This is a genomic window from Paractinoplanes globisporus DSM 43857 (assembly GCF_000379645.1).
Taxonomy (GTDB): domain Bacteria; phylum Actinomycetota; class Actinomycetes; order Mycobacteriales; family Micromonosporaceae; genus Actinoplanes; species Actinoplanes globisporus.
Map to the genome: position 1 here is coordinate 55,524 of NZ_KB903318.1, position 56,042 is coordinate 111,565.

Below are 56,042 nucleotides of genomic sequence, written 5' to 3' on the forward strand. Positions count from 1 at the left end.
GCGCTCGCCGCGGGCGACACCCTGGTCCGGCTGATTCAGTCGAGCTTCACCATCGAGGGCACGGTGCCCCGCGTGTTGCGTGTGCCGGTCCCGTGGGCCGATCTCGGCCTGTTGGGCGGGGGCGCGCTGCTCGCGGTGCTCCTCGCGGTCGGTGTCGGGCTGCTCGTGCTGCGGTCCAGCACCGACCTCGAGGAGCTGCGGATCGGCTAGGACTTGTCGGGGACCAGGCCCATGACGTCGAGGGCCCAGGCGATCACGAAGGCCTCCTCTTTCCAGGAGTCGTATCGCCCGCTGGGGCCGCCGTGCCCGGCGCCCATCTCGGTCTTGAGCAGGTAGGTGCCCTCGGTTGCGGTGGCCCGCAGGCGGGCGATCCACTTGGCCGGCTCGTGGTAGAGCACCCGGGTGTCGTTCAGGCTGGTCACCGCGAGGATCTTGGGGTACGCCAGCTTGGTGACGTTCTCGTACGGGCTGTACGACTTCATGTAGGCGTACACCTCGGGCGACTCGATCGGGTTGCCCCACTCCTCCCACTCGGTGACGGTGAGCGGGAGGGACGGGTCGAGGATCGAGGTCAGCGGGTCGACGAACGGGACCTGCGCCACGATGCCGGCGAAGTCTTCCGGGGCGATGTTCGCGATCGCGCCCATCAGCAGGCCGCCGGCCGAGGCGCCCCGGGCCACCAGCCGGGACGACGACGTCCAGCCCTTGGTGACCATGGCCTCGGCGCATGCCACGAAGTCGGTGAACGTGTTTTTCTTGGCGAGCATCTTGCCGTCCTCGTACCACCGGCGGCCCATCTCGCCGCCACCGCGCACGTGCGCGATCGCGAAGACGACGCCCCGGTCGAGCAGGGACAGACGGGCTATCGAGAAGTACGGGTCGACGCTGTGCTCGTACGAGCCGTAGCCGTAGAGCAGCGCCGGCGCCGAGCCGTCCCGCTTGACGCCCTTGCGCGCCACGACCGAGATCGGCACCCGGGTGCCGTCGGCCGCCCGCGCCCACTCCCGGAACTGCTCGTAGTCGGCCGGGTCGTAGCCGCCGAGCACCGGCTTCTGCTTGCGCAGCACCATCTGCCGGGTCACCAGGTCGACGTCGTAGATCGAGTCGGGCGTGACCATCGACGTGTAGCTGATCCGGACCACGGCCGTGTCGTACTCGGGGTTGTTGGTGAGGCCGACGCTGAACAACGGTTCCGGGAACGGCATGTCGTACGAGTCGGTGCTGCCGTCGCCGATGACCCGCAGGCCGGTCAGGCCGTCACGCCGCTGCGAGATCACGATGTGCCGGGCGAACGCGTCCACCGACTCCAGCCGGGTGCCGGGCTCGTGCGCGATGAGCTCGACCCACTCGCCGGGGCTGTCGGCCGAGGTGTGCGCGAGCGCGAAGTCTTCCGCGTTCTTGTTGTGCAGGATCAGGAACCGGTGCCCGTGGTGCTCGATCGAGTACTCCACGCCCTGCTCGCGCGGCGCGATGACGACCGGCTCGGCCTCGGGCGTCTCGGCCGGGATGGCGTGCACCTCGGAGGTCAGCTTGCTCTGCGTGTCGATGAGGATGAACTTCTCGCTGCGGGTGAGCTCGACGCCCACCCAGAAGCGCTCGTCCGGCTCCTCGAAGACGATCACGTCCTCGGTGGCCGCCTTGCCCACGGTGTGCCGCCACACGCGGTAGGGGCGCCAGGCCTCGTCGACGGTGATGTAGAACAGCGCGCTGCCGTCGGACGACCACGCGCTGCCGTAGAACGTGTCGGGCACCTCGTCGGCCAGCACCTCGCCGGTGGCCAGGTTTTTCACCCGCAGCGTGAAGCGCTCGTCGCCGTCGAAGTCGGTGGAGTAGGCCAGCCAGTTGCCGTCGGGGCTCACGTCGAACGTGCCCAGGGCGAAGAAGTCCTTCCCCTCGGCCAGCGCGTTGCCGTCGAGCAGCACTTCCTCGCCGGGCTTGTCGTCGCCCATCGGCGGGTCGGTCTCGCCGGGCGCGACCGCGACCCGGCACTGGATGCCGTACTGCTTGCCCTCGACCGTGCGCGTGTAGTACCAGTACCGGCCCTTACGACCCGGCACCGACAGGTCGGTTTCCTGGGTGCGAGCCTTGATCTCCTGGAAGATCGTGTCGCGCAGGCCGGCCAGGTGCGCCGTCGCCGCGTCGGTCCAGGCGTTCTCCGCCTTCAGGTACGCGAGGGTCTCCGGATTCTCCTTGTCGGCGAGCCATGCGTACTCATCCGTCACGGTGTCGCCGTGAAAAGTGCGCTCGCTGGGGACCTGGCGGACCGTGGGCGGCGTGTCGGGCGTATCGGCTGTCACGGGAGCCACGTTACCGGGCGTCCGGCGCTTTTTTCGGCTTCCGCGGACCGCGCGCGTTCGAACACCTGTACTATATGCCAGAGTGGACGGTCGATCTTGACCATGATCTTTGGGAGCGGGCCGGGGGACATGTCACGCCTTCTCGATGCGCTTGTGGACATCTGCGGGCCCGACTACGCGCGGGCCGGCCGGTCCGTCGACGTGGTGGGCGGTCAGCGCGTGGGGCTGGTCGCCGTGCCCGCGACGACGCAGGCCGTCGCCGACGTGCTGCGACTCGCGGCCGACGAGGGCCTGACGGTGATGCCGCGCGGTTCGGGCAGCAAAATCGACTGGGGTACGCCGTCCGACAGCGTCGACCTGATCCTCGACACCGGCCGCCTCAACGGCCTGTGGGACCACAACGTCGAGGCCGCGACGGTCGAGGTCGCCACCGGCACGCCGGTCCGCTCGGTGCAGGCCGCCCTGGCCCTCAGGAGTCAGCGCCTGCCGGTCGACCCGCCCTCCCGCACGGCCACGGTCGGCGGCATGCTCGCGCTCAACGAGTCGGGCCCGCTGCGCTACCGCTTCCGCACCCCCGCCGAGCACGTCGACCGGGTGACCTACGTCGACCGGTCCGGCGTCGCCGCCACCTCCGACGGCGAGGGCGACAGTCCCGGCCTCGCCGAGATCACCGGCGTGATCACCTCGGCCGTGGTGCGCCTGCAGCCGCTGCCCGCGCTGCGCCGCTGGGTGGTGGCGCCGGCCCCGACGCCGGTGCAGGCGGCCAAGCTGGCGGCCGAGGCCGCGAGTCATCCGGTGAGCGCCATCGAGACCGACCTGCCCGCCGACGGCGGCGGCGTGGTGGCCGCGCTCTTCGAGGACGCCGATCCCTATCCGCTGGCCCTGTCGTGGAAGGCGGCCGTCACGCCGACCGCGCCGAGCTGGTGGGGGCAGTACCCATTCGACCGCGACGACGTCGCGCTGCGTCTCTCGGTCGCCCCCGACGACCTGGCCGCCATCGTGTACGCGTTGGCCGACGCCGCCGGCGGCCCGGTGCCGGTGCGCGGCTCGGCCGGCCTGGGCCGAGTGCACGCCGTTCTCCCGGGCGCGCTCACCGCCGACGACCTGGACCGCATCGTCGGGTCGGTCCGCCACGTGCAGCTCGCCCGCACCGGTCGCGTCGCCGTGGTGGCGGCTCCGATGCCGCTGGCCCGCGAGGTCGAGATGGCCGCCCGGCACGAGTTCTTCTAGAGGCGTGCCGCTTCCTGCGCATGGTTGCGCGGGGTGCGGCCAGTTGCGGTCGGCATTGCGGCAGCGGCGTAACTAGAAGCGGGCAGCTTCGTGGGTGCGGGTGGTCGGGTGACGCTCGGGGAGGGCCGGCGTGCCCACCGCGTACGTCAGATAGGCGAAGCGGCCCACCTGGGCGGTGCCGGTGAGGATGAGCTCGCGGGCGCTCAGGTGGCGGGGGAGCAGCGGGGCGCCGTGGCCGAGCAGGACCGGGGCGATGCCGAGGATGATCTCGTCGAGCAGGCCCTGGTCGACGAACTGGCCGACCAGGTCGCCGCCGCCGACCAGCCAGACGTTCTTGCCTTTGGCCGCGACCAGCATGGCCTCGTGGACGCGCCGCACGTCGCCGCTGACCATGAAGATGTTGGCGTCGGGGACGAGCGGCAGCTCGCGGTTGCCGAAGACCCAGCAGGGCACGTCGCCGTACAGGTCCCGCCAGTTGTGCGGCTCGGCCAGCACGTTGTCGTTGGCGAGCACCCACTCGTACGTGTTGGCGCCCATGGCGAAGGCGCCGACACCGGCGAAGAAGCCGCCGAACGGGTTCTCGGAGCCCCCGTCGACGTCGAACAGCCAGTCGAGCGAGTTGTTCTCGTCGGCGATGTAGCCGTCGATGCTCGTCGCCGTGTAGTACTGGGTTTTCGCCATGTTTCCCACCATGCCACGATCAAGCAGGCGAAAGCGGCGAAATGGCGCCCTAGGCGTCGTTGCGGAGCACCAGGATCGCGATGTCGTCGCGGGGCTCCTCGACCGAGAAGTTGATCGTGATGGAGCGCAGCCGGGCGGCCATCACGTCGGCCGGATAACCGGCGAGCGGGCCGGCCGCCTCGCGCAGCCGCGCGGTGCCGAACAGCTCGCGCCCGCGCCGTCGCTCGGTGACCCCGTCGGTGTAGAAGATCAGCGAGTCGCCGGACTGCAGCCGCACCTCGGAGTCGGGCGAGGAGATCGTCTCGAGCAGGCCGAGCGCCGTGCCGCCCTCGCCCACGAACGACGTCTTGCCGTCCGCGCGTACCAGCACCGCCCGGTCGTGCCCGGCCAGGTGCAGGCACACCGCGAGCGTCCCGTCCTTCTCCTGTTGCACGGAGGCCATCGCGAGCGTGCAGTACCGGCCACCGCCCCGCTGCACCAGCGTCTTGTTGACCCGGCAGAGGATCTCGGTCATCGGCTTGCCGTCGTCGACGAGGATCCGGATCACGTCGCGGACCAGGCCGGTGACCGTGGCCGCCTGCACGCCCTTGCCGGAGACGTCGCCGACCACGACCAGCCACCGGTCGTCGCCGGCCGGGACCACGTCGTAGAAGTCGCCGCCCACCTCGGAGCCGGTCGGGACGTACTCGGCGGCGAAGCCGACCCCCTCGACGTGCGGCAGGGCCGGCGGGAGCAGCGAGGCCTGCAGGGTGCGGGCCACCGTACGGCGCTCGTCGTGGATGCGCGCGTTGTCGATGGCGAGCGCGGCCCGGCGTGCGACGTCCTCCAGGACCGCGACCTCGTCTGCCTCGTGGCGGTGCTTGGCGTGCTTGCCCACGGCCAGCGTGCCGAGCCGGGTCCCGCGGGCCACCAGCGGGACGGCGAAGCCCTCGTTGGGCGTACCGAACATGACCTGGGTGCCCAGCCGGGACGCCTCTTCGAGCCGGGAGAGGATCGCGTCGGGCCCGGTCTCGGCGAGTGTCTCGTGCAGCTGGGCCAGCGCCGACTCGTCGGCGTGGGTGGCCGCGGCCAGCTGCAGCCGGCCCCACGCGTCGGTCGTGTGCACCGCGCACCACTGGCCGAGCCGGGGCACCACGAGCTGCGGGATCAGCGCCATGGTCAGGTTCACGTCGAGCGACTGGGCGAGCAGTTCGCTGGCCTCGGCCAGGAAGGTCAGCCACGTCTGCCGGCGCAGGTCGGCGCGGCGGAGGCGGTCGTTCTCCAGGTGCAGCGAGAAGCGCTCGGCGACGATCGTGGCCAGGGGCTGGGCGTACCCGGTGGGCGCGGCGTCCAGCTCGAGCTCGCCGGAGTACGGCCTATGGACGGCGAGCGGTACCCGGATCGTGTCGGCGTTCTCCCGCGGCTGCCGCCCGTGCCGGGCCAGCAACTGACGGCCGGCGCCGTCGCCGCGGTCGAGCCGCACCACGCCGCCGGCGGCGCCGGTCAGACGCGCGAGCCGGGACAGCATGTCGGCGGCGAACTCGGCGAGCGCCTCGTCGGTCTGCCGCTCGGGGTTGATCTGCAGCAGCGCGGTGAGCGCGCCGACGCTGGGCGTGCCGGCCTCCAGCACGTTCGCCGCCGGGACCACGGCTGTGGTCGCCTCGGGCGCCGCGTGCCGCTCGAGGCGGAACCAGACGCCCTTGCCGGTCCCCTCGTGCACGGTGCCCCAGCGGCTGGCGAAGTGGTCGACCAGCAGCAGGCCGCGGCCGCGCTCGGCGACCTCGCCGATGTCGACGCTCTCGTTGCGGGGGCCGACCGCGAGCTGCTCGACCGGGCCGGGCGCGAAGTCGGTGACCGTCACGGTCAGCCCGGTCTGGTCGGCGCTGACCTCGATGTCCAGCTCGGTGTTCGCGTGCACCACGGCGTTGGTGGAGAGCTCGGTGGTCAGCAGCAGCGCCTCGTTGAGCAGCGTGTCGAGCCCGGCATCCTCGAGCACCGAGCGCACGAGCGCCCGGGCCGCGGCCGGGGTACGCCGATCGTTGGGCAGCCGGACACGCCGGACGAGACCGCCCGCGGGGGCATCCGAAGCCGACACGCATGCATCCTCTCCTGTCGGTAGGGGGATGTACAAAGTCGTCTCTCGCATTGACCCCGTCGGGCGAGAGAGGATAAGGAGCCCACCGGCCGTTGGCCGGAGAGCCTTCAGTCCGATCAAGGGTGGTGGCGGGGTGGTCGGAAGGGGAGTGAGGACCAGAATGACTGCGGCAAAAGAAGCCCACGACGAGACCGCCGTTCTCGGCGAGCTCGCCGAGGCGCTGCGCCGGGTGCGTCGGGGTGACCTCAAGGTTCGGCTTCCCCGTCGTGGCGGCGCGGCCGGCGAGGTCGCCGACGCCTTCAACGAGGTCGTCTCCCTGCAGGAACGACAAAATCTGGACCTGCGGCGGATCAGCCGGATCGTCGGACGCGACGGCCGGCTCACCGAGCGCCTCGACGACGAGGGCCTCGACGGCTCGTGGGCCGACAGCGTCCGCTCGGTCAACTCACTGATCGACGATCTCGGCCGCCCCACCACCGAGATCTCCCGGGTCATCGTGGCGGTTGCCGAGGGTGATCTCTCCCAGCACATGGCGCTGGAGATGGACGGCCGGCCACTCCGGGGTGAATTCCTCCGGATCGGCCGCACGGTGAACACGATGGTCGACCAGCTGTCGAGCTTCGCCGACGAGGTGACCCGGGTGGCGCGCGAGGTGGGCACCGAGGGCGAGCTGGGCGGTCAGGCCGACGTGCGCGGCGTCGCCGGCACGTGGAAGGACCTGACCGACTCGGTGAACCTGATGGCGTCGAACCTGACCCACCAGGTGCGCTCGATCTCCCAGGTGGCGACCGCGGTGGCCCGCGGCGACCTGTCGCAGAAGATCACCGTTTCGGCCCGCGGCGAGGTCGCCGAGCTGGCCGACACGATGAACGGCCTCACCGACACGCTGCGCCTGTTCGCCGAGCAGGTGACCAGGGTGGCGCGCGAGGTGGGCACCGAGGGCAAGCTCGGCGGCCAGGCCGACGTGCCGAACGTCGCCGGCACCTGGAAGGACCTCACCGACTCGGTGAACTCGATGGCCTCCAACCTGACCAGCCAGGTGCGGAACATCGCTCAGGTCTCCACCGCCGTCGCCAAGGGCGACCTGTCGCAGAAGATCACGGTGGCCGCGCAGGGCGAGATCCTCGAGCTCAAGGACACCGTGAACACGATGGTCGACCAGCTGTCGTCGTTCGCCGACGAGGTCACCCGCGTGGCCCGCGAGGTCGGCACCGAGGGCAAGCTCGGCGGTCAGGCCCAGGTCCGTGGCGTCTCCGGCACCTGGCGCGACCTCACGGAAAACGTGAACCAGCTGGCCAACAACCTCACCGACCAGGTCCGCAACATCGCCCAGGTCTCCACCGCGGTGGCGAAGGGCGACCTGTCGCAGAAGATCACGGTCGACGCCCGCGGCGAGATCGCAGAGCTGAAGAACACCGTGAACACGATGGTGGACCAGCTGTCGAGCTTCGCCGACGAGGTCACCCGGGTGGCGCGCGAGGTGGGTTCGGAGGGCAAGCTGGGTGGTCAGGCCCAGGTCAAGGGCGTTTCCGGTACGTGGCGCGACCTGACCGACAACGTCAACTACATGGCGTCCAACCTGACCAGCCAGGTGCGGAACATCTCCTCGGTCACTACCGCGGTGGCCAAGGGCGACCTGTCGCAGAAGATCACGGTCGACGCCCGCGGCGAGATCCTCGAGCTGAAGACCACGGTCAACACGATGGTCGACCAGCTCTCGTCGTTCGCCGACGAGGTGACCCGGGTGGCCCGCGAGGTGGGCACCGAGGGCAAACTCGGCGGTCAGGCCCAGGTGCGCGGCGTGGCCGGCACCTGGCGCGACCTGACCGACAACGTCAACTCGATGGCCTCCAACCTCACGGCCCAGGTGCGTAACATCGCGCAGGTCTCCACCGCCGTCGCCAAGGGCGACCTGTCGCAGAAGATCACGGTCGACGCGCAGGGCGAGATCCTCGAGCTGAAGAGCACCGTGAACATCATGGTCGACCAGCTGTCGTCGTTCGCCGACGAGGTGACCCGGGTGGCCCGCGAGGTGGGCTCGGAGGGCAAGCTCGGCGGTCAGGCGCAGGTGCGCGGCGTGGCCGGCACCTGGCGCGACCTGACCGACAACGTCAACTACATGGCGTCCAACCTGACCGCCCAGGTGCGGAACATCGCGTCGGTGACCACGGCCGTGGCGAAGGGCGACCTGTCGCAGAAGATCACGGTCGACGCCCGGGGCGAGATCCTCGAGCTCAAGGACACCGTCAACACGATGGTCGACCAGCTCTCCAGCTTTGCCACCGAGGTGACGCGGGTCGGCCGCGAGGTGGGCGTCGAGGGCAAGCTCGGTGGTCAGGCCCAGGTCAAGGGCGTCTCCGGTACGTGGCAGGACCTCACCGACAACGTGAACCAGCTCGCCTCGACGCTGACGATCCAGTTGCGCGCGATCGCCGAGGTGTCCACGGCCGTGACCCGCGGCGACCTGACCCAGAGCATCGCGGTCGAGGCGCAGGGCGAGGTGGCCGAGCTCAAGGACAACATCAACCAGATGATCGTCACCCTGCGCGAGACCACCAAGGCGAACGCCGAGCAGGGCTGGCTCGACTCCAACCTGGCCCGGATCGGCGGCCTGCTGCAGGGCCAGCGCGATCTCGGCGAGGTCTGCCGCATGATCATGACCGAGGTGACGCCGCTGGTCGACGCCCAGCTCGGTGCGTTCTTCCTGGTCGACAACGAGCAGGCAGTCATGCGGCTGCGGCTCGCGGCCTCGTACGGCTATGTGGCTCGCAACCACGAGGTGACGTTCGGGCCCGGCGAGGGCCTGGTCGGGCAGGCCGCGGTCTCCCGCCGGACGATCCGGGTCCGGGCGACCCACGACGGCATCCTCACCATGCGCTCGGGTCTCATGTCGATGCCCCCGAACGACCTGGTCGTGCTGCCGGTGCTGTTCGAGGGCGAGATGCTCGGCGTGATCGAGTTCGCCTCGGTGGCCGCCTTCTCGGGCCTGCATCTCACGTTCCTCGAGCGGCTGGTCGCCACGATCGGCGTCGCTCTCAACACCATTCAGGCCAACCGGCGTACGGAGGAACTGCTCTCCCAGTCGCAGCGGCTGGCCCGCGAGATGCAGGACCAGTCGGCCGAGCTGCAGCGCACCAACGCCGAGCTGGAGGACAAGGCGAAACTGCTCAGCGACCAGAAGGCGAACATCGAGACCAAGAACCGGGAGATCGAGCAGGCCCGGCGCGGACTCGAGGAGAAGGCGCAGCAGCTGTCGCGGGCGAGCGCGTACAAGTCGGAGTTCCTGGCGAACATGAGCCACGAGCTGCGGACGCCGCTCAACTCGCTGCTGCTGCTGGCCCGCCTGCTGGCCGACAACACCGAGCACAACCTCACCGAGAAACAGATCGAGTTCGCCCGTACGATCCACAGCGCCGGCTCGGACCTGCTGTCGCTGATCGACGACATCCTCGACCTCGCCAAGATCGAGGCGGGCCGGATGGACGTCGAGGTCGACCAGATCGACTTCGACGGCGTCCGGTCGTACGTCGAGCAGGCGTTCCTCCCGCAGGCCGAGGACAAGAACCTCGACTTCCGGGTCGAGGTGGCGCAGGGGCTGCCGGCCTCGATCGTCACGGACGGCCAGCGCCTCCAGCAGATCCTGCGCAACCTGCTGTCCAACGCGGTCAAGTTCACCGACTCCGGCTCGGTGACGCTGAGCATCTTCGCGGCGCCACCGACCACCGACTTCGACATCCCGGCGCTGGCCGCGGCCCGGCAGGTGGTCGCGTTCGCGGTCTCGGACACCGGCATCGGCATCTCCGACGAGAAACTGGCGATCATTTTCGAGCCGTTCCAGCAGGCCGACGGCACGACCACGCGGAAGTACGGCGGCACCGGCCTGGGCCTGTCGATCAGCCGGGAGTTCGCGGCGCTGCTCGGCGGCACGATCGTCGTGTCGTCGCTGCCGGGCGAGGGATCGACCTTCACGCTGTACGTGCCGGACGCGCTGACGCCGGAGACGGTGCCGGTGCTGGCGCTGCCGTCCGAGCCGTCGACGACCGTGGTGGTGCGGCCGGCCCGGTCGCTCGACATGCCGCTGCTCGAGCTGCCGGTCATCAGCCACCGCAGCGAGTCCGAGACGCACATCAGCGCGGCCGGCCGGCAGCTCGACGGCGCGACCGTGCTGATCGTCGACGACGACGTGCGCAACGTGTTCGCGCTGACCAGCGCCCTGGAGATGCACGGGCTCAACGTGCTCTACTCCGACAACGGGGTCGACGGCGTACGGCTGCTGGCCGAGCACCCCGAGGTCGACATCGTGCTGATGGACGCGATGATGCCCGATCAGGACGGCTATGAGACGACCCGGGGCATCCGTCGCAACCAGCGCTTCCGCGACCTACCGGTAGTCTTCCTTACCGCGAAGGCGATGCCGGGCGACCGGGAATCGGCCCTTGCGGCGGGCGCGAGCGATTACATCACCAAACCGGTCGACCTGGACGAGCTGATCGAGCTGATGGCCCGCTGGGTGAACGCGGACAGGACCATCGAACCCGAGCGCGGCTGATCTTCAGCAAGCTGAGAGGAGGGGGCGTGGCGGAACGCGCCAAGGCCCTGCTGGTCGACGACCGGAAAGACAATCTGCTCGCCCTGGAGGCCATCCTCCAGGGCCTGCCGGTGACCCCGGTGGCCGTGGAGAGCGGCGAGGCCGCGCTGAAGCAGCTGCTCACCGACGACTTCGCGGTCATTCTGCTGGACGCGCAGATGCCCAACATGGACGGTTTCGAGACGGCCAGCCACATCAAGCGCCGCGAGCGCACCCGGCACGTGCCGATCCTGTTCCTGACCGCGGCCGACCGCGACGCGCAGCTCGCGCTGCGGGGGTACGCGGTCGGCGCGGTCGACTACCTCACCAAGCCGTTCGACCCGTGGGTGCTGCGGGCCAAGGTCAGCATCTTCGTCGAGCTGTGGACCAAGACCCAGCAGCTCAAGGCTCAGGCCGACGCGACCCGCGAGCGGGAGGCCCAGTGGCAGCGCCTGACCGAGACGGTCGACGAGGCCGCCCGGGTGCTGCGCGCCAACGGCGACGACGCGGCCGCCGAGGCCCTGGCGCTGCTGGAGAAGGCGCGCTGGGGCGGCAACTAGGAATTCACGTAGGGCGTGGCGGCGTTCGCCAGGACCCCGCGCAGCACCGACCGCGGGCGGGCGCCGACCAGCGTTGACGTCACGACCCCGCCGGAAAAGGTGAGCAACGTGGGCATGGCGAGGACGCGGTAGGTGCGGGTCGCCTCCGGGTTCTCGTCGACGTTGAGCTTGCCGATCAGCAGCTCGCCGCGGAACTCGTCGGCCAGCTCGGCCAGCACCTGGGCCATCGGCCGGCAGGGCGGGCACCACTCGGCCCAGAAGTCGACGACGAACGGCAGCTCGGCCTTCAGCACGAGGTCGGCGAAGCTCGCGTCGGTCACGGTGATCAGAGGCACGGGTTCTCCCGGTGTTCGAGGGCCTGGGTCAGCTGGTGGTGCAGCTGCCTCCGCACGTCGGTGAGCTCCGCGAGATAGCCGTCCACCTCGGCCAGCTTGCGGCGCAGCACCGCGACGGAGTCGGGGCAGACGTGACCCGATCCGGTGGCGCGCAGGCACGCGACGAAGGGCTTGATGTCGTCCAGGCCGAACCCGACCGCGAGCAGCGACCGGATCTCGTGGACGACCTTGAGCTCGGCGTCGTCGTACTGCCGGTAACCGTGGGCGTCCCGTCGCGGGCGTACGAGACCCTGCTCCTCGTAGTAGCGCAGGGTCCGGGCGCTCGTCCCGGCTCGTTCGGCCAGCTCACCGATCAGCATGCAGCCGACGCTAGGCCTTCACACCGGCGTCAAGGCAACGGCAAGCGGCGCACGTCTCAGGTAACCGAGCTGATCATCAGGGCGCTCCGCAGGCCGGTGATGTCCAGGACGCGCATGAGGAACTCGCCTACGTTGGTCAGAGCGAGCACCGAGCGGGCGTGCTGGGCCTTGCGGCTGAGCACGACCAGCGTGCCGAGCCCCTGCGAGTCGCAGAATGTGACGCCCGCCATGTCCAGCGTTATCCGGGCCGGCGGCTCGGCCAGGGTCTCATTGACGATGGACGAGAGGCTGGTGACCGTGAGCACGTCGATCTCACCGGCGAGGTGGAGAACAACCTCGTCGGGAGCACGCTCAACCTCGATGTTCAGCTCCGGTCGCTCCACGACCTCAGCCTATCGTTCGGCGGGTGGATATGCCCGTTGGGCACGTTCGTATCGGGTCGTACCGGACATCCGGGTGTGACGCGCGCGCGACGTGAACAACCCTCTTGAGACGGCACGACGGGGTCGCTGCCAGAATGGGAGACGCTGTGACCACCACATACCACGCCGAGGGCCTCCCCTACCCGGAGGACGCCCCGGTCTCCCAGGCCCTGTTCGACCGCGCCAGCGCCATCGTGCCCGGCGGGGTCAATTCACCCGTGCGTGCGTTCCGGGCGGTCGGCGGCACGCCCCGATTCATGGCGAGCGGCACCGGCCCCTGGCTCACCGACGCCGACGGCCGGCGCTACGTCGACCTGGTCTGCTCGTGGGGTCCGCTGATCCACGGGCACGCGCACCCCGAGATCGTGGCCGCGGTGCAGGCGGCGGCCGCCCTCGGCACGAGCTTCGGGACGCCCACGGCCGGCGAGGTCGACCTGGCCGAGGAGATCGTCCGGCGTACGGCGGTGGACGAGGTCCGCCTGGTCAACTCCGGCACCGAGGCCACCATGACCGCGATCCGCCTGGCCCGGGGCTTCACCGGCCGGGCCAAGGTGATCAAGTTCGCGGGCTGCTACCACGGGCACGTGGACGCGCTGCTCGCTGCGGCCGGCTCGGGCGTGGCGACGCTGGGCCTGCCCGACTCGCCCGGCGTGACCGGCGCCGCGACCGCCGAGACGATCGTGGTGCCGTACAACGACATCGCCGCCGTCGAGCTCGCCTTCGCGGCGAACGGGGACGAGATCGCCGCGGTGATCACCGAGGCCGCCGCCGGCAACATGGGCGTGGTCGCCCCGCGCGACGGCTTCAACCAGCGACTCGCCGAGATCGCCCACGCGCACGGCGCCCTGCTCATCGTCGACGAGGTGATGACCGGCTTCCGGGTGTCGGCCGGCGGCTGGGCGGGCCTCGAGCCGGTCGACGCCGACCTGTTCACCTTCGGCAAGGTGATGGGCGGCGGGCTGCCGGCGGCCGCGTTCGGCGGCCGACGAGAGATCATGTCGCGGCTCGCCCCGGCCGGCCCGGTCTACCAGGCCGGCACGCTCTCCGGTAACCCGCTGGCCTGCGCGGCCGGGCTCGCCTCTCTGCGGCTCGCCGATGACGCGGTCTACAAGCGCCTCGACGAGCTGTCGGTCATCGTCGGCTCGCTCGCCTCCCAGGAGCTCAGCGAGGCCGGCGTCGCGCACAGCCTGTCGTACGCGGGCAATATGTTCTCGATCTTTTTCACCGATGTCGACGTGGCCGATTACGACTCGGCGAAAACGCAGAACGCCGCCCAGTTCAAGGCCTTCTTCCACACCATGCTCGCCCGGGGCGTCTACCTTCCGCCCAGCGCGTTCGAGTCGTGGTTCGTGTCGACGGCGCTGGACGACGCGGCGCTGGAACAGATCGCCGCGGCGCTTCCGCACGCGGCTCGCGCGGCGGGGAGCGTGGCGTGACCGAGCCGACCAGGACGAAGGTCCACGTGCTGCGGCACGGGGAGGTCTTCAACCCCAACAAGATTCTGTACGGGCGGCTGCCCAACTTCCACCTGTCGGAGCTCGGCCAGCAGATGGCCAAGGCGGCGGCCGAGGCCCTGGCCAACCGCGACGTGACCTATGTGGTGGCCAGTCCGCTCGAGCGCGCCCAGGAGACGGCCACCCCGATCGCCGCCGAGTTCAAGCTCGAGGTCGCCACCGACATCCGGCTGATCGAGAGCGAGAACTACTTCGAGGGCAAGCGCGTCTCGGTCGGCGACGGCGCGCTCACCAACCCGCGGCACTGGTGGGTGCTGCGCGACCCGATCACCCCGTCCTGGGGCGAGCCCTACCTGGCGATCGCCCAGCGGATGTTCGCCGCGGTGCAGGCCGCCCGGGTCGCCGCCGAGGGTCACGAGGCCGTCTGCGTCTCCCACCAGCTCCCGATCTGGACGCTGCGCCGTTACGTGGAGAAGCGCCGGCTCTGGCACGACCCGCGACGCCGCCAGTGCGGCCTGGCCAGCCTCACGACGTTCCTGTTCGAGGGCTCGACGGTGACCGGGATCGAGTACTCCGAGCCCGCCGCCCACCTGGTGGCCCTCTCGGCCTCCGCCAAGACCGCCAAGGGAGCTTGACCATGCGCCGCCTCGCCGGAGTCCTGGCCGTCGCCGCCGTCGCGGCGGTCGTCCTGACCGGCTGCGGCGGCGAGAACTGGGCCAAGAAGTGCACCACCACCGGAACCGTGGTGGAGTGCGCCCCCGACCAGCGGCCGCAGGTCAAGGACGTCACCGGCGACCTGCTCGACGGCGGCACGTACGACGTGACGCAGGACCGCGGCAAGGTCGTGGTGGTCAACTTCTGGGGCTCGTGGTGCGCGCCGTGCCGGGCCGAGGCCGACGACCTCGAGCAGACGTACCAGGCCACCAAGGCCAAGGGCGTCACGTTCATCGGGGTCAACTCGCGCGACGACAAGGACTCGGCCAAGGCGTTCGAGCGCGGCCGGGTCACGTACCCGAGCATCTACGACTTCGACGGCAAGGTGGCGCTGAAGTTCGACGTCACCCAGACCAGCACCCCGGCCACGCTGATCCTCGACCGGCAGGGCCGCATCGCGGTGGCACTGCGCGCCGCCACCACGCACACCCAGCTGCAACCGCTGGTGGAAAAGATCGCGGCCGAAGGGACCGGGTGATGGGTGACGAGTTCGCCTCGATCGCCGGCAGCGGACCGCTGGTGCTGGCCATCGCCGTCGCGGCCCTCGCGGGCCTGGTGAGCATCCTCTCGCCGTGCGTGCTGCCGCTGATGCCCGGCTACCTGTCCTATGTGACCGGTCTGGCCGGCTCCGATCTGGACGCTCGCGAGTCGGCCGAGGGATCCGTCGCCGTGAAGACCCGGGTCAGCGGGCGGGTGCTGGCCGGCACCGGCCTGTTCGTGCTCGGCTTCGCGGTCGTCTTCACGCTGCTGCTGACCCTGGTGGCGAACATCGGCTTCGCCCTCAAGACGCACCAGGACGCGCTCAACATCGCCCTCGGCGTCCTGGTCATCGTGCTCGGCTTCGGCTATCTGGGCTGGATCCCGGGCCTCCAGCGCGAGGTGCGGATCAGCAAGCTCCCCGCGGCCGGGCTGGTCGGCGCCCCGATCTTCGGAGCGATCTTCGCGCTCTCCTGGCTGCCGTGCACCGGACCCACTCTGGCCGCGGTGGCCGCCCTCGCCACGACCAGCGGGCAGACCAGCCGGGCCGTCACGCTCGCTCTCGCGTACAGCCTGGGGCTGGGTATTCCGTTTGTGGTTTTCGGTCTTTTCTTCCGCAAGCTCCTCGGGGTCTTCCGGGCGATCCGGCGCAACAGCCGGTGGGTGACCCGGATCGGGGGCGTGCTGCTCATCCTGGTCGGTGTCGCGCTGGTGACCGGCGGGTGGAACCACTTCCTGGTCTGGCTGCTGACCACGTTCAACTTCGGTCAGGAGCTGCCGCTGTGACCGTGGTCGAGGAACGTCCCGCGCCGGCGGCCGCGCCCCCGCCGAAACCGGCCCATCGCCTGTGGGCCCTGTTGCGCAACTCGTGGCGACAGCTCACCAGCATGCGTACGGCGTTGGTGTTGCTCTTCCTGCTCGCCGTCGCCGCCATCCCCGGCTCGGTGTTCCCGCAGCACGCGGTGGACGAGCAGCGGGTCACCGAGTACTACCAGGCTCATCCCTCGCTGGCGCCGTGGCTCGAGCGGCTCGGCGGCTTCGAGGTGTACGGCTCGCCGTGGTTCGCCTCGATCTACCTGCTGCTGTTCACCTCGCTGATCGGCTGCGTGGTGCCCCGCCTGCGTGACCACGTGCGCGCCCTGCGGCAGTCCGTGCCGGACGCGCCCAAGCGGTTCGACCGTCTCCCGCTCTCCTCGCCGGATTTCGCGTCCGGGGAGACGCCCGCCGAGGCGGCCGCGCGTGTCGCCGGGGTGCTGCGCCGGCGCCGGTTCCGCACGAAGGTACGCGAGCACGACGACGGCAGCTTCTCCGTCTCCGCCGAGAAGGGGTACCTCAAGGAGGCCGGCAACCTGCTCTTCCACTTCGCGCTGCTCGCGGTGCTGATCGGGGTGGGCTTCGGGCACTGGTACGGCTGGCACGGCAACCGGATCCTGGTGGCCGGCGCCGACCAGGGCTTCTGCGACTCGCTCGCGCAGTACGACGACTCCACGCTCGGTCCTCGCGTCGACGCCGCCGACCTGCCGGACTTCTGCCTCAAGCTCACCGACTTCCGGGCCTCGTACGAGACCACCGGCCAGCCGAAGATGTTCGCGGCCACGGTCGCGGTGACCGAGGGCGACGGCCCCGCTAAGACCCGCACGTTCACGGTCAACAAGCCGCTGCGGCTGCACGGCGCCGGCGTGCACCTGATCGGCCACGGCTACGCGGTCAGCCTGCGCTACACCGACCGGTACGGCGTCTCGCAGACCAAGGTCGTGCCGTTCCTGCCGATCGACGGCATGTTCACCAGCGAGGGTGTCGCCCAGTTCCCGGACGTGAACATCGACCCCAAGACGGACAAGCGGGACCCGACGCTGCAGGTCGGCTTCGAGGGGCGGTACCTGCCGACGGTCGGCACCGACGGCAGCGCCACCTCGGCGTACCCGGCGGAGAACTCGCCGGCCCTGTTCCTCACCGCCTACCGCGGCGACCTCGGGCTCGACGTGGGCACGCCCGGCTCGGTCTACGCGCTCGACCAGGGGCAGATCGCCACCGGTGACCTCAAGAACGTGAGCGGCGCCCGGCCGCACGAGCTCAAGATCGGCGACAGCTGGACCCTGGACGACGGCACCAAGCTGGAATTCCTCGGCACCCGGCCGTACGCCACGCTCTCGATCCGCTACGACCCGACGCAGACGCTGGTGCTGGCGGGCGCGGCGCTGGGCCTGTGCGGGCTGATGCTCTCGCTGGCCGGGAAGCGGCGCCGGGTCTGGTTCCGTGCCCTGCCCGCTTCGCCGGAAGCGTCCGGCGGTACGTTGTTGACGGCCGGTGGCCTGCCGCGCACCGACTATCCCGGTTTCGCCGACGAGTTCACGCAGTTGGTGAAGGCCGCCGAGGAAGGGACGCCCTGATGGCGGAGTTGTCGAATCAGCTGATGGCGGTCACCGTGCTGGCCTACCTGGCCGCGATGGTCTGCTACGCCGCCGAGTACGCCTTCGGGTCGAAGAGCCGGATCGGGCGGGCCGCCGAACGTCCCGCGCGGGTTCTGGTCGGCGCGGGTGCTCCCCTTTCGGACGACGTCCCGTCGACGGTCGACTCGCCCCCACCGCCGAACAAAACGGGCGAAATCTTCGGGCGCGTGGCGGTCGGGCTGAACGTCGTGGCCCTGCTGCTGCACCTCGGCGCGCTGGTCACCCGCGGCATCGCGGCCGACCGCATGCCCTGGGGCAACATGTACGAGTACATCCTCTCCGCGACCTTCGTCGGGTCGGCGGTCTGGGTGGGCGTGCTGATCCGGCGGCCGGCGATCCGGCACATCGGGCTGTTCGTCTCGCTCGCGCTGGTGCTGCTGCTCGGCGCCGACGGGATGATCGCGTACGTGCCGGTGGGTCCGCTCGTGCCGGCCCTGCACTCGTACTGGTTCATCATCCACGTCTCGACGATCATCCTGGCCTCGGGCATCTTCCTGATCGGCGCCGTGCCGGCCACGATGTTCCTGATCCGCGACGGGTACGACAAGGGCAAGCGCCGCTTCCCGTACTCGCTGGGCCGGAACACGCCGGACGCGGCCGTGCTCGAGCGGCTGACCTTCCGGCTGCACGCGTTCGCGTTCCCGCTGTTCACGTTCGGGGCGCTGATCGCGGGTCCGATCTGGGCCGAGGCGTCCTGGGGGCGGTACTGGGGGTGGGACCCGAAGGAGGTCTGGGCGTTCATCTCCTGGATCGTCTACGCCGGGTACCTGCACGCCCGGGCCACGCCGAGCGTCAAGCGCAACGTGGCGACCTGGATCGCGCTGCTCGGCTTTGCCACGATGCTGATGAACCTCTTCGGGGTCAACCTGTTCTTCAGCGGCTTCCACTCGTACGCCAATGCCGGCGGTATGTAGCTCATTGCTCATTGGCCGAGCAGGCCGCCTAGTAGCGGTTGCTCGGACGGGGTGGCGGGTTCCGTCGGGGTGGCGGGTTCGCTTGTTGGCTGGGCGGACGCTGGTGCGGCGGGGGCCACTGTCGGCTGGGCCGCCGCTCGGCTTGCGGCGTCGGCGTCGGGGCCGCAGTCGCCAGCCGTCCACGTGTCGTAGCGATTCACCCAGTTCAGGCAGAAGCCGCCGGTCTGCTGGGGCTGGTCGGGGGCGTACCCGGTGAGCGTCGGCACGTCGTCTCGCCAGTAGCGGGCATTACCGCCGTCCGGGGGCCGCAGCTGCACGTTGTCGACGGTCACCTCGGGCACGTCGATGCGGGCCGGGCGGCCGGCGTCGACGTGCACCTCGACGTACTGCTCGACGTACGCGGTCTGGCCGATCGGGAGGCGCTGGGCGGTGAGCAGGTTCCATCGGTTGTTCCACCAGAGCCAGGCGCCCCAGACGCCGTCCGCGTCGCTGTGCAGGTCAAGCCAGACCCGGTCGCCGGGCTGCAGCGCGTACTGGTCGTAGAACTGCCAGGTGTGGGTGTTGGTGTTGAACGTGTAGATGTGCTGCCGCAGGGGGCCGGCCCACCCGGTCTGCGCCCAGCCGGCCTCCAGCCAGGAGATCTGGCCGCCGCCCATGTTCCGCTTGACCATGAACCGGCCGGCGACGAAGTCGTAGCTGCCCGGGCGGATCGAGCCGTCCACGACCGAGATGCGGCCGGAGACGCCGCTCCACTCGCCGGCTGAGTTGGCGCCCAGGTGGTGGTAGCCGCTCGGGGTGAAGGCCGTCTCCTCGGGGCGGGTCAGCTGCACGGCCGACTCGAGGATCCGGCCGGACGCTCGGCAGGCGCCGGGGGAGCCGGGGCCGGCCGGGGTGGTTGGTGCGTGGGTCGATGCGGAGCCGCCGCGGCAGGCGGGCAGTCGCGACGCCGCTTTTGTGTGCTTCGCTGCGCCCGCGGACGCGCCCGCAGCGCCCGCCGCTGAGCCGGCCGCTGCGCCCGCTGCGCCCGCCGCTGAGCCTGCCGCCGCGCCCGCCGCTGAGCCCGCGGCGGGGCCCTCCGCTGAGCCCGCCAGCATCGCCGAGGCCGCCGAGGCCGCCGCGCCCGCCGAGGCCGCGGGGCCGGCTGCGGCCAGCAGGGCGGCGACCGCCGTCAGCGCGCACCACCGCGCCATGTTCCGGACGTTCACAGTCACCTCGCCGAGCTCGGGCCGATGGGAACAATCGCCCACCTCAACGCGAATCGGACATCCGGAGTGACGGTGATCGCCCGGGTGCGGAAACGTCGTAGGGGTGGTGAAGACTGGGATGCATGGCGCCTCGTGGGTTCCCCTATGACGATCTGCAGAGCTTCCTGTCGGCCCTCGAGGCGGCCGGTGAGCTGCGCCGGGTCACCGTTCCGGTCGACCCGACGCTGGAGATCAGCGAGGTGGTCACGCGCACGGTCCGGGCCGGCGGTCCGGCCCTGCTGTTCGAGCGCCCGACCCGCGGCGAGATGCCCGTGGCGATCAACCTGTTCGCCACCGAGAAACGCATGGCCATGGCGCTCGGCGTCGACTCGCTCGACGAGATCGGCGACCGCATCGGTGCGCTGATCAAGCCGGAGCTCCCGGTCGGCTGGTCCGGCATCCGCGAGGGCATCGGCAAGGCGCTGCAGCTCAAGTCGCTCCCGCCGAAAAAGGTGAAGACCGCGCCCAGCCAAGAGGTCGTGCTCAAGGGCGACGAGGTCGACCTCGGCCTTCTGCCCGGTCTGCAGGTCTGGCCCGATGACGGCGGCGTTTTCCACAACTTCGGTCTCACCCACACCAAGCACCCCGAGACCGGCAAACGCAATCTGGGTCTGTACCGCCTGCAGCAGCACTCGAAAAACACGCTCGGCATGCACTGGCAGATCCACAAGGACTCGACGGCTCACCACGCGGTCGCCGAGCGCCGTGGCGAGCGCCTGCCGGTGGCCGTGGCGATCGGCTGCGACCCGGTGGTGTGCTACGCGGCGAGCGCCCCGCTGCCCTCCGACATCGACGAGTACCTGTTCGCCGGCTTCCTGCGCGGCGAGCGGGTCGAGATGGTCGACTGCCTGACCGTCCCGCTGCAGGTCCCGGCGCACGCCCAGGTGGTCCTCGAGGGCTATCTCGATCCCGGCGAGCGGGCGCCCGAGGGCCCGTTCGGCGACCACACCGGCTTCTACACCCCGGTCGAGCCGTTCCCGGTGCTGCACATCGAGACGATGACCATGCGGAAAAAGCCGGTCTACCACTCGATCATCACGTCCAAGCCCCCGCAGGAAGACCACGGCCTCGGCAAGGCGACCGAGCGCATCTTCCTGCCGCTGCTGCGCATGCTGATCCCCGACATCGTCGACTACGACATGCCGGCCGCCGGTGTCTTCCACAACTGCGTGATCGTCTCGATCCGCAAGCGCTACCCGAAACACGCGCAAAAGATCATGAATGCGATCTGGGGCGCCCACCTGATGTCGCTGACCAAGCTCATAGTGGTCGTCGACGAGGACTGCGACGTGCACGATTACGCCGAGGTCGCCTTCCGCGCCTTCGGCAACGTCGACTACGACCGCGACCTGCTGCTCACCCAGGGCCCGGTCGACCACCTCGACCACGCCTCCTATCAGCAGTTCTGGGGCGGCAAGGCGGGCATCGACGCCACCCGTAAGCTGCCGTCGGAGGGCTACTCCCGCGGCTGGCCGGAGGCAATGGCCATGTCGAGTGAGGTGGTCGCGCTCGTGGACAAGCGCTGGAAGGAATACGGGATATGACGGCGGTGGCGGCGGCCTCGGAAAACCCGGGCAAAATCAAGTCGTTCCTGCAGCTGGTCAAGATCGAGCACTCGATCTTCGCGCTGCCGTTCGCCTATCTGTCGGCCCTGGTCGCCCTCGACCGCCTCGACACCGGCGTCCACTGGGTCGACCTGCTGTTGATCACGATCGCGATGGTCTCCGGCCGCACGTTCGCGATGGCCGCCAACCGCATCCTCGACCGCAAAATCGACGCGCTGAATCCCCGTACGCAAAATCGTGAGCTTGTCACCGGCGCGGTTTCGCTCCGTACGGCCTGGACGGGCGCGGCGGTCTCGCTGGTCGTCATGGCGGTCGCCGCCGGCCTGCTCAACTGGCTGTGCCTGGCGCTGTTCCCGCTGGCCGTGATCCCGCTGGTCGTCTATCCGTACGCGAAACGCTTCACCAACTACCCCCACTACGTCCTGGCGCTCGCCCAGGCCGTGGCGCCGGTCGGCGCCTGGCTCGGCATCACCGGCACGTTCTCCGGCTCCGGGCCGGCCTGGGTGCTCGGGGTCGCGGTCGGCCTCTGGATCGGCGGCTTCGACATCATCTACGCCTGCCAGGACGTCGAGATCGACCACCAGATCGGCGTGCATTCCACCCCGGCCCGCTGGGGCGTGCGCACCGCCCTGCACATCTCGACGGCCACGCACGTGGTGACCTTCGCGCTGTTCGTCTGGTTCGGCCAGCTGGTCGGCCTGAGCTGGCTCTGGTGGATCGGCCTGGCGCTGACCGCGGCCGCCTTCGCCTACCAGCACATAGTCGTCACCCCGACCGACCTCTCGAAGGTCAACCGCGCCTTCTTCACCGCAAACGGCTTCGTCGGCATCGTCCTGTTCCTCTTCGCCGTCCTCGACCTCGCGCTGCTCTGACCGGGCAGCCGTCGCCGTGCCCGATCCCGCGCCCGCGCCGGCCGCGCTCGCGCCAGCCCCGCCGGGCGTGCCCGTTCCCGCGTTCGCGTCGGCCGCGCGGGGCGTGCCCGTTCCCGTGCTCGCGCCAGTCCCGCCTGGCGTTGCTGGGCTGGCTTGCGCATTCGTTGTAACCGCGCGGGCGGCGCCGTCCGTCTTATCGGCGTGAGTGACAGAGAGGCCGAGTTCCGCGAGTTCGTCGGCGCGCGGATGGAGTCGCTGCGGGGGCTCGCTTACCTCACCTGTGGGGACTGGCAGGTCGCCGAGGATGCGGTCCTCGGCGCGCTGGCCAAGCTCTACGGGCGGTGGCACCGCGTGGACAACCCCGATGCGTGGGCGCGGACGGCCGTGGTGCGGGCGGCGATCGACGAGACCCGGCGGCCGTGGTGGCGGCGCGAGCAGTCGCACAGCCACGCCGCGATGCCCGATCGGGTCGCCCCCGACGAGACACGCGGCGTCGACGAGCGGCTGCGCCTGCGCGCGGCTCTCGGCCGGTTGCCGGTGAAGCAGCGAGCCGTCGTCGTGCTGCGTTTCCTCGAAGGGTTCGACGTGCGGCAAACCGCGGCCGCGCTGAGCCTGCCCGAGGGCACGGTCAAGGGCTACACGTCCCGGGGCCTCGACGCGCTCCGGCTGATCCTGGACGAGCGAACGGAGGGCCGTCGTGCGCACCGAACTTTCTGACCTGCTGTGGGAGGCGGCCCAGGACGCACCGCCGCCGCGCTACGACGTGGACGACGCGGTGCGGGCGGGCAAGCGCCGGCAGCGCCGCCGGCGGGCCGGCACGGTGGTCGCGGCCATGGTGGCGGTGGCCGTCGCGGTCGGCGTGCCGCAGCTCACCGGCCGGGCGTCCGGGCCTCCGCCGACACCGGCCGGGCCCACACCGTCGGTCGGGCCCTCGGTCGGGCCATCGGTTCCACCGTCGCCCAGCGTGACCGTTGCATCGAAAGCCGAGATCAACTTCACGTTCGGTAGCTACCGGGCGGGCAAGTTCACGGTCTCCGACCCGTTTCGCTGGACGCTGGCCGGGCTGAGCGCGGAGGTCCGGAAGAAGGGCGGCGACCCGGCCGCGCCCGAGGGCATGCTGACCGTCTACCACCCGGGGGTCGCCGATCCGCTCGCCACCATGGGCCTCCAGCGAACCACGACCGACGCGATCGGCGGCCGGCCGGCCTATTTCGCCGCCTATCAGGGCCCGCCGATGCTCGTCTGGCAGTACGCCGACGACGCGTACGCGGTCGTCGAATCCCGATCGGGCGGCCGAGGCGCCGACGCGATGTCCAAGGCCGACCTGCTTCAGGTGGCCGGGGCGTTCCGCACCGGCCCGGCGAGCCCGGTGACCGTGCCGTTCCGCACCACTGCCGTGCCGGCGGGCTATCGGCTGGTCCAGGCCCAGCAGAACCCGGGCGACGTCCTGCCGGCCATGACGCGCTTTCTCCCCGCGGGCTCCGCCACCGCCCGCCTCGCCGACGTCGACCACGGGCCGGAGCCCGACCCGAAGAGCGGGATCGCCGACCAGCTCCGGATCGAGGTGGTCCTCCCGGTGTCGGGGGAGTTCGACGGCGATCCGTCGTCCGGCACCCAGTGCCCGGCCACCGGCGGCCGGTGCTATCGCTGGCTTCCCGGCGGCAAGTACGTGGTGGAGGCCCTCTGCCGCGCTCTCAGCCCGGCCGAGCTGACCCGGCTGGTCGACGGCATCGAGGTCGCCGACCCCGGCCGGCCGGACACGTGGTTCCCGGCGAACCGGGCCTTCCCGGCGGCTGCGCTGAGCGGGGAGTAACACTGGAGGCATGCGTGAACCGTGGGTCGTCGGCGTCTCGGGTGCTTCCGGGACGCCGTACGCGAAAGCCGTGCTGACCGCCCTGCTCGACGCCGGCGAATCGGTCGACCTGGTCGTCTCCCGTGCGGCCCGGCTCACTCTGCTCGACGAGACCGGCGCCACGATCCGTGACGCCCATTGGAAGGACGACGTCGGCTCCTGGCTCGGCCGCGATCTGGGCGATCTCGCCTACTGGCCGGCCGGCGATCTGGCCGCCGGGCCGAGCAGCGGGTCGTACCGGGCCCGGGGAATGGTGGTGGTACCGGCCAGCACGGCCGCGTGCGCCGGCATCGCCATCGGGCTCTCCAAAGACCTGCTTCAGCGGGCCGCAGAGGTCAACCTCAAGGAGCGCCGCCGTACGGTGGTCGTGCCGCGCGAGACCCCGGTGACCCGCAGCCACCTGGAGCACCTGATCGCGCTGCACGACGCCGGGGCGGTCGTGCTGCCGGCCAGCCCCGGCTTCTACGGTTCCGGGGCCGGGGCGACCGCACAACAGCTGATCGACTTCGTCGCGGGCAAAGTGCTGGACGCTCTCGGCGTACCGCACACTCTTTTGACCCGATGGAAGGGTGAGCTGAACGCTCAGCGCAATCCGTTGGGCGGACCGTAACCCATGCCGGGGTTGCTCGGACCCGCGTTGCGGGGCCGATTGGCGGCATCGTCCTCGCGCATCTCCTCGACCACGCCGTCGCCCTCGAGCAGCGCGCGCACCTCGGACTCGCGGAACCGGCGGTGGCCACCCGGAGTGCGGATGCTGCCGATACGCCCGGCGGCGGCCCAGCGCGTGACCGTCTTGGGGTCGACGCGGAACAATGCGGCCACCTCGCCCGGTGTCAGCAGACGATCTCCAGTGTCCACAACCCCCTCCTCGCGTCGGTCTTCTGGAGCGGCCGTGATCACGGTGAGTGTCGGCGTGCTCGATCGGGACGTAAAGCCATTAGAGCATTGCCCCGGAACCGAGTCCCTGGAATGCGGAAAAAGCCCTAATTGCGACAGTGATCGTTATCCTGCCGACGATTCGTCGCTACCGGGCGTGAGTAGCTATCTGCCACCCGATTAGGGTCTGACTCATGGACTCCATCGACCTCCGGCTGATCGACCTGCTACGGGAGAACGCGCGCTCGTCGTACGCCGAGCTGGCCCGCAAGGTCGGACTCTCCGCGCCCGCCGTGCACGAGCGGGTGGGCAAGCTCGAAGCGGCCGGCACCATCCGCGGCTACCGCGCCGACGTCGACCACGAGGCGCTCGGCCTCGGGGTGACCGCGCTCATCGGCATCATCGAGGACTCCGGTGCCGACACCGATGACGTGCTCGCCGCGGTGCGAGCCATGCCCGAGGTCGAGAGCTGCTATTTCATGGCCGGGGTGGAGTCGTACCAGCTGATCGTCCGGGTCGGCACGATCGCCGAGCTCGAGCAGCTCATCGTGCGGATCAACCGCACGCCGGGGGTGGCCTCCACGCGTACGGCGATCGCGCTGTCGACGAAGTGGGAGAACCGCCCGCAGCCCGGCCTGGGGTGAGATTTACTGAACCCGGCGGGCCAGGCCTGGATAATCGACCACGAAGCCCTCGTCGTCGACCGTCAGTTCCGCGCTGAACGTCTCGCTGGCGTAGCGGATGCGGTTGTCGCCGAGCGGGGTGTATATCTGGTCGGCCTGGACGATTTCGAGGCTGGGCACGAGGACCCAGGCCGCGCTGATCCGGTGCGACACGCCCGCTTCGGCCTTGAGCAGGCCGAGACGGCGGATCGGCAGCGTGTTGGTCAGCGGTGAGCCGCCGAGGTCGACGTCGTACGCCCCGTACAGCTGATCGGGGTCCTCGATGCCCGGCAGCCCGGCGCCCGCATGGCCGGCGGCCGACAGCACCGCGTCGAGGTTACCCTGCTCGGCGGTCGTGGCGCGCCACCGCCCGGCCGCCAGCTCGAGGCGCACGCTGCGCACCCAGCCGGCGCCCTCGGCGGTGACGTCGATGTGGGCGGTGGACCAGCCGGGCTCGGTCCGCAGCTCGTATCGGCAGGTGAAGGGAATCGGGTCGATCGCGAGAACGGTCCCTCGGGCATAGAGACCACCGCGGGCGTCGACGAGCGCGTGCTCGGACCCGGAGGTGTCCCGTCGTTCCCAGAACAGCGATGCAGGCAGCGGCGACATGGCTCTACCTCTACCCGACCGATCCGCCGGTGAAAAGCATGAAGCCCGGCACGCGAGTGCCGGGCTTCATCAAATTCGATCAGAATGTACGCGCGGGGCGGGCGCCGAATCGGCCCGAGGTGCCGTCGCGGCGGTCGTTCCGCTGGTTGTCCCGGCGGAAACCGCCGGTCCGCTCGCCGTTGCGGCCGGTGAAGCCCCCGGCGCCGCGGTCGCCACGCGGGCGGTCCGCGAAGGTACGGTCCCCGGTCGGGCGGTCGCCGGTCGGGCGGTCGCCGAACGAGCGGTCGCCGGTCGGGCGGTCGCCTCGCTGAGGCCGGTCGTCATACGAGCGCGGCGGCCGGTCGTCGAAGCTGCGCTGCGGACGATCGTCGTACGTGCGCTGCGGACGGTCACCGTAGGACCGCTGCGGACGGTCACCGTAGGAACGGTCACCGCCCGTACGCTCCCCGCGGGGACGGTCACCGTAGGTGCGCTGCGGCCGGTCGCCGTACGAGCGCTGCGGACGGTCGCCGAAACGACCGCGCGGCCGCTCGCGACGCGGCTCCGGCTCCTCCACCACCGGGACGCCCGACGGCTGACGCGCGCCGGTGATCTCGGCCAGCTTCTCGTCACCGAGCCGGACCCGCACCTCGGCCGGCGAGACACCGGCCTTGCTCATCATGGCCTGGGTGGTGCGCCGCTGCTTGGGCAGAACCAGCGTCACCACCGCGCCCGACTCGCCGGCCCGCGCCGTGCGACCGGCCCGGTGCAGGTAGTCCTTCGGGTCCTTCGGCGGGTCCACGTGCACGACGAGCGAGATGCCGTCGACGTGGATGCCCCGGGCCGCGACGTCCGTCGCCACGAGGACGTTGGTGCGGCCCTCCTTGAACTCGGCGAGGGTGCGGGTGCGTACGCGCTGGGTCTTGCCACCGTGCAGCGCGCCGGCGCGGACACCCACCTGGCGGAGCTGCTCGACCAGACGGTCGACGCCCATCTGCGTACGGGCGAAGACGATGGTCTTGCCCTCGCGGTTGGCGATCGCCGCGGTGATCGGGAACTTCTCCGGCGGCGGGATCAGCAGCAGGTGGTGGTCCATCGTGGACACGCTGGCCTCGGCCGGCGCGGTCGAGTGCGTCACCGGGTCGTGCATGAAGCGCTTGACCAGGGCATCGACGTCACCGTCGAGAGTGGCCGAGAAGAGCAGGCGCTGCGCCTTCTCCGGCGTCTTGGACAGCAGGTCGGTGACCTCGGGCAGGAAGCCCATGTCGGCCATCTGGTCGGCCTCGTCGAGCACCGTGATCTCGACGTCGTCCAGGTTGCAGGCGCCGCGCTCGATCAGGTCGCCGAGCCGGCCGGGCGTGGCCACAATCACCTCGACGCCGCGACGCAGCGCGTCCATCTGGCGGTCGTACGGAACGCCGCCGACGGCGGTCTTGAGGAAGACGCCGACGGCGCGGCCGAGCGGCTGCAGCGCGTCGGCCACCTGCATGGCCAGCTCACGGGTCGGCACCAGGATCAGGGCCTTGGGGTGGTGCGGCCGGGCACGGCCACCCTCGGCCACCCGGGTGAGCAGCGGCAGCCCGAACGCCAGGGTCTTGCCCGAGCCGGTCTGGCCGCGGCCGAGAACGTCGCGGCCGGCCAGCGCGTCGGGCATGGTCGCGGCCTGGATCTCGAACGGGATGGTGATGCCCTCGCGGGTCAGCACGCGGACGAGCTCGGGCGAGATGCCCAGGTCACCGAAGCTCTTCGCCGTGACCTCGACGGGAGCGTCAATGGCCTCGGCGGGAGTGTCGACGGCCTCGACCTGCGCAGGAGCGTCCACGGCCTCGACGGGGGCGTCGACCGGGGTGGGGGCGTCGTCAGAACCGGGGGTCTCGAAAACGGACGGGAACGTGCTGGGGTCAGCGAAAGTGGTCAAGAGAACCTCTCTACGGGGGCGCATGCTCGCGAATGGCCCGCCGCGGCTGCTATGAGCCGGCCGCTGTAATGCCCGCAAGAACGCCCGTGGCATGCTCCGTGAAGGCACGCCGCGTGAACAACTGTCATAAGTGTACGGCTCAACGTTTAGGACGCCGACCGCATTCCGTGCCGGTAGTGGGCAGGCTCACCCGTCGGCGCAACCTGGCAAGAGTAGGCGGCGCCGAGCCGCACGACAAACTCAGCTGAACATCTTCGAGATCATGTCGGTGAACGCGTTGCCCGCCGTGAGCAGGAACACAAGGCTCACCGTCACCAGAAGCCCCAGCACCACGAGCATGGCGATGGCGACCTTGATGTTGCTCCGGCGGCGGTCGACGATCTCGTCACGCCAGCCCTGAGCCAAAATGTGGCCGGTAAGCGAGCCCGAATTCTCCACCGGATTGGTCGAGACGGGCATTGTCGTGTCGATCGACGGATAGTCGCCGGTGCCGTAGAGGGTGCCGCCCAGGCCGCGCTGCTGCGGAACGGCCGCGGTGGCCGCCGGGTCGAACTCCGGCGGGTAGGCCGGAGGCGGGGTGACCTGCGCGATCGGCGTGGAACTCGCGCCGAAAGGCTGGGTGGCCGCCGCCGGTCCGCCGACCCCGAACGGGTTGGCCGGCGGGCTCGCCGCCGGGTGGGCGGGTGTCGAGGACGGCATCGTGTACGCCGGGAAGCCGCCCCCGGACCGTGCAGCCGCAGGTGGGGTGCTCGGCGGGATGCTCGGCGGCGGCGGGAAGATCGGCTGCGGCGGACCGGGAACCGGGCTCGGGCCGGGCGGTTCGGGAACCGGGCTCGGGCCGGGCGGGCCCGGAACCGGCGACGGGCCGGGGCCTGGCGGCACGGGCGAGGGGCCCGGGCCGGGCGGAACGGGCGACGGACCGGGGCCGGGCGGAATCGGCCCGGGTGGGAAGGGTCCTGGTGTGGGGCCTGGGCCGGGCGTTGGGCCTGGGCCGGGCGTGGGGCCTGGGCCGGGCGTGGGGCCTGGGCCGGGCGTGGGGCCTGGGCCGGGCGGAACCGGACTCGGCGGGCCGGGCGGCGTGGGGGCCGGGCCGGGCGTGGGGCTTGGCGTCGGGCCCGGGAACGGGCCCGGCTGCGGGCCTGGGAACGGACCGGGCTGCGGGCCCGGGAACGGCGCCGGGGGCTCGAACGGCCGGGTCGGGTCGGGCCGCGACGGCTCGGGGCGCGACGGCGGACCCGGGACCGGGCGCGGAGGCTCCGGCCTTGACGGCTCGGGCTCGTCGGGCTCGGGCTCGGTCGGCTTGGGCTCACCGGGTCGGGGGTCACCGGGTCGGGGATCGCCGGGTCGGGGATCGCCGGGTCGCGGGTCGCCGGGTCGCGGGTCGCCAGGCCGTGGGTCGCCAGGCCGTGGGTCGCCAGGCCGTGGGTCGCCAGGCCGTGGGTCGCTGGGCCGTGGGTCGCTGGGCCGTGGGTCGCGGGGTCGCGGGTCGCCGGGCCTCGGCGGCTCCGTGGGCTTGGGCTCGCCGGGGGTGGGGTCGCCGGGCTGCGGGGGCTCGGCCGGCTCGGGGTCGCTCGCGGTAACGGCGGACCTCGACGGCGTCACGGCGGCGGAGCCGAGCGAGGTCGAGGAGACGACCGGCTTCTCGGTCGCGGGCGAATCCGCGGGGCGGCCACCGTAGACGCCGCTCGGCCACGAGTTGGCCCGGACTGCGGCCGGGTCGAGGTTGATCGCGCCGGGCACGGCGGCCCGGGCGGCGCCGGCGCCGGGTGCGTCCGGAAGCGGGCGGGAGGAGTCGTCGACCAGTTCGGGCACGAGGTCGCCGCGGGGCAGGCTCGTCGGCGGGCTCACCGGGCGGGCCGAGCCGGTCACCCGGCCGGGACCGGAGACCGGGGCGGACGGCGGCGGCGTGCTGATCGACCCCGGGACGCGGACGGAGGCGCTGACCGAGCCGGGCGCACGGCCAGGGCCGGAGACCGGCACGGAGGCGCTTACCGATCCGGGGACACGGCCGGGCCCGGAGACGGGCGCCGACCCGCTGATCGAGCCGGGGCCGGAGACCGGGGCGGAGCCGCTGATCGAGCCGGGGCCGGAGACCGGGGCGGAGGCACTTACTGAGCGCGGGGCGGAGGCGTTGGCCGAACCAGGGCCGGAAACGGGCGCGGCAGGAGGCGTGCTGGTGATTCCCGGGACGCGGACGGAGGCGCTGACCGAGCCGGGGGTGCGGCCGGGGCCCGAGACCGGGGCGGAAGCGTTGCCCGGCTTTTCAGGAAAGTCGGACTTGTCGCCGGAGGGGGCCCAGAGCGCGCCCGGGGCCGGGGGCGGCGGCGGGGCGTACGCCTCCTGGTCGTCACCGGCGGCCGGCCTGGTGCCGTCGCCGTCCGGTGTCGCCTGCCGCTCTTCCATGAACCCTCCCGACGCGTGCCGACGGTCCGGGACGTCGGGCGCTGCCTTAACCGTGCCATATCCGCGCGCGTCAGCGCACCCGGCACCAACCCGGCCACTCGCGCGGCCGGTGCTTAACCACCGGAAAGGCGATCATTACCGCCCCGGCGGACGATAGCCGGTCGGATCAACCCACCGAACCGATCAACCCGCGGACGAGGACGCCGACCCGGAGGCACTCGACGAAGAAGCCGACTGGGTGGCCTCTTCCGTCGCATTCGCCGAGCTGGTGCTCGTCGTAACGGTCGCCGGGTTGCTCGAGCCGCCCGAGTCGCCGGCACTCGACGTGGTGGTCGGGTCGGGGGCGGGCGGATCGGGGGTCGCCGGTGTCGTGGTGGCCGGGGTGGTGGGCTGGGTCGTCGGCTGGGTCGTGGGCTGCGTGGTCGGCTGGGTCGTCGTCGGCTGCGTGGTCGGCGTGCTGGTGGTCGGCGACGAGGTCGGCGACGAGGTCGGCGACGAGGTCGGCTTGGTGGTCGTGGTCGCCGACGGCTTCGGCGTGCCCGTCGTCGTGCCGGTGCTCGGCGTGTTGTCGGGCGTCGTGGTCTCCGGGTCCTCCGGGTCGGGCGTGCCGAGCACGGGACCCTCGGTGACGCCGGGCACGGAGCCGAACACCCGGGTGGCCTGGAACAGCCGCGACCATCGGACCGGAACGAGCCGCACGTTGAGACCGGTGCGCGGGGCCTCGACCATGTAGCCGTTGCCCGCGTACATCGCGACGTGGTGGATGCCGCGCCAGCTGTTCGAATAGCTGAAGAAGAGCAGGTCACCGGGGAGCAGCGAATACCGGTCGACGACCTTGAGATGGGTCTGCCAGTACTGGTCGCGGGAGACGCGCTCGAGCGGGAAGCCGACCGAGTGGTACGCCGCGTACATCAGGCCGGAGCAGTCGTACTCGTTGGGGCCTTCTTCGGACCACACGTACGGGTCGCCGCGCTGCGCGAGCGCGAACTGCAGGGCCTGCATGGCCCGGGGGTCGGCACCGCGGCCGGCCTCGGCGCCCGCGAGATATTGCTGGCCGAGCGCGTTGTCGGTCGCGGTCTCGGTGGCCTCGGCGGCAGCCAGCGCGTCGGCGTTCTTGAGCTCGAGGGTCTGCTGCGCCGTCTGCTTCTTGGTGAGCTGCTTGTTGAGCGTGGTGTATTTCGCGACGAGGTCGTCGTAGTGCTGCTTGGCCAACGCGTTCTCGTCGAGCGCCAGCTGGACGGCCGTCTCGGCGGTCTCGACCTGGCGCGCGGCGGCCTGCGAGGTGCCGCCGTCGCCGCGCTGCAGGCGGGCGAGGTCGTCCAGCCCGGCAAGACCGGAGTACGAGCCGGGGGGCAGGGCGGCAGCCTCCATCATGGCCTGTGCGGCGGCGCTGGCAGCCTCGGCGCGTGCCTCCTGCATGAGGTCGACGGCCTGGTCGTATTTCTGCTGGGCGGCGCCCTGCTGGGTCTTGGCGAGATCGCGGTCGGAGCCGAGCTGGATCAGCTGGTCGCCCATCGTGGCGATCTCGGCGCGGCCTTTTTCGATCTGCTGAAGCACCGGGCTGCTCGCGGCGCCGGGGATGGTCGTGACCGCGGGAGCGGAGGACGCGGCCTGCCCGGGCATCACGAGCGTGCCGAGCGCCATCGGACGGGAGCCGACGTCGGGCACCGCGACGGGGGCGGCCGGCACCTGCACGGCGCCACCCGGGTCGGCGAAGGCGGGGATGGGGTTGAACAGGGCCGCGATGGCCGCCGTCGCGGCAGCCGAATACGCCGCCGGACGCCACCAGGGGCGTGCCGAACGGTGTCGCCGGTCTGCCTGTCGCGCTGTCGCCATGTGCTCCCCGTCCGTGGCGATGGGTCTCTCATAATCCACCACCGCTTTGGTGTACCCCTAAAGGCTTACCGCATGGCTCACACGGCTGTCGATTGATCGGAGGTGAAAGAAGGCTGGGAATCAAGAGAACGACAGCCTGACCTGGGCCCACGCCTTCATGTCGGAGGTGGCACGTAGTCTCAACGCCAGGCAACGGGAAGGGGTCGCAGATGGATGCCGGGCTGAAAAGCGAGCTCGAGGCGAAGGTTTACGCCGGTGAGCGGCTGACCCGCGAGGACGGCATCGCGCTCTACGAGTCCGATGATCTCGCCTGGCTCGGCCGCCTGGCCCACCACAAGCGCACCGAGATGAACGGTGATCGGGTGATGTTCAACGTCAACCGCCACCTCAACCTCACCAACGTCTGCTCGGCAAGCTGCGCCTATTGCTCCTTCCAGCGTAAACCCGGCGAAAAGGATGCGTACACGATGCGCATCGACGAGGCCGTGCGCAAGGCGAAGGAGATGGAGGGCGAGGGCCTGACGGAACTGCACATCGTCAACGGCCTGCACCCCACCCTCCCCTGGCGTTACTACCCCAACGTGCTGCGCGAGCTGAAATCCGCCCTGCCCGAGGTCAAGCTCAAGTGCTTCACCGCCACCGAGGTCCAGTGGTTCGAAAAGATCAGCGGGCTGCCGGCGAGCCAGATCCTCGACGAGCTGATGGAGGCCGGTCTCGAGTCGTTGACCGGCGGCGGCGCCGAGATCTTCGACTGGGAGGTCCGTCAGCACATCGTCGACCACGACTGCCACTGGGAGGACTGGTCGCGCATCCACCGTCTCGCCCATGAGAAGGGAATGAATACGCCGGCCACCATGCTCTACGGCCACATCGAGGAACCGCGGCACCGCGTCGATCACGTCCTGCGCCTGCGCGAGCTGCAGGACGAGACGGGCGGCTTCGCCGTCTTCATCCCGCTGCGCTACCAGCACGACTTTGTCGACTCACAAGACGGCAAGATCAGAAACAGACTTCAATCGCGTACGACGATGGCAGCGCCCGCCGAGTCGCTGAAGACGTTCGCCGTCTCCCGCCTGCTGTTCGACAACGTGCCCCACGTCAAGTGCTTCTGGGTCATGCACGGCCTGTCGGTCGCACAGCTCTCGTTGAACTTCGGCGCCGACGACCTCGACGGCTCGGTGGTCGAGTACAAGATCACGCACGACGCCGACTCGTACGGGACGCCGCACACCATGCACCGCGACGACCTGCTCCACCTGATCTGGGACGCCGGTTTCCAGCCCGTCGAGCGCGACACGAGGTACTCCGTGGTCCGCGAGTACGACCCCGCGCCGAGTCTCGCCGAGCGACGCAGCGAGCCGCAGCAGGTCTGGGCGTAAGAGGACACTTCGGCACGGCGTACCCTCGGTTTGTCATGACCGAGACAAAGAGTGAGCGGCGCCCGCGCCGCGACCCGAGCGGACGCCTGGCCACCATCGGCGATCTGCTCGGCACCGCGCTGGCCGGGCTCGTGATCGGCGCCGTGCTGCTGCTGGCCTTCGAGGCGATCGTGGCGCTGACCAGGATCTCCGACTTCGGCCACACGAGCGGCTGGATTGCGCTGATCCTCCCGCTGTGGCTGTTCACCGAGGAGTTCCGCGCCGCGCGCGAGGCCGGGCCGTACCGCGTCGTGGTGGCCGTGCTGGCCGCCGGCTTCGGTGTCGCCGCCGGCCTGAGCGTCGCGGGCCTGGTCACCCCGGCCCTTCCTCCGCTGGCCGGCGGCCTGGCCGGGGCCGGCACATGCACGGTCGTCTACTGCCTGATCTGGTTCTACGGCCTCCGGTGGTTGAGCCACCGCGCGGGTTAGGGAGATGAGAATGAGTCCCGCAGTCAAGTACACGCTGGGCCGCCTGGGCCTGTTCGTGCTGCTCTTCGTGCTGCTCCTGCCGCTCCCGCTGAACATCCTCGTCAAGGCGATGATCGCCCTCGTCGGGTCGGCCATCCTCTCCTACTTCCTGCTCGCCGACTGGCGCAACCAGATGGGCGAGCAGCTGGCCAGCGTGGCTTCCCGCCGTACGGCCGAAAAAGAGCGCTTGCGGGCCGCCCTGGCCGGCGACGAGGAAGCCGCCGCGGCCGGCGATCGAGCCGCGTCGCACACCGACGCCGATGTCGCCGCGGACGACGACGCCGAGGCCGAGATCGAGGCCGAGGAGAAGAGTCGGCGGGGCTGACCTCGAGCGCACGTCGAGCGCCCGACAGCGGGCGTACGACGGTGGGATAGCGTGCGGGTGACCGCGTCGCAGCGAAGCCGGTGGGAAACCGGCGCTGTCCCGCAACTGTGATGCCTCCGGGTGAGGACGAGCCAGGTCGCCTGGGCGCGGTCGCGACGTAGCGCTCTCGGGGAGGGGCGCCTCGCGGGCGGGCCGGGCGATCCGGGTTCCTGTCGGCGAAGCACCACATGCCCGGCCGACCGGAGGTCCTGATGAAACGCGTGCTCACCGCCCTGGTGGCGACTACTGCCCTGCTGCTCGCGGGCGGTTGCGGCGGAGGCGACGACAAGACGACCACGTCGCAGCCGACGACCGGCGCCAGTGCGAGTGCGGCGTCCTATCCGGTCACCGTCGGCGACCTGACCCTCGATGCGCGGCCCATGCGGATCGTCTCGCTCACGCCGTCCGGCACCGAGATGCTCTTCGCGATCGGGGCTGGTTCGCAGGTGGTGGCCGTCGACGACCAGTCGAACTATCCGGCCGACGCGCCCAAGACCGACCTGTCCGGCTTCAAGCCGAACGCCGAGGCGATCGCGGCCAAGAACCCCGATCTCGTGGTGCTCTCCGACGACACCGACAAGATCGTGGCGCAGCTCGGCCAGCTCAAGATCCCGGTCTACCTGACGCCGGCCGCGACCAGCATGGACGGCACGTACAAGGAGATCGGTCAGCTCGGCACGCTCACCGGGCACCAGGCCGAGGCCGAGGCGCTGCACCAGCAGATGACCGCCGAGATCGACAAGATCGTCAAGGGCGTGCCGGCCCGTACCAAGCCGCTGAGCTACTACTACGAGCTCGACCCGACGCTCTACTCGGTCACCTCGAAGACGTTCATCGGGTCGATCTTCGGCCTGTTCGGGATGACCAACGTGGCCGACGCCGCCGACCCGACCGGCGCCAAGGGCGGCTACCCGCAGCTCTCCGCGGAAGCGCTGATCAAGGCGAACCCCGACACGATCTTCCTGGCCGACAACAAGTGCTGCCAGCAGTCGGCGAAGACGGTCGCGGCCCGCTCCGGGTGGAACACGATCACCGCGGTCAAGGCCGGCCAGATCTTCCCGCTCGACGACGACATCGCGTCGCGCTGGGGTCCGCGTACGGTCGATCTTGTGCAATCTGTCGCCGATGCGGTGGCCAAGGTCCCGGCGTGACCTCTGGCCTGCGCGAGGCGCAGCCGGCGGAGAGGGTGGTGCGGCCCGCCGGCCTGAGGCCGGCCTGGCTGGCGGGGGGCATTCTCGCGGTGCTGGTCGCGCTGGTCGCGGGCCTCGCCTTCGGCTCGGTCCAGCTTCCTCCCGCGGGCGTCGCGGCCGAGCTTCTCAATCTCATTCCGGGCGTACGCCTGCACAGCGGGCTCTCGGAGCGCGAGGTGGCGATCCTCCTCGAGCTGCGTCTGCCGCGTGTGGTGCTGGGTCTGATCGTCGGCGCCATGCTGGCGTTGGCAGGCGCCGCCTACCAGGGCGTCTTCCGCAACCCGCTGGCCGATCCGCACCTGCTCGGGGTGGCCGCGGGCGCCGGCCTCGGGGTCACCGCGGTGATCGCCTTCCGCTCGACCACGGGCGACGCCACCGTCAACCTGCCGTTCGGCGTACCGGTGGCGGCCTTCGTGGGCGCGCTCATCGCGGTGGCGCTCACCTGGCTCCTCGGCGCGGCCGGCGGACGTGACCGCTCGCCGGCCACCCTGATCCTGGCCGGGGTCGCGGTCTCGTCGTTCCTGGCGGCCGCCCAGACGTACGTGATGCAGCGCCACGTCGACACCCTGCGTGAGGTGTACTCGTGGCTGCTGGGCCGCCTCGCCACCGCCGGCTGGCACGACGTGTTGCTGGTCCTGCCGTACGCGGCGGTCACCGGTGCGATCGTCTTGTCCCAGCGCCGCGAGCTGGACGTGCTCACCGTCGGCGACGAGGAGGCGACCGGGCTGGGCCTGCATCCGCAGCGCAGCCGTTACCTGCTCATCATCGCGGCGTCGCTGGGCACGGCCGCGGCCGTCTCGGTGTCGGGACTGATCGGTTTCGTCGGCATCATCGTCCCGCACACGATGCGCCTGCTGGCCGGGCCGAGTTACCGCTCGATCCTCCCGCTCTCCGTCCTGTTCGGGGCCGCCTTCCTGGCCCTGGCCGACCTGCTGGCCCGCACGGCCGGCGGCCAGGCGGAGATCCCGATCGGCGTGGTGACGGCCTTCTTCGGGGCGCCGTTCTTCATCGTCGTCCTGCGTACGACCCGAACGGCCGCCCCATGACCGGCGACCCACCCGGCGAACGCGCCATCGCGGTGGCCGGGCTGAAGGTGTGGCTCGAGAAGACGCTGATCGTGGACGGGGTCGACCTCGACGTCGGGCCGGGCGAGTGGGTGACGATCATCGGGCCGAACGGCGCCGGGAAGTCGACGGCGCTCCGGGCCATCGGCGGGCTGCTGCCGTTTCAGGGACTCGTCGAGCTGAACGGCGTGGCGGTCGACAAGTTGCAGCGGCGCGAGCGGGCCAAGACCGTCGCGATCGTGGCCCAGTCGCCGGTCGTGCCGCCCGCCATGCGCGTCTTCGATTACGTGCTGCTGGGGCGTACCCCCTATGTCCCACCGCTTGGGCGTGAGTCGGGCGCCGACCTGGCCGTGGTCGACGACGTGCTGGGCGAGCTCGACCTCCGGCGGTTCGCGGGGCGTCGGCTCGACACGCTGAGCGGGGGCGAGCGGCAGCGGGTCTTTCTCGCGCGGGCGCTGGCCCAGGGCGCGCGCATCCTGCTGCTCGACGAGCCGACCAGCGCCCTCGACATCGGACACCAGCAGGAGGTGCTCGAGCTCGTCGACCGGTTGCGGGCCGAGCGCGGGCTCACCGTCCTCGCGACGATGCACGACCTGACGACCGCGGGGGAGTACGCGGACCGGATGGTCCTGCTCGCGGGCGGCACGGTCGTCGCGGCCGGCCCACCCCGGGAGGTGCTGACCGAGGCGAACCTGGCCAAGCACTACCGGGTGCGGGTCCGGGTCATCGAGGGTGATCACGGCCCACTCGTGGTCCCGGTACGGGCTACATGAGCTACTTGAGCTACTTGAGGTACGCCGCGAGCGGGATGCCCTGGTTGCGAAGTGCCGTCGCCACGAGCTTCGCGACCTGCTGCGCCCCGTACGCCTCGAAATGGGTGTGGTCGTTGCAGAAGAATGCGCCCACCGCGCCGGTCGAGTAGTTGCCGTTGTTCGGGCAGAAATGAAGGCTGTTGTAGAGGTTCACGCTCAGTGTCTGCAGGTCGATGACCGGCGAGCCGGTCGCCGAGCCGGCCGCGGTCGTCTGCGTGACGAAGCCCCGGTTCTTGACCGCGGCGCTGCCCGAGCAGGTGATGGCGGCGACGGCGGTGAGCAGGATCGGATGGGCGCCCCGGGCCAGCGCCGCCTGCGCCATCATCGTCATGAGCTGCTGGTACCGGGCCGTGCCGACGTGCCGCGGGCAGTTGGTGTCCCCGTCGTTGATGCCGAACTGCACGACCAGGTAGTCACCGGCCTTCATCCCGCCGAGCATCTCCTGCCACCGCGTCGAGTACGTCGTCGAGCTGAGCACACACTCACCGCTCGAGTTCTTGGTGCCGGTCACGTTGCCCTCATACAGCCACGTCTGAATGCTGCGCCCCGCGACGGCCCGGTTGTTGACCGTCACCCCGGACTGAAACAGCGCCCCGAACTGGCTGCCCCATCCCACCGGGCAGGCGGCACTCGGGTTGGCCATCGTCGAGTCCCCGGCCAGCCACACCGTAGGCCCGGCCGCGGCCACGGCCGGCGGGGCGTCGGCAGTCGCCGCGCAGGCCGGCCCGGACGCCGCCGCGGCCGACGCTCCCACCAGCAACGGAACCAGCAAAGCCACCGAAGCAAGCCAGCGAACCATGATCGTCTCCCGACACACTGAAAAAGAACGCCGCGGGGAGACGGCCCGTTGGCAACACAGTGACACTCATCAATGGAATGGGGCAAGCGCTTACCCGTTCCGGGCCGCGAGCGGTCGGCGGGCAGCGCCCAGCGGTCGGCAAGATCGATGACTGGCGATGTCGTACTAGCGTGCGAATCCGACGGGAGGTGTCGGATCGGATGACCACGAACCCGCTTGTCGCTTCGCCGGCCGGACATCCACCGTCGGCCTGGGCGGGCGTCTGGCTCGCCGAGGACATCGAGCTGATCGCCAAGGGTGTTCGCGACCGCAGCTGGGTGGAGAGCACGCTGGGCGGGGTCGGTGCCGGGCTGGACGCGCTATCGGTGGTCTCCGATCCGGTCGGAGCGCTTCTTCAGTACGGCATAGCGTGGCTGATCGAGCATGTGAAGCCGCTCTCCGAGGCACTCGACTGGCTGGCCGGAGACCCGGGCGCGATCGCCGGCCAAGCGCAGACGTGGCGGAACGTGGCCGGATCCCTCCGCGCGGACTCCGACGACCTGATGCGTGCGGTCCGACTCGACCTGGGTGAGTGGGAGGGCGCCGCATCGGAGGCGTACCGCGGCTGGGTCGCCCGGCGGGAGGAGTCGCTCCGAGCGCTGGCCGCCGCGTCGGACACGATGGCTCTGATCACCGAGGGCGCCGGCCTGCTGATCGCCACGGTACGGACGATGGTCCGCGACGCCGTCGCTGCCGTCGTGGCCCGACTGATCGCCTATGCCGGCGAACTGATCGCATCGCTGGGCACCGCGACGCCGGTCGTCGTCGAGCAGGTGGCGACGTTGTGCGCCTCGTGGGCGGCTCGGATTTCGCGGTGGCTCAAGGACCTGATCTCGAGTCTGCGGAATCTCCGCGTGATCGCCGACGACCTGATCGCACGCCTGCGATCGACCGGCGGGGCGGAGGGGCTGTATCGCTCGGGCGACGGCATCGTCCGCAACGGGACGAAGATCCTGATGAGCCGCGAGAATGTGCTGGCGGTCGCCGAGAAGTACGGCATCGACATGGAGGGCGTCACCTTCTCCCTCGACAAGCTGCGCCGGGGTGGCGGGCCCGGCCGCGAGTTCTACGGCGCGACCCTGCCCGACGGTCAGATCACGCTCGCCCGCGACGCCTTCCTGGACGAGGAGCAGCTGGCACGCACGCTCGCGCACGAGCGTTTCCACCTCGACGAACTACGCCGTGGCATGGAGTTTCCGTGGGAGGAGAGCGCGCGAATCGCCTACGAGGGCCGGGCGTACGAGTATGAGGAACGATGGTGGCAGGAGCATGCCCACCTGCGGGAAGGGGAGTGACTCCGGATGCCGGAGATGACCGAGGCCGAGCGCGTCTGGGAGGCGTGGTTCGAGGCGTACGCCCGGCTGCGTGACGGGCATGATGCGCCGTGCCCGGACGGGGACGGTGGGCGCCTCCACCTCACCTACTACGGGCGTCCGGGAAGCCGGATCGGGTCGGTTACGGTCTGGTGCGACCTCGGCCGGAACGGCATCTTCCTGGACCGGGTCGGGATTCCGGAGACCGTGGTGCCGTTGCCGTTCGACGCGACGCCCGAGCAGCGGGCGAGCGCCATTCCGGAAATCCGGCTGATTCCCACCGCCATGTACTCGCCGGACTAGCGGTTGCTCGCCAGGACCGCGAACATGCCGCCCTGCGGGTCGGCCAGCACGGAGTAGCGCCCGATCGACAGGCTTGCCGGCGCAAACAGCACCCGGCCGCCCAACGCCAGGGCGTGCTCCGTCGAACGGTCGCAGTCGTGGACCGCGAAATAGACCATCCAGTGTGGGGAGACGTCGGCGGGCCAGGCCTCGGCGGTCATGGGCTGTATGCCGCAGATGGCGGTCTCGTGCAGCTTGGCGACCAGGTAGGGCACCTCGCCGATCGAGCTGTGGCGGAACTGCCAGCCGAAGACCCCGCCGTAGAAGGCGTGCGCCTCGTCCAGGTTTCGGGTGTTCAGCTCGTTCCAGGTCAGCGAGCCCGGCACGTCGAAGACCGCCGCCCCCTGCATCGTGCCCGCCTGCCAGACGCTGAACGGTGCGCCGCCCGGGTCGAGGAACGCCGCCATCCGGCCCTGGTCGTGCACGTCGAAGGGGGGCACCAGCACCTTGCCGCCGTTGGCCGCGACCCGGGCCGCGACCATGTCGGCGTCGTTGGTCGCGATGTAGGTGCTCCAGGCCGTCGGCTGCCCCTCGCCGAAGAGCGGCCCCGCCCCGGCCACCGGCCGCCCGTTCAGCAGGAACGTGGTGTAGGAGCCGTCGTCCTCGTAGCTCCAGCCGAATAACTCAGGGTAAAAGCGCCTCGCATCCCCGAGATCGGCCGTTCCCAAGTCCACCCAGGTAGGAAAGCCGGGCGTCGATGCGGTCATCTCGGCATCGTCGCACCGTGTGTCTTTGGTTGGGCTTAAGTGTCGATGTTCTAGCTGAACCGGCGACCCTCGTCCCGTCGATAGGCCCATAGCGCCACCCCGGCGAGCGCGACAATCCAGGCGATCAGGGACAGCACCGAGCCCATGTGCAGCGGATAGTCGCCGACCGCCGCCCACATCAGCCGCACCGAGGCGCCGGTCGGCAGGTAGGGCGCGAGGTCCTCGACGAAGCCGGGAGCGCCGCCGGGCGCGGTCATGAGGCCGCCGGCGAACGCGAGCGGGAAGAACAGCACCTGCGCGACCACGACCGCGGCCTTGGGCGGCATCGAGTACCCGATCGCGAGGCCCATCAGGATGAACGGCACCGAGATCACCGCGGTCACCCCGATCGCGGTCAGGAAGGCGAGCGGCGACACTGTGGCCGCGGTCAGGAACGCGGCGATCAGCACGACCGGGAGCAGGGAGAACGCCATCAGCGCGAGGCCGGAGAGGAGTCGTCCGGCGAAGCGCGGAAGAGCTCCGGCGGGCAGCGTGCGGACGTACGGCTCCCACGGCTGCACTCGATCGTCGGCGACTCCCACCCCGTACTGGAAAAGGTTGGTGCTCATCACCGCGAAGGTCACCATCGAAGCCGTCGCGTAGGTCGCGGCGACCGGATCGCTGCCGGCGAACGGCACGACGAACGCGAGCATCGACGCGGCCGGCCAGAACGCGCTGCCGATCACGGCGATGGGCGTGCGCGCCGTCTCGATCAGCTGGAAGCGGGCGTTGGTCAGGACGAGAGAAGACACGATTCCTCCACGGAGCGCTCGGTCAGGGTCAGGAAGGCTTCCTCGAGCGACGCCGGGCGAACCTCCAGGTCGGTGAAGGGCACGTCGGCCGCGACCAGGTCGCGAACCAGACGGTCCGAATCGGGCGTGACCAGGTGCCATCGGTCACCCTCGCGGTCGGTTCCGCTCAGACCAGGCAAAACCGGCAGCGGTACGGGGGATGTCAGGCTGACCCGGCGAACGGCGACCAGGCCGCGTACGGCCGACACGGTGTCGTCGGCCAGCACCCGGCCACCCCCGATCACCACCACCCGCCGGGCCAGCGCCTCTATCTCCTCCAGGTAGTGGCTGGTCAGCACGACCGTGCCGCCACCGGCGTGGAACTCGCGGATGCCGTCCCACAGCGACCGGCGGGCCTCGACGTCGAGCCCGGTCGTCGGCTCGTCCAGGAAGACGATCCGCGGGCGCCCGGCGAAGGCGAGGGCCACGGCGACCCTCCGCTTCTCGCCGCCGGACAATCCGCCGGTCTGACGGCGTACGAGATCGGTCAGCCCGAACTGGCCGAGCACCTGGTCGCGGGGAAGCGGCTCGGGGTAGTGACGTCGTACGAAATCGACGACCTCGCCGACGCGAAGCGAGGCGGGCAGACCGGTCTCCTGTGGGGTGACGCCCAGATGGTGCCGGGCGGCCGGCCGGCGTGGGTCGCCGCCGAGCAGCTCGACCCGCCCCGAGCTGGGCGAACGCACCCCGGTGAGCAGGCTCAGCAGCGTGCTCTTGCCGGCGCCGTTGGGACCGAGCAGGCCGACGAGCTCGCCGGGCGCGATGTCGAGCGAGACGCGGTCGAGCGCGACGGTGTCGCCGTAACGGCGGGTGACCTCGATGGCCCGGGCGAGCATCACAGTGTCTCCTCCGACGATGTCGATGGTGAGGTGGGGTTGAGCAGGGCGCGCAACGCCTCCTGGTACTCCTCGAAGGCGAGCCGGCCGCGGCGCGTGAGCCGGACGAACGTGGCCGGCGTGCGGCCCTGGTGGGTCTTGGTGACCTCGACGTATCCCGCGTCCTCGAGCTTGCGCAGGTGGACCGAGAGGTTGCCGGCGGTCATCCGCAGCGACTCCTGCAGGCGGGGGAACGTGACCTTGTCCTCCTCGCGCAGGACCGACAGGGCGGAGACCACCCGCAGCCGGGCCTGGGCGTGGATGACCGGGTCGAGCTCGGTGCCATCGCTCATCGCAGCCTCAGCCAACCGAGCAGGCCGGCCAGGATCATGCCGAGGCCGCCGCCGAGCGCCACGATCAGCGAGTGCCAGCCGGGACCGACCAGGATGCCGGCCACGTTGATCACGCTGGTCCAGGCGCCCAGGATGAAAAGCTGGCGATCGTTCCAGATCGCGCCGCCGGCCATGTGCAGCGCGCCGGTGAGGGCCACCATGCCGCCGGCCCAGAGCAGGCCGAGCCGGTCGTCGGGCAGGGCGTCGCCGTACTGCGCGAACAGGATGCCCATGCCGGTGAAGGCGATCGACCAGGTCAGGCCGTACATCAGGCCCTGGCGGGAGGACGGGCCGCGGGTCTGCATGGCGGACCGGCCGCCGGCGATGCCGGTGATCAGGCCGGCGGCGATGAACGACAGCGACAGCACGGTCAACGGCAGCCACTCGGGCAGGTCGACGAAGACCCGGCCGTCGGGGCCGAAGCGCAGGAAGAACAGGCCGAAGCCGAGGAGCCAGGCGAAGCCCCACGGCCAGAACATCCAGCGCGGGTCGGGGGTGAGGTCGCGCTCGAGGTTGGCGCGCTCCTGGGCGATCAGGGCGAGCGAGTCGGCCGGGCTGGCCAGGGGTTTGTCGTCATCGGATTCCACACAAAGAACTTTACAACACAAAGTCAAAGAGGTTTGTGTCATAAAGTTGGCTAGGCTCGGAGCGTGATGATCAGGCCCGCCCTTGCCGACGAGCTCGACGCCGTCCTCGCCTTCTGGCGCGACGCCGCCGAGAACGACAACCGCCCGGCCGACACTCGGGGCGCTCTCGCCGCCCTGCACCTGCGCGATCCGGACGCACTGCTGGTGGCGGTCGACGGCGACGAGATCGTGGGCACGGTCATCGCCGGCTGGGACGGCTGGCGATGCCACCTCTACCGGCTCGCGGTCGCGCCGCACCGCCGCCGCGAGGGGATCGGGCGGCGGCTCATCGCGGTCGCCGAGGAGCGGTTCCGGGTCTTCGGCGGCACCCGCGCCGACGCGATGGTGCTCGACGGCAACGCCGACGCGCACGGTGTGTGGTCCGCCGGCGGCTATCGCCGCCAGACGGACTGGTCGCGGTGGGTCAAGCCGCTGCCGGAGTGAGAGCTTGTGGCAAAGGCTTTGCGTGTACGACGGACAGCCGCGAGACGGCCCGAGTGAGCACCACGTAGAGGCGGTTGAGCCCGCGCGTCTCGGCGGCGACGATGTCGGCCGGCTCATGGACGATCACGTGGTCGTACTCGAGGCCCTTGGCGACCGTCGCGGGCACCAGCGTGACGCGCGCCTCGGCCTCGACGTCGTCGGGGGTCGCGCTCTCGATGCCGGCCGCCGTGAGGTGCGCGCGGAGCCGGTCGATCGCGGTGTCGGCGGCGATCACCGCCACCGAGCCCTCGTGCTCCAGGGCGGCGGTCACCTCGACCAGGGTCTCGGCGTCGAGCGCACGCGGGTCGCCGACCGGGATGATCGAGAGATCGCCGTCGCGGCGGAGCGAGACCGCCTCGGGGACGTCGACCTCCAGGGCCGGGAGAAGGCGGTTGGCCAGGGCCACCACGACGGCCGGGACGCGGAAGCCCACGGTCAGCGGGACGACGCTGGCGTCCGGCTTCCCGAGGTGTCCGAGGGTGTCGCGCCAGTCCGCGGCGGCCCACGGGGCCGTGCCCTGAGCCAGGTCGCCCAGGAGAGTTATCGAGCCGTGCTCGCTGCGGCGGGCTATCGCTCGCGCCTGCATGGGGGAGAGGTCCTGAGCCTCGTCGACCACCACGTGGCCGAAGCTGCTCTCCCTTTCCATGAGCCCGGCGGCTTCGTCGATCAATATCAGGTCGGCGGCGCTGAACTTTGCGGATTTGACCGTTTTGGGCGGCTTGACCCACCGTATTGCCGCCTGCTCCTCCTCGCTGAGCACCCCGCCCGACTTTTCTGGATTTACCAGTATTTCTACGACGAGCTGCTCCGGGGTTGCGGCCGGCCAGGCCGTGTCGAGGAACGTGGTGACCGGGGCGACCTTGCTCATCTTGCGCAGCCAGCCCTCGCCCGGCGAGTTGCCGGTGCGGTACTCCGACTGGCGCTGCAGCAGACCCACCACCCGGGCTCGCACCCGCTCCCGGCCCACCGCGTACGGGAGATCCTCCCGCCGGGCCTCGTCCACGATCCGGCGCAGCGGCTCCGGGTCGATCCGCCAGCGATAGCTCCCGTCCGACACCATGATCGGCTCGGTCGGCTTGGCCAGCCGCGACCAGAGCAGTTTGCGCAGCACCTCGGCCATCCGCACGTCGTGCTTGACCAGGATCGCCGCCTCGCTGTCGACCGCGCGCACCGGCTGCCGCGAGATCAGGTCGTCCACCGTGGCCTGCTGCACCTCGACCTCGCCGAGCGCGGGCAGGACCGCCGAGATGTACGAGAGGAAGGCGGTGTTAGGCCCGACGATCAGTACCCCCGACCGGCGCAGGCGCTCCCGGTGCAGATAGAGCAGATAGGCGGCCCGGTGCAGGCCCACGGCCGTCTTACCGGTGCCCGGCGCGCCCTGCACGCAGATCGAGTCGGCCAGCTCGGCGCGTACCAGCTCGTCCTGTTCGGGCTGGATGGTCGCCACGATGTCGCGCATCGGCCCCACGCGCGGCCGCTCGATCTCGGCGGTCAGGATGCGGCTCTTGGTGCCCAGCTCCTCGCCGCGGTCGAGATGCTCGTCCTCGAAGCTGGTCAGCTCACCCTTGACGAACCCGAACCGGCGCCGGGTCGACACCCCCTGCGGGTCGCGCACGCTGGCCCGGTAGAACGAGCGCGACAGCGGCGCCCGCCAGTCGAGCACCATCGGCTCGCCGGCGTCGTCGGTGACGTGCCGCCGCCCGACGTAGTACGACTCGTCGATGTCGAGGCGCCCGAAGAACAGCGGCGTGGTCGGGTCGTCGGCGAGCTCGGCGACCCGGCGCGACAGCGTCCGGCCGAGCGCCTCGGCGCCGTACGGATCGCCGGCCACCTCGGCCCCGGCGGAGAAGAGGGCCTCGGCGCGACCCCGCATCCGCGCCAGCGCGGCGCGCGACTCGGTGAGATGCCGGCGTTCGGCCGAGAGCTCGGTGTCCAGATCAAACGAAGACACGATCCATCCTCAAGACAGGCTGCGCGGGCTGCTCGCGTACCCGAGACCGGTCACCGGCCATCGGCGCGGGACGACGTCCGCTGCGGTGCATGCTCACCACGGCCGTCAAGCGGCCCTCCACGTTACGCCCGCGGCAAATCCTCCTCCACCGATTTTCGTCGACGCGGAGTCTCCAGGCCGTGGTGGTGGCCCGCGCCCTTCAGCGGGAGCGTCGCCGTGCCGCCGCCGAGCGGGATGCCGCGATCTATGCTGCCGAGGCCGACGGCCACGACGACCTCGACGACCTTGCCGGCTGGGCCGGCTCGCAGCCGATCGATCTCGACTGATGCGGCCGATTCACCTCGCCGCGATCGACAAGACCCGGCCCGTCCTCGTCCTGACCCGCGAGCAGGTCCGGCCCTACCTCAACTCGGTCACGGTCGCACCGATCACCAGCACCGTCCGCGGACTTTCCACGGAGGTACCGGTCGGCAAGGCAAATGGTTTGGATTACGACTCCGTGGTCTCGTGCGACAACATTGTCACGGTGCCACGCAGCGCGATCGGCAAGCTCATCGGTTATCTCCCACCCGCGCAGGAGGAGGCCTTGGCCCGGGCGATCGAGGCCGCCTTCGACCTCGATCTTTAGTGGGACCTCGGCGAGCACCAGAATGGGGTGTATGGCTGAGGGGCGTGGCGAGAGTGACGGGATGCGGATCGCGGATCCGCGGGTCATGCGGGCCCTCGCGCATCCGGCGCGGATCGAGATCGTCGAGTATCTGAACGACACCGGGGAGTCGGTTACGGCTACCCAGGTGGCGGGGATGGTGGGGCTCTCGCCGAGCGCGACCAGCTATCACCTGCGCGAGCTCGCCAAGTATGGCCTGGTCGAGCAGGCGCCGAGCCGGGGCGACGGGCGAGAGCGGCTGTGGCGGGGCAAGACGCATTCGCTGCGGATCGATCCTGACTTCGACGAGCCCGGGTCGCTGCCCGCCACCGAGGCGCTGGTGGACCTCTACCTGCATCGCGACCAGGCTCGTACGCGGGAGTGGCTGTCGCGGCAGGCGCAGGAGCCGGCGGAGTGGCGGGACGTCAGCGCGATCATGGGGCAACGGCTGCTGGTGACCTCGGAAGAGCTGCGGCAGATCAACGACAAGGTGCGTGAGCTGGTCGAGCCGTACCAGATGCGGGAGCGGCAGGCGGATCCGCCGGCGGGCGCGCGGCGAGTGACGGTCAGCTACTCGGCGATACCGGAGGTTTAGAGCAGGGGCTTGCGCGAACCAGATGTGAAGGAATACTTTCGAAGTATGTCCTTCACATCTGGCGATGAGCGTTGGCCAAGTGAGCGTTGGCCCGACGTCTACTTGCTCGCGATCACCCGGGCCGTCTCGGTCTGCGGCGACTTCCTTGCCGCCACCACCCTCGCGTTGGTTCTGCAGCAGGCGGGCCACGGCGGTCTGGCCGTCTCGGGGCTGCTGGTGGCCGCTAGCCTGCCGCTCGCCCTGGTCGCCCCACTCGCCGGCCGCATCGCCGACCGGGTGGACAGCCGCGTCGTGTTGGTCGCGGCCGGCGTCGCCCAGGCGCTGATCAGCCTGGCCCTCGCGTTCACCCGGCAGCCGGTCGCGATGATCGGCCTGGTCGCGCTGCTCGCCTGCGGCCTGGCCGTGACCCAGCCGACCATCTCCGCGCTGATCCCGCGGACGGTTCGCCCGGAGAATCTCGCCCGGGCGAGCGGCCTCAACCAGACCGCCGGCGTGATCGGCATGCTGGTCGCCCCGGCCCTGGCCGGCATCCTCGTCGGCCAGGTCGGCCCCCGCGTCCCGCTGCTGCTCGACGCGGCCAGCTACCTGGCCCTGGTGGTGGCCGGCCTCGCCGTCCGCACCAGACGCCAACATCGCCCGTCCGGCGATATCTCGGAAATGTCGGTGGGGTACCGCGTCCGCGACGACCGCACGCTCACCGTCATGATCGGCGCGCTGGCCGCGGTCGTGGCCGGGGTGAGCGCGGTCAACGTCGTCGAGGTCTTCTTCATCCGCGACACGCTGGACGCCTCCACCACGGTCTATGGCCTGGTCACCGCGGCCTGGCCGCTCGGCATGCTGATCGGCAGCGTCCTGTTCGCCCGCGTCCCGCGCCGCCGCATCACCGTCCCGGCCCTGCTCTGGGTCGTGGCCGGCTCGTGCGCACCCGCGCTCGGCGCCCTCGTGGTCGGCGACGCCCTCTGGCTGATCCCGCTGTGGATAGCCGGCGGCGTGTGCAACGGCGGTATCAACGTCTTCGTCATGGTGATCGTCGCCGATCGTGCCCCCGCTGCCGCCCACGGCCGCGCGTTCGCCGTGGTCTCCGCCGCGGTCCAGGCGGCTGCCCTGATCGGTCTGTTGGCCGCGGGGCCCCTCGTCGAGCGGTTCGACCCGAGGTGGCTGGTCGCCGGGGCGGGCGCCCTCGGCCTCCTGGTGTCCCTGATCGCCCTCCCGATCGTCATCCGAGCCGGCAAGCCGGTCGCCGAGGCCGACACCGCGGTCGCCGAGGCCGGCTCACCGGTCGCCGAGGCCAAGGCCGGCGGGCGATCGGCCCGGAGAGTGGATTGCGATGTGAGCCACCCGGAAGTGCCGCGCGCGGTGGAGGCGATCGAGGAGGGGATAGCGTCGAGGTCATGAGCGATGGCGCCGGACGACCCCGGGTTGGGCACATTCAGTTCCTCAATTGCCTGCCGATCTACTGGGGGCTGATGCGCTCCGGCGCGCTGCTCGACGTCGACCTGCGCAAGGACACGCCCGACAAGCTCAGCCACGACCTGGTGGCCGGCGATCTCGACATCGGTCCGATCACCCTGGTCGAGTACCTTCGGCACGCCGATGACCTGCTGCTTCTGCCGAACCTCGCGGTGGGCAGCGACGGGCCGGTGCTCTCGGTCAACCTGATCTCGACCCGGCCGCTGGCCGAGCTCGACGGGCGGCCGGTGGCGCTCGGGTCGACCTCGCGCACCGGGGTCCTGCTGGCGCAGATGCTGCTGGCCGAGAAGTACCAGGCCGAGCCGGAGTACTTCCGCTGCCCGCCCGAGCTGACCCAGATGCTGATGGAGGCCGACGCGGGTGTGCTGATCGGGGACCCGGCGCTGCGGGCGCTGTACGAAGCGCCCCGCCTGGGCCTCACGGTGACCGACCTGGGCCAGGCCTGGCGCGACTGGACCGGGCTGCCGATGGTCTTCGCAGTCTGGGCCGCCCGCAAGGACTACGCCGCCGAGAACCCCGGCGCGGTCAAGGACGTTGCCGAGGCCTTCCAGCGCTCCCGCGACCTGTGCCTGGGCGAGCTCGACGAGGCGGCCGCGGCCGCCGCGCGCTGGGAGCCGTTCGACGCGGATACGCTGGCCAACTACTTCCGCGCGCTCGACTTCTCGCTCGGCGAGCGCCAGATCGCGGGTCTGCGCGAGTTCGCTCGGCGTGCGGCTCTGCGCGGCGAGGTTCCCGAACTCCCGGCCGACGGACCGGTGTTCGCGGAGGTCTGACCAGATCAGACCGTTCCGGCCCGCTCGATCTGCACGGTGGGCGGCTCGCTGTCGATCGCGGCCTCCGAAGACGAAGGCGAGAGCGAGGGCGACGGCGCGGACGCCAGTGCCACGATCCGGCTGACCGCGAGCGCGATCCCGACCGGAATCAGGATCACCGCCGGCTCGGCGTACCGGTAGTCGAAGAGGCTGGTGGCGACGCTGACGATCAGCAGGCCGAAGCCGCCGAACGTGAACAGCATCGCGTCCGCGGCGTCGCGCCACGGCCGCCGCCGGAACCGCCACACCGCCGCGAACAGCGTGACCAGCACGCCGGCGGCGTACAGCGGGCCCGGGGTGGTCATCCAGTTCCCGTACGCGTGCAGCGCCCGCGCCTGCGCGTTGTCCACCAGGAAGGCCGGCGCCGGTGACTCGCCCGGCTTCACCGGCAGGTAGTAGCGGGCCTCGCACAGATCACCCGGTCGGGCCGGCGGCAGCCACTGCGTCGCCAGGCACTTGCCGTCGTCGACCAGGGGCGCCCGCCACATCAGGTGCCATCCGGTCTGCCGGGCGACCAGCGCGAGGAACTTGCCCGGCTCCTGCTCGATCACCGTGAGCGCGTACTTCTGGAGGGCCGGGTCGTCCTCCCGGTCGTGGTAGAACCGGTACGCCGGGCTGGAGGTGGCCCAGATGAACTGGTCGGGCCGCTGGTCCCAGGACGTCGTTGGGTTGGGCAGGCAGAGCCGCTTCTGGTCGTCGGTGAGCTTCAGCGTGGCGCAGTCGGCGATCGACACGACCCGGGCGTACAGGAAACGGCCCTGGTACTGCCCCATGGCGTAGACGCCCCACTGCTGGTGGTACCAGACCATGTACCCGCCGAGCAGGCCGACGACCGGCACCGCGTACGCGATGAGGCGAAGGATGCCCGCCCGCCGGACCAGGAGGTAAACGCCGGCCAGCGCGAGGATCGGCAGGCCGACCGAGCGGGTGAGCGCGGCGGCGGCGAGCAGCGTCCCGCCGAGCGCGGCCGCCACCCAGCCGACCTTGTCGCGCCAGGCGATGAGGAACAGCCCGGCCGCGGTGAAGGCGAGGTACGCCGTCTCCGCCAGCACATAGTGCTCGATGGTGAGGACCCGGGCGTCGAGCGCGAGCGGCACCATCGCGACCGCTGCCAGCCAGCCCTTGAGGCCGCGCCGGCGCAGGAACGCGTACCCGGCGACGATCAGGCCGAGCCCGATCACGTGCTGGATGACCGCGATCCGGATGTACGGCTGGTGCAGGAACGGAAGTATCAGCCCGGAGTAACCCCACGGCCGGATCACATTGGGGAAGCCGTCCTGCGCCGAGGCCACGTAGGTGCGGCTGTCGGGGAAGAAGAAGGCATAGGGGTACGCGTAGACGAACCACACCCGCATGAAGGTGGCGACGCCCAGCACCGCCAGCAGCGTCCAGTGCTGCCGGAGGAGCGCTACGAAAGACTTCCCCACGGGCGGCGAAGCTACCAGACCCCGCCGAATCAGCCCTCCAGGATCGCGTCCAGCGCGGCCAGGTCATCGGCGCTGAGCTGCCAGTTCGCCGCCGCCGCGTTGGCGTGGACCTGCTCGGCGGTGGTCGCGCCGGCGATCACGCTCGTCACGGCGGGACGGGCGGCGAGACCGGCGATCGCCACCTCGAGCAGGCTGTGCCCCCGCTCCACGCCGTACGCGGTGAGCGCCTCGACCTTGTCCCAGTCGGCGCCGTCGATCACCCGCTGGTACCGCGGCAGCGACAGGCGGGTGCCGGCGGCCGGGGTCTCGCCGCGGCGGTACTTGCCGCTGAGCAGGCCCGAGTCGAGCGGGAAGAACGGCAACAGGCCCAGCCCGAACTGCTCGCAGGCCGGCACCACCTCGGCCTCGACAGCGCGGTGCAACAGGCTGTAGCGGTTCTGCGCGCTGATGAACGGGGTCAGGCCCCCGGCCCGGGCGGTCCAGTCGGCGTCGGCGATCTGCCAGCCCGCGAAGTTCGAGTTGCCCAGGTAGCGCACCTTGCCCGAGCGGACCAGGTCGTCGAGGGCGGCGAGGGTCTCGTCGATCGGGGTGGCCGGGTCGGGCTCGTGCACCTGGTAGAGGTCGATGTAGTCGGTCTCGAGCCGGCGCAGCGACGCCTCCACCGCGCGGACGATGTACCGCCGGGAGCCGCGGGCGCCGAAGTCGTTGCCGTTGAGCCCCTCCATGTTCATGCCGAACTTGGTGGCCAGGATGATCTCGTCGCGGCGGCCCTTGAGGGCGGCGCCGAGCAGCTCCTCGGAGGTGCCGTGCGGGGTGCCGTAGATGTCGGCCGTGTCGAACAGCGTGATCCCGGCGTCGAGGGCCGCGTCGACGACCTCGCGAGTGCCCTCCGCGTCGAGCTTGCGGCCGAAGTTGTTGCAGCCGATGCCGACGACGGACACGACCAGGCCGGAAGTGCCCAGCCGACGGAAGTTCATCTCAGTCACCGGCCAACCCTATGCCCGTTCGGTACAAGGTTTGCCCGGGGACACGGGACATCCGTACCTATCTATTGACACACGTTGTTAACAAAGCCGAGCCTCGTGAGAGCGCTCTCCTCGAAGGAAAGAGGTGTCCCCGTGCGTTCCGTCCTCCGAGCTCTCGCCGCTCTGGCTCTGACCATTCCGGTCGCGGCCGCCGTCGCACCACCCGCCGCCCAGGCGATCGGGCCCAACCTTCTCCCCGTCACCGTCACCAACAGCACCGGTCGTGGCGACGCCGTCTACCTGTACGTGATCGGCGTCCAGCTCTCCTCCGGCCGGCTCGGCTACGTCAACCAGGGCGGCACGTTCACCGCGTGGAGCGGCGGGCAGATCCCACCCTCACCCGCACCCGACGTCGCGATCGGCGGCCCCGGCAACGGCGGCAGCACCACGATCAACTTCCCGCGCGGATTCTCCGGCCGGGTCTACTTCTCGTTCGGCGAGAAGCTCAAGTTCTTCCTCACCCCGGACGGGCTGGTGCAACCCGCGCCGTGGGCGTCCGGCGACGCCAACCAGAACATCCTGTTCGACTGGAGCGAGTTCACCTACAACGACTCCGGCCTCTGGCTGAACAGCTCGCAGGTCGACATGTTCGCGGTGCCGCACGCGGTGACCGTGACCAACAGCGCCGGCGTCACCAAGCGCACCGGCGACCCGGTCGCGAACGGCCGCGCCAACGTGATCAACACGATCAAGGGCACGTCGGGCTGGGCCAACACGGTCTACACCCGGTCGGACGGCACGGTCCTGCGGGTGCTCTCGCCCGGCAAGGCGGCCGGCGCGGGCCTGCTGAGCAGCACGTACCTCGACTCGTACATCGCATCGGCGTGGAACGCGTACACCGGCAAGACGCTGACGGTCGTGCCTTTCGGCGACCAACCCAACACCAAATTCTTCGGGCGTACGTCGGGCAACGTCATGACCTTCACGAACACGTCGGGCGCGGTCGTGGCGTCGTTCAACCGGCCGTCCTCGAGCAGCGTCTGGGGCTGTGACGGCGATCTGCCCGCGCCGAACGACCTGGTCGTGGGCCCCATCTCGCGGACGCTGTGCGCGGCGCTCAACCGCGGGACGCTCGGCACGATCGACACCCAGCCGAGCACCAACGCCGCCGACTTCTACAAGAACAACCCGACCAACGTGTACGCGAAGACGATCCACGCGAACATGGCGGACGGCAAGGCGTACGCGTTCGCGTTCGACGATGTCGCCAACTTCGAGTCGCTGGTCAACGACGGCGACCCGCGCTCGGCCGGGATCGTGCTCTCGCCGTTCTCGGGCGGCGGCACCACCACGCCGACGGCCGTTCCCGTGATCAGCTCGCTCAACAACAAGTGCATCGACGTACCGAGCTCGAACTTCGTCGACGGCGCCCGGCTGCAGATGTGGCCGTGCAACGGCACCAACGCTCAGAAGTGGACGTTCACCAACGGCACGCTGGCCAGCCAGAACGGCAAGTGCATGGACGTCGCCTCCGGCTCGACGGCGAACGGCGCGGCGGTGCAGCTCTGGACCTGCAACGGCACCGGCGCGCAGCAGTTCGTGCTCAACAGCGCCGGCGACCTCATCAACCCGCAGGCGAACAAGTGCGTCGACATCGTCGACGTGAACTCGGCCGACGGCGCGAAGCTCCAGCTGTGGGACTGCGCCGGCTCCGCCAACCAGAAGTGGCGCAAGGGCTGACCCTGGCTCAGGAGTCGTCGTCCACCGTGGACGACGACTCCGCCAGGTCGCGGTAGGCCGGGCGCAGCAGGTCGGTCAGCGGGATGTGCCGCACCTTGACCGGCGGGGCGTCCAGCGCGCGCAGCAGCAGCTCCGGGGGCGTGGTGACCCGGGCCGGGCGCTCCCGCAGGCGGCTCAGGCTCAGCCCGGGGGAGTAGTAGTCGGCCAGGTGGTCCTCGAGCGGCGTCTCGTCGACCGCGAGTGGGTCGACGGCCTCGACCGGCTCGGGTGTCCCGCGCAGCGCCGCCAGCAGCGTCTCCCGGTCGCGCCCGCGCCAGGCCAGCACCAGGAACGGGTCGTCGTCGAACGCCTCGGCGAGTACATAAAGGACGGCCGAGCCGTGCTTGCAGGGCACACCCCAGTCGGGGCAGCTGCAGCGGATGTCGAGCTGATCGGGGAAGAGCGACAGGCCGTGCTCCTCGAACACCTCGAGGATCTCGCGCGGCATGTCGCCGGCCAGGAGCGCGGCCCGGTACAGCGCCCGGCCGCCGAGCGACTCGGTCAGATCGGTCCACTGTGTCGCGTCGAACGCCGTGATCGCGACGCTCACCTCGTACGGCTGAGGTCGTGAACCCTGCACGCGAGCCGTCACCCTGCCCGCGGAGAGCGAGAAATCCATCACCTGGCCCTTGCGGGCGTAGGCCCGCCCGCGGGCGAGACGCCCGCCGTCGCAGACGCGTTCCAGCACGTCGACGAAGCGGCGCGACCACCACTGCTCGCCGATCTTGCCGCGCTTGGCGCGCACCGCGATGCCGCCGTCGACCGCGATCGGCCGGGCGCCCTCGAAGAACCTGCCCTCGGGATCGATCGGCATGTCAGCGCACCGCCCCGGTGTCCAAAGTGAACAGCTCGCGCAGCTGATCGGTGTTCAGCTCGCTGATCCATTCCTCGCCGGTGCCGACGACCGACGAGGCCAGCGCCTTTTTCCGCTCGATCATCGCGTCGATCTTCTCCTCGAGCGTGCCGGTGCAGATGAACTTGCGGACCTGCACATCGCGTGACTGTCCAATGCGGAAAGCCCGGTCGGTGGCCTGGTCCTCGACGGCCGGGTTCCACCACCGGTCGAAGTGGACGACGTGGTTCGCGGCCGTCAGGTTGAGGCCGGTGCCCGCCGCCTTGAGGGAAAGAAGGAAGAACATCGGCTCGTCGTCGGTCTGGAAGCGTTCGACCAGCTCGTCGCGCTTGGCCTTCGACAGTCCACCGTGGAGCCACAAGACCGGCCGGTCGAGGTGGGCGGCCAGGTACGGCTGCAGCAGCGAGCCCCACTCCGAGTACTGGGTGAAGACCAGCGCCTTGTCGCCGTCCTCGATGATCTCCTCGGCCAGTTCCTCGAGGCGGGCCAGCTTGCCCGAGCGGGACGGCAGCCGCGAGCCGTCCTTGAGCAGGTGGGCCGGGTGGTTGCAGACCTGCTTGAGCTTGGTCATCGCGGCCAGCACGTTGCCGCGGCGCTCGATGCCCTCGGTGTTCTCGATCGTGGCCATCATGTCCTCGACCACGGCCTGGTACAGCGTCGCCTGCTCGGGGGTGAGCGTGCACCAGACCTTCATCTCGTTCTTCTCCGGGAGGTCCGAGATGATCGTCTTGTCGGTCTTGAGGCGGCGCAGCACGAACGGGCCGGTCGCGCGCTTGAGGGCGGCCGCGGCGTCCTCGTCCTGGCGTACCTCGATCGGCTCCTGGAAGCGGCGCCGGAAGCGTTTGGCCGGGCCGAGCAGCCCGGGGTTGCAGAAGTCCATGATGGACCAGAGCTCGGCCAGGTGGTTCTCGACCGGTGTTCCGGTCAGGGCGATCCGGGTGCGCGCCTTGATCGTGCGCACGGCCTGAGCCTGACGTGTGCCGCTGTTCTTGATCGCCTGCGCCTCGTCGCAGACGACTCGCTCCCAGGCCACCTCATTCAAAGTGGACAAATCGCGCACTGCCGTGCCGTACGTCGTGATCACAAGGTCGGCTTCGTCGAGACCCTCCCGGCGGCGTGACCCGCCATGATGGACATACACCCGAATCGAGGGGGCGAACCGGGCGGCTTCCTTCTGCCAGTTGCTGACCAGAGACATCGGACAGATCAGAAGAGTCGGGCCCTTCTTGTCGGTCAGCAACAGGGACAGCGTCTGGGCCGTCTTGCCCAGCCCCATGTCGTCGGCGAGGATCCCGCCCAGTCCCAGGCGCGACAGGAAGTGCAGCCAGGAGAGGCCGCGTTCCTGGTACGGCCGCAGCGTGCCCTGGAAGCCGATCGGCGTCGGCAGCGGCGCGATCCGCTCGGCCGCCTGGCCGGAGAGCAGGTCACCGAGCTCACCGTCGGCGTCCACCTCGACCAGCGGCAGGTCCTCCTCGCCGCCGTCGATCACCTGCTGCAGCACCTCGCCCGCGGTGAGCTCGCCCTCGCGCCGGC

54 protein-coding genes and 1 riboswitch (2 of these 55 cut by a window edge) are annotated in these 56,042 nt (G+C 70.6%); of the genes, 31 read left to right on the plus strand and 23 right to left on the minus strand.

All coding sequences use genetic code 11. From position 1 onward, the window contains the following. A protein-coding gene (locus A3CQ_RS0132295) for an FtsX-like permease family protein (RefSeq protein WP_020515087.1) crosses the window boundary here: on the plus strand, positions 1–210 show its 3' portion. 1,206 nt of this gene lie to the left of the window's left edge; only the last 210 of its 1,416 coding nucleotides appear in the window; the start codon falls outside the window, past its left edge; the stop codon is at positions 208–210. On the opposite strand, the gene A3CQ_RS0132300 is transcribed toward A3CQ_RS0132295, so the two are convergent. Beyond that, a complete protein-coding gene (locus tag A3CQ_RS0132300) occupies positions 207–2,297 on the minus strand; it encodes a S9 family peptidase (protein WP_020515088.1) in 2,091 nt (696 codons plus the stop codon). The genes A3CQ_RS0132295 and A3CQ_RS0132300 overlap by 4 nt on opposite strands. Before the next feature lie 129 nt (positions 2,298–2,426). Here A3CQ_RS0132300 and A3CQ_RS0132305 point away from each other — a divergent pair, with 129 nt between their 5' ends. After that, complete coding sequence (locus tag A3CQ_RS0132305; protein WP_157296639.1) at positions 2,427–3,527, plus strand: FAD-binding oxidoreductase; 1,101 nt, start codon at positions 2,427–2,429, stop codon at positions 3,525–3,527. 72 nt (positions 3,528–3,599) lie between these two features. Here A3CQ_RS0132305 and A3CQ_RS0132310 read toward each other — a convergent pair whose 3' ends face one another. After that, the gene (locus tag A3CQ_RS0132310; RefSeq protein WP_051115420.1) at positions 3,600–4,208 is read right to left on the minus strand and encodes a dihydrofolate reductase family protein; all 609 of its coding nucleotides are present in this window, start codon (positions 4,206–4,208) and stop codon (positions 3,600–3,602) included. A gap of 49 nt (positions 4,209–4,257) precedes the next feature. Then, positions 4,258–6,282, minus strand: coding sequence for a SpoIIE family protein phosphatase (locus tag A3CQ_RS0132315; protein ID WP_020515091.1), 2,025 nt, complete (start codon positions 6,280–6,282; stop codon positions 4,258–4,260). A gap of 160 nt (positions 6,283–6,442) precedes the next feature. Between A3CQ_RS0132315 and A3CQ_RS0132320 the strand changes: the two genes are divergently transcribed. Both A3CQ_RS0132320 and A3CQ_RS0132325 read left to right on the plus strand, forming a co-directional pair. Next, complete coding sequence (locus tag A3CQ_RS0132320; protein WP_020515092.1) at positions 6,443–10,831, plus strand: HAMP domain-containing protein; 4,389 nt, start codon at positions 6,443–6,445, stop codon at positions 10,829–10,831. A gap of 26 nt (positions 10,832–10,857) precedes the next feature. Continuing rightward, positions 10,858–11,409, plus strand: a complete 552-nt coding sequence (locus tag A3CQ_RS0132325; protein WP_020515093.1) for a response regulator — start codon at positions 10,858–10,860, stop codon at positions 11,407–11,409. On the opposite strand, the gene A3CQ_RS0132330 is transcribed toward A3CQ_RS0132325, so the two are convergent. Genes A3CQ_RS0132330 through A3CQ_RS0132340 form a run of 3 tightly spaced genes read right to left on the minus strand, consistent with a single transcriptional unit; the run spans position 11,406 to position 12,486 of the window. Continuing rightward, positions 11,406–11,744 (minus strand): thioredoxin family protein, encoded by a 339-nt coding sequence (locus tag A3CQ_RS0132330; protein ID WP_020515094.1) that lies wholly within the window; start codon positions 11,742–11,744, stop codon positions 11,406–11,408. The two genes, A3CQ_RS0132325 and A3CQ_RS0132330, sit on opposite strands and share 4 nt — an antisense overlap. Then, a complete protein-coding gene (locus A3CQ_RS0132335; RefSeq protein ID WP_020515095.1) occupies positions 11,735–12,103 on the minus strand; it encodes a MerR family transcriptional regulator in 369 nt (122 codons plus the stop codon). The genes A3CQ_RS0132330 and A3CQ_RS0132335 overlap by 10 nt, the downstream gene beginning before the upstream one ends. A 56-nt stretch (positions 12,104–12,159) precedes the next feature. Beyond that, complete coding sequence (locus A3CQ_RS0132340; protein WP_020515096.1) at positions 12,160–12,486, minus strand: STAS domain-containing protein; 327 nt, start codon at positions 12,484–12,486, stop codon at positions 12,160–12,162. A gap of 134 nt (positions 12,487–12,620) precedes the next feature. On the opposite strand from A3CQ_RS0132340, the gene hemL reads away from it, so the two are divergent. The 6 genes from hemL to ccsB are packed head-to-tail and all read left to right on the plus strand — an operon-like array spanning position 12,621 to position 18,534. Then, complete coding sequence (hemL, locus tag A3CQ_RS0132345) at positions 12,621–13,961, plus strand: glutamate-1-semialdehyde 2,1-aminomutase (protein WP_051115417.1); 1,341 nt, start codon at positions 12,621–12,623, stop codon at positions 13,959–13,961. Continuing rightward, the gene (locus A3CQ_RS0132350; RefSeq protein WP_020515098.1) at positions 13,958–14,614 is read left to right on the plus strand and encodes a histidine phosphatase family protein; all 657 of its coding nucleotides are present in this window, start codon (positions 13,958–13,960) and stop codon (positions 14,612–14,614) included. Before hemL ends, A3CQ_RS0132350 begins: the two co-directional genes overlap by 4 nt. 2 nt (positions 14,615–14,616) lie before the next feature. Further along, a complete protein-coding gene (locus tag A3CQ_RS0132355; RefSeq protein ID WP_020515099.1) occupies positions 14,617–15,171 on the plus strand; it encodes a TlpA family protein disulfide reductase in 555 nt (184 codons plus the stop codon). Further along, positions 15,171–15,956 (plus strand): cytochrome c biogenesis CcdA family protein, encoded by a 786-nt coding sequence (locus tag A3CQ_RS0132360; RefSeq protein WP_020515100.1) that lies wholly within the window; start codon positions 15,171–15,173, stop codon positions 15,954–15,956. Before A3CQ_RS0132355 ends, A3CQ_RS0132360 begins: the two co-directional genes overlap by 1 nt. Continuing rightward, positions 15,953–17,560 carry a cytochrome c biogenesis protein ResB gene (gene resB / locus A3CQ_RS0132365; protein ID WP_020515101.1) on the plus strand — a complete coding sequence of 536 codons (1,608 nt, stop codon included), beginning with the start codon at positions 15,953–15,955 and terminating at the stop codon, positions 17,558–17,560. Before A3CQ_RS0132360 ends, resB begins: the two co-directional genes overlap by 4 nt. Beyond that, positions 17,560–18,534: a c-type cytochrome biogenesis protein CcsB gene (ccsB, locus tag A3CQ_RS0132370; protein ID WP_020515102.1), complete on the plus strand. Its 975-nt coding sequence runs from the start codon at positions 17,560–17,562 to the stop codon at positions 18,532–18,534. The genes resB and ccsB overlap by 1 nt, the downstream gene beginning before the upstream one ends. Before the next feature lie 8 nt (positions 18,535–18,542). On the opposite strand, the gene A3CQ_RS63165 is transcribed toward ccsB, so the two are convergent. Further along, positions 18,543–19,745, minus strand: a complete 1,203-nt coding sequence (locus A3CQ_RS63165; protein ID WP_245577412.1) for a hypothetical protein — start codon at positions 19,743–19,745, stop codon at positions 18,543–18,545. 116 nt (positions 19,746–19,861) lie between these two features. Between A3CQ_RS63165 and A3CQ_RS0132385 the strand changes: the two genes are divergently transcribed. The 5 genes from A3CQ_RS0132385 (at position 19,862) to A3CQ_RS0132405 (ending at position 24,677) form a co-directional block, all read left to right on the plus strand. Beyond that, positions 19,862–21,322 (plus strand): menaquinone biosynthesis decarboxylase, encoded by a 1,461-nt coding sequence (locus tag A3CQ_RS0132385; RefSeq protein ID WP_020515105.1) that lies wholly within the window; start codon positions 19,862–19,864, stop codon positions 21,320–21,322. Continuing rightward, positions 21,319–22,215, plus strand: a complete 897-nt coding sequence (mqnP, locus tag A3CQ_RS0132390) for a menaquinone biosynthesis prenyltransferase MqnP (RefSeq protein WP_020515106.1) — start codon at positions 21,319–21,321, stop codon at positions 22,213–22,215. Before A3CQ_RS0132385 ends, mqnP begins: the two co-directional genes overlap by 4 nt. Positions 22,216–22,416: 201 nt before the next feature. Beyond that, positions 22,417–22,932, plus strand: a complete 516-nt coding sequence (locus tag A3CQ_RS0132395) for a SigE family RNA polymerase sigma factor (protein WP_020515107.1) — start codon at positions 22,417–22,419, stop codon at positions 22,930–22,932. Next, positions 22,913–24,028 carry a hypothetical protein gene (locus A3CQ_RS0132400; protein WP_020515108.1) on the plus strand — a complete coding sequence of 372 codons (1,116 nt, stop codon included), beginning with the start codon at positions 22,913–22,915 and terminating at the stop codon, positions 24,026–24,028. The genes A3CQ_RS0132395 and A3CQ_RS0132400 overlap by 20 nt, the downstream gene beginning before the upstream one ends. Before the next feature lie 10 nt (positions 24,029–24,038). Continuing rightward, positions 24,039–24,677 (plus strand): UbiX family flavin prenyltransferase, encoded by a 639-nt coding sequence (locus A3CQ_RS0132405; protein ID WP_020515109.1) that lies wholly within the window; start codon positions 24,039–24,041, stop codon positions 24,675–24,677. Here the strand turns inward: A3CQ_RS0132405 and A3CQ_RS0132410 are convergent. Beyond that, complete coding sequence (locus A3CQ_RS0132410) at positions 24,650–24,925, minus strand: BldC family transcriptional regulator (RefSeq protein WP_026206443.1); 276 nt, start codon at positions 24,923–24,925, stop codon at positions 24,650–24,652. The genes A3CQ_RS0132405 and A3CQ_RS0132410 overlap by 28 nt on opposite strands. Before the next feature lie 212 nt (positions 24,926–25,137). Here A3CQ_RS0132410 and A3CQ_RS0132415 point away from each other — a divergent pair, with 212 nt between their 5' ends. Continuing rightward, on the plus strand, positions 25,138–25,587 hold the full coding sequence (locus tag A3CQ_RS0132415; protein ID WP_020515111.1) for an Lrp/AsnC family transcriptional regulator: 450 nt from the start codon (positions 25,138–25,140) through the stop codon (positions 25,585–25,587). 3 nt (positions 25,588–25,590) lie between these two features. Here A3CQ_RS0132415 and A3CQ_RS0132420 read toward each other — a convergent pair whose 3' ends face one another. The 4 genes from A3CQ_RS0132420 to A3CQ_RS0132440 all read right to left on the minus strand — a co-directional run bounded on the left by A3CQ_RS0132420 (position 25,591) and on the right by A3CQ_RS0132440 (position 32,350). Continuing rightward, a complete protein-coding gene (locus A3CQ_RS0132420; protein WP_020515112.1) occupies positions 25,591–26,214 on the minus strand; it encodes a putative glycolipid-binding domain-containing protein in 624 nt (207 codons plus the stop codon). Between the two features lie 79 nt (positions 26,215–26,293). Then, entirely contained in the window at positions 26,294–28,111 is a 1,818-nt protein-coding gene (locus A3CQ_RS0132425) for a DEAD/DEAH box helicase (protein WP_020515113.1), read from the minus strand. 240 nt (positions 28,112–28,351) lie between these two features. Then, complete coding sequence (locus tag A3CQ_RS63170; RefSeq protein WP_020515114.1) at positions 28,352–28,810, minus strand: hypothetical protein; 459 nt, start codon at positions 28,808–28,810, stop codon at positions 28,352–28,354. A 1,887-nt stretch (positions 28,811–30,697) separates the two neighbouring features. Next, positions 30,698–32,350 (minus strand): C40 family peptidase, encoded by a 1,653-nt coding sequence (locus A3CQ_RS0132440; RefSeq protein ID WP_020515116.1) that lies wholly within the window; start codon positions 32,348–32,350, stop codon positions 30,698–30,700. 209 nt (positions 32,351–32,559) lie between these two features. Between A3CQ_RS0132440 and mqnE the strand changes: the two genes are divergently transcribed. From mqnE to A3CQ_RS0132470, 6 genes are all read left to right on the plus strand, one after another. Further along, positions 32,560–33,729, plus strand: coding sequence for an aminofutalosine synthase MqnE (gene mqnE / locus A3CQ_RS0132445; protein WP_020515117.1), 1,170 nt, complete (start codon positions 32,560–32,562; stop codon positions 33,727–33,729). Between the two features lie 35 nt (positions 33,730–33,764). Continuing rightward, entirely contained in the window at positions 33,765–34,196 is a 432-nt protein-coding gene (locus tag A3CQ_RS0132450) for a hypothetical protein (protein WP_020515118.1), read from the plus strand. Positions 34,197–34,206: 10 nt separating this feature from the next. Next, positions 34,207–34,560: a DUF4229 domain-containing protein gene (locus A3CQ_RS54890; RefSeq protein WP_020515119.1), complete on the plus strand. Its 354-nt coding sequence runs from the start codon at positions 34,207–34,209 to the stop codon at positions 34,558–34,560. A gap of 76 nt (positions 34,561–34,636) precedes the next feature. Next, positions 34,637–34,696, plus strand: a riboswitch (cobalamin riboswitch). 115 nt (positions 34,697–34,811) lie between these two features. Continuing rightward, positions 34,812–35,750: an ABC transporter substrate-binding protein gene (locus A3CQ_RS0132460; protein WP_026206445.1), complete on the plus strand. Its 939-nt coding sequence runs from the start codon at positions 34,812–34,814 to the stop codon at positions 35,748–35,750. Next, positions 35,747–36,835: a FecCD family ABC transporter permease gene (locus A3CQ_RS0132465; RefSeq protein WP_020515121.1), complete on the plus strand. Its 1,089-nt coding sequence runs from the start codon at positions 35,747–35,749 to the stop codon at positions 36,833–36,835. Before A3CQ_RS0132460 ends, A3CQ_RS0132465 begins: the two co-directional genes overlap by 4 nt. Continuing rightward, positions 36,832–37,626: an ABC transporter ATP-binding protein gene (locus A3CQ_RS0132470; protein WP_020515122.1), complete on the plus strand. Its 795-nt coding sequence runs from the start codon at positions 36,832–36,834 to the stop codon at positions 37,624–37,626. Before A3CQ_RS0132465 ends, A3CQ_RS0132470 begins: the two co-directional genes overlap by 4 nt. 10 nt (positions 37,627–37,636) lie before the next feature. Here the strand turns inward: A3CQ_RS0132470 and A3CQ_RS0132475 are convergent, their stop codons facing one another. Beyond that, complete coding sequence (locus A3CQ_RS0132475) at positions 37,637–38,443, minus strand: SGNH/GDSL hydrolase family protein (protein ID WP_245577413.1); 807 nt, start codon at positions 38,441–38,443, stop codon at positions 37,637–37,639. 221 nt (positions 38,444–38,664) lie between these two features. Between A3CQ_RS0132475 and A3CQ_RS57910 the strand changes: the two genes are divergently transcribed. Both A3CQ_RS57910 and A3CQ_RS0132485 read left to right on the plus strand, forming a co-directional pair. After that, on the plus strand, positions 38,665–39,798 hold the full coding sequence (locus tag A3CQ_RS57910) for a WXG100 family type VII secretion target (RefSeq protein WP_020515124.1): 1,134 nt from the start codon (positions 38,665–38,667) through the stop codon (positions 39,796–39,798). Between the two features lie 6 nt (positions 39,799–39,804). Next, a complete protein-coding gene (locus A3CQ_RS0132485) occupies positions 39,805–40,119 on the plus strand; it encodes a hypothetical protein (protein WP_020515125.1) in 315 nt (104 codons plus the stop codon). On the opposite strand, the gene A3CQ_RS0132490 is transcribed toward A3CQ_RS0132485, so the two are convergent. From A3CQ_RS0132490 to A3CQ_RS0132510, 5 genes are all read right to left on the minus strand, one after another. Further along, positions 40,116–40,832, minus strand: a complete 717-nt coding sequence (locus A3CQ_RS0132490; RefSeq protein WP_020515126.1) for a VOC family protein — start codon at positions 40,830–40,832, stop codon at positions 40,116–40,118. The genes A3CQ_RS0132485 and A3CQ_RS0132490 overlap by 4 nt on opposite strands. 83 nt (positions 40,833–40,915) lie before the next feature. Further along, complete coding sequence (locus A3CQ_RS0132495) at positions 40,916–41,656, minus strand: ABC transporter permease (protein WP_020515127.1); 741 nt, start codon at positions 41,654–41,656, stop codon at positions 40,916–40,918. After that, on the minus strand, positions 41,638–42,531 hold the full coding sequence (locus A3CQ_RS0132500; RefSeq protein WP_020515128.1) for an ABC transporter ATP-binding protein: 894 nt from the start codon (positions 42,529–42,531) through the stop codon (positions 41,638–41,640). Before A3CQ_RS0132500 ends, A3CQ_RS0132495 begins: the two co-directional genes overlap by 19 nt. Next, positions 42,531–42,863 carry a winged helix-turn-helix domain-containing protein gene (locus A3CQ_RS0132505; RefSeq protein ID WP_020515129.1) on the minus strand — a complete coding sequence of 111 codons (333 nt, stop codon included), beginning with the start codon at positions 42,861–42,863 and terminating at the stop codon, positions 42,531–42,533. The genes A3CQ_RS0132500 and A3CQ_RS0132505 overlap by 1 nt, the downstream gene beginning before the upstream one ends. Next, a complete protein-coding gene (locus A3CQ_RS0132510) occupies positions 42,860–43,489 on the minus strand; it encodes a hypothetical protein (RefSeq protein ID WP_020515130.1) in 630 nt (209 codons plus the stop codon). Before A3CQ_RS0132510 ends, A3CQ_RS0132505 begins: the two co-directional genes overlap by 4 nt. Before the next feature lie 66 nt (positions 43,490–43,555). Here A3CQ_RS0132510 and A3CQ_RS0132515 point away from each other — a divergent pair, with 66 nt between their 5' ends. Beyond that, complete coding sequence (locus A3CQ_RS0132515) at positions 43,556–43,972, plus strand: GNAT family N-acetyltransferase (RefSeq protein ID WP_020515131.1); 417 nt, start codon at positions 43,556–43,558, stop codon at positions 43,970–43,972. Here the strand turns inward: A3CQ_RS0132515 and A3CQ_RS0132520 are convergent. After that, entirely contained in the window at positions 43,953–45,962 is a 2,010-nt protein-coding gene (locus A3CQ_RS0132520; protein ID WP_020515132.1) for a HelD family protein, read from the minus strand. The genes A3CQ_RS0132515 and A3CQ_RS0132520 overlap by 20 nt on opposite strands. Positions 45,963–46,051: 89 nt before the next feature. Between A3CQ_RS0132520 and A3CQ_RS61210 the strand changes: the two genes are divergently transcribed. The 5 genes from A3CQ_RS61210 to A3CQ_RS0132545 are packed head-to-tail and all read left to right on the plus strand — an operon-like array spanning position 46,052 to position 49,446. Further along, positions 46,052–46,288, plus strand: a complete 237-nt coding sequence (locus A3CQ_RS61210) for a hypothetical protein (RefSeq protein WP_157296645.1) — start codon at positions 46,052–46,054, stop codon at positions 46,286–46,288. Then, positions 46,288–46,590, plus strand: coding sequence for a type II toxin-antitoxin system PemK/MazF family toxin (locus A3CQ_RS0132530; protein WP_020515134.1), 303 nt, complete (start codon positions 46,288–46,290; stop codon positions 46,588–46,590). Before A3CQ_RS61210 ends, A3CQ_RS0132530 begins: the two co-directional genes overlap by 1 nt. Positions 46,591–46,621: 31 nt before the next feature. After that, entirely contained in the window at positions 46,622–47,203 is a 582-nt protein-coding gene (locus A3CQ_RS0132535; RefSeq protein WP_026206449.1) for an ArsR/SmtB family transcription factor, read from the plus strand. Between the two features lie 45 nt (positions 47,204–47,248). Beyond that, complete coding sequence (locus A3CQ_RS54900) at positions 47,249–48,598, plus strand: MFS transporter (RefSeq protein ID WP_084699323.1); 1,350 nt, start codon at positions 47,249–47,251, stop codon at positions 48,596–48,598. Next, positions 48,595–49,446 carry a menaquinone biosynthetic enzyme MqnA/MqnD family protein gene (locus A3CQ_RS0132545; protein WP_020515137.1) on the plus strand — a complete coding sequence of 284 codons (852 nt, stop codon included), beginning with the start codon at positions 48,595–48,597 and terminating at the stop codon, positions 49,444–49,446. The genes A3CQ_RS54900 and A3CQ_RS0132545 overlap by 4 nt, the downstream gene beginning before the upstream one ends. Positions 49,447–49,451: 5 nt before the next feature. Here the strand turns inward: A3CQ_RS0132545 and A3CQ_RS0132550 are convergent, their stop codons facing one another. Next, complete coding sequence (locus A3CQ_RS0132550) at positions 49,452–50,912, minus strand: phospholipid carrier-dependent glycosyltransferase (RefSeq protein WP_020515138.1); 1,461 nt, start codon at positions 50,910–50,912, stop codon at positions 49,452–49,454. Positions 50,913–50,941: 29 nt separating this feature from the next. Beyond that, a complete protein-coding gene (locus A3CQ_RS0132555; RefSeq protein WP_020515139.1) occupies positions 50,942–51,889 on the minus strand; it encodes an aldo/keto reductase in 948 nt (315 codons plus the stop codon). Positions 51,890–52,030: 141 nt separating this feature from the next. Between A3CQ_RS0132555 and A3CQ_RS0132560 the strand changes: the two genes are divergently transcribed. After that, positions 52,031–53,617 carry a beta-1,3-glucanase family protein gene (locus A3CQ_RS0132560; RefSeq protein WP_020515140.1) on the plus strand — a complete coding sequence of 529 codons (1,587 nt, stop codon included), beginning with the start codon at positions 52,031–52,033 and terminating at the stop codon, positions 53,615–53,617. A 7-nt stretch (positions 53,618–53,624) separates the two neighbouring features. On the opposite strand, the gene A3CQ_RS0132565 is transcribed toward A3CQ_RS0132560, so the two are convergent. Together A3CQ_RS0132565 and A3CQ_RS0132570 are read right to left on the minus strand one after the other, a co-directional pair. Then, positions 53,625–54,470, minus strand: a complete 846-nt coding sequence (locus A3CQ_RS0132565) for an SWIM zinc finger family protein (RefSeq protein WP_020515141.1) — start codon at positions 54,468–54,470, stop codon at positions 53,625–53,627. Between the two features lies 1 nt (position 54,471). Continuing rightward, on the minus strand, positions 54,472–56,042 hold the 3' portion of the coding sequence (locus A3CQ_RS0132570) for a DEAD/DEAH box helicase (RefSeq protein ID WP_020515142.1). The gene runs 1,219 nt beyond the window's last position; only the last 1,571 of its 2,790 coding nucleotides appear in the window; the start codon falls outside the window, past its right edge; it ends in the stop codon at positions 54,472–54,474.

Bases quoted from the DNA above. Each gene is read 5' to 3' on its own strand.
- A3CQ_RS0132305 (WP_157296639.1), top strand. From the start codon at position 2,427: ATGTCACGCCTTCTCGATGCGCTTGTGGACATCTGCGGGCCCGACTAC.
- A3CQ_RS0132310 (WP_051115420.1), bottom strand. From the start codon at position 4,208: ATGGCGAAAACCCAGTACTACACGGCGACGAGCATCGACGGCTACATC.
- A3CQ_RS0132320 (WP_020515092.1), top strand. From the start codon at position 6,443: ATGACTGCGGCAAAAGAAGCCCACGACGAGACCGCCGTTCTCGGCGAG.
- A3CQ_RS0132335 (WP_020515095.1), bottom strand. From the start codon at position 12,103: ATGCTGATCGGTGAGCTGGCCGAACGAGCCGGGACGAGCGCCCGGACC.
- hemL (WP_051115417.1), top strand. From the start codon at position 12,621: ATGGGAGACGCTGTGACCACCACATACCACGCCGAGGGCCTCCCCTAC.
- A3CQ_RS0132355 (WP_020515099.1), top strand. From the start codon at position 14,617: ATGCGCCGCCTCGCCGGAGTCCTGGCCGTCGCCGCCGTCGCGGCGGTC.
- A3CQ_RS0132360 (WP_020515100.1), top strand. From the start codon at position 15,171: ATGGGTGACGAGTTCGCCTCGATCGCCGGCAGCGGACCGCTGGTGCTG.
- ccsB (WP_020515102.1), top strand. From the start codon at position 17,560: ATGGCGGAGTTGTCGAATCAGCTGATGGCGGTCACCGTGCTGGCCTAC.
- A3CQ_RS0132385 (WP_020515105.1), top strand. From the start codon at position 19,862: ATGGCGCCTCGTGGGTTCCCCTATGACGATCTGCAGAGCTTCCTGTCG.
- mqnP (WP_020515106.1), top strand. From the start codon at position 21,319: ATGACGGCGGTGGCGGCGGCCTCGGAAAACCCGGGCAAAATCAAGTCG.
- A3CQ_RS0132405 (WP_020515109.1), top strand. From the start codon at position 24,039: ATGCGTGAACCGTGGGTCGTCGGCGTCTCGGGTGCTTCCGGGACGCCG.
- A3CQ_RS0132415 (WP_020515111.1), top strand. From the start codon at position 25,138: ATGGACTCCATCGACCTCCGGCTGATCGACCTGCTACGGGAGAACGCG.
- A3CQ_RS0132420 (WP_020515112.1), bottom strand. From the start codon at position 26,214: ATGTCGCCGCTGCCTGCATCGCTGTTCTGGGAACGACGGGACACCTCC.
- A3CQ_RS63170 (WP_020515114.1), bottom strand. From the start codon at position 28,810: ATGCCGTCCTCGACACCCGCCCACCCGGCGGCGAGCCCGCCGGCCAAC.
- A3CQ_RS0132440 (WP_020515116.1), bottom strand. From the start codon at position 32,350: ATGGCGACAGCGCGACAGGCAGACCGGCGACACCGTTCGGCACGCCCC.
- mqnE (WP_020515117.1), top strand. From the start codon at position 32,560: ATGGATGCCGGGCTGAAAAGCGAGCTCGAGGCGAAGGTTTACGCCGGT.
- A3CQ_RS0132450 (WP_020515118.1), top strand. From the start codon at position 33,765: ATGACCGAGACAAAGAGTGAGCGGCGCCCGCGCCGCGACCCGAGCGGA.
- A3CQ_RS54890 (WP_020515119.1), top strand. From the start codon at position 34,207: ATGAGTCCCGCAGTCAAGTACACGCTGGGCCGCCTGGGCCTGTTCGTG.
- A3CQ_RS0132460 (WP_026206445.1), top strand. From the start codon at position 34,812: ATGAAACGCGTGCTCACCGCCCTGGTGGCGACTACTGCCCTGCTGCTC.
- A3CQ_RS0132470 (WP_020515122.1), top strand. From the start codon at position 36,832: ATGACCGGCGACCCACCCGGCGAACGCGCCATCGCGGTGGCCGGGCTG.
- A3CQ_RS57910 (WP_020515124.1), top strand. From the start codon at position 38,665: ATGACCACGAACCCGCTTGTCGCTTCGCCGGCCGGACATCCACCGTCG.
- A3CQ_RS0132485 (WP_020515125.1), top strand. From the start codon at position 39,805: ATGCCGGAGATGACCGAGGCCGAGCGCGTCTGGGAGGCGTGGTTCGAG.
- A3CQ_RS0132500 (WP_020515128.1), bottom strand. From the start codon at position 42,531: ATGCTCGCCCGGGCCATCGAGGTCACCCGCCGTTACGGCGACACCGTC.
- A3CQ_RS0132505 (WP_020515129.1), bottom strand. From the start codon at position 42,863: ATGAGCGATGGCACCGAGCTCGACCCGGTCATCCACGCCCAGGCCCGG.
- A3CQ_RS0132515 (WP_020515131.1), top strand. From the start codon at position 43,556: ATGATCAGGCCCGCCCTTGCCGACGAGCTCGACGCCGTCCTCGCCTTC.
- A3CQ_RS61210 (WP_157296645.1), top strand. From the start codon at position 46,052: ATGCTCACCACGGCCGTCAAGCGGCCCTCCACGTTACGCCCGCGGCAA.
- A3CQ_RS0132530 (WP_020515134.1), top strand. From the start codon at position 46,288: ATGCGGCCGATTCACCTCGCCGCGATCGACAAGACCCGGCCCGTCCTC.
- A3CQ_RS0132535 (WP_026206449.1), top strand. From the start codon at position 46,622: ATGGCTGAGGGGCGTGGCGAGAGTGACGGGATGCGGATCGCGGATCCG.
- A3CQ_RS54900 (WP_084699323.1), top strand. From the start codon at position 47,249: ATGTCCTTCACATCTGGCGATGAGCGTTGGCCAAGTGAGCGTTGGCCC.
- A3CQ_RS0132545 (WP_020515137.1), top strand. From the start codon at position 48,595: ATGAGCGATGGCGCCGGACGACCCCGGGTTGGGCACATTCAGTTCCTC.
- A3CQ_RS0132555 (WP_020515139.1), bottom strand. From the start codon at position 51,889: ATGAACTTCCGTCGGCTGGGCACTTCCGGCCTGGTCGTGTCCGTCGTC.
- A3CQ_RS0132565 (WP_020515141.1), bottom strand. From the start codon at position 54,470: ATGCCGATCGATCCCGAGGGCAGGTTCTTCGAGGGCGCCCGGCCGATC.